Origin of the sequence: Waterburya agarophytonicola KI4, assembly GCF_020640915.1 — a bacterium.
Taxonomy (GTDB): domain Bacteria; phylum Cyanobacteriota; class Cyanobacteriia; order Cyanobacteriales; family Xenococcaceae; genus Waterburya; species Waterburya agarophytonicola.
Window position 1 is genome coordinate 1 of sequence record NZ_JADWDC010000044.1, and the last position, 41,129, is coordinate 41,129.

Here is a 41,129-nt window from a genome sequence, read left to right on the forward strand (position 1 = left end):
ATAAAAAAATAAAGGTGATTTAGTTAATGCAATGTAAATACGTCTAAGCTTACCACCAGTACGAATGGCACTATTGGTATTAATTTCAAAGTCTCTGGCATTAATAGTAACGCCCCCTTCTCCTGGTACATTCAAATTAGAAGTATTCGTTAATAAAACATTGCCTCTCGCTACACTATCAGGAAACCTCAAAGTGTTATCTTCAGCAATACTTATCTCTCCTGCCTCAGTTAATCCACCTATTTCAACATTTGCACCAGGAGCAAAAATACCACCACCATCAAAAGTAACGTTACCGCCAAGTAAAGCAATGGTTTCCCCTGGAGAAACTTCTAAACTATTACCTGTAGAAGCGCGATTAATAATATCCCCAGGTTCATCTCGAAAACCCAAGCCAATGGGGGCATTAACCGTTAATATAGGTTCTTGTAAATTATCTACCGCGCTAAACTCTCCATCCTCAAACAAAATACTACTAGCAGTCGAACCATAAAACGAACCACCAATATTTAAACTAGAATTCTCGCCAAAGATAATCCCTGCGGGATTGATTAAAAATAAACTAGCACTGCCATTTGCCCTAATTGCACCATCGATGTTGGATATATTTCCTCCTGTAACGCGAGAAAAAATATTAGAAATACTATCCGCATTATTAAAAAAGGCTTCATTCCCAGTCTGTACTGAAAAATCTTGAAAGCTGTGAAAGAGATTGCTACCTCTGGTTTCTCCTCCCGTAATTTCGGCAATATTGCCATTTTGAGTAACTTGAGTATTAACCGTGCTGTCGGAGGTAACTTGAGCCAAGAGAGGGCTAGCAGACAAACATAGAGCAGTACCTAAGGAAAGCTTTAACGGGATGTATAGAGCTTTAGACATCGATAGTATTCAAAAGTATTCAAAAAAGATACAAGTAACTTGTTTCAGTAATACTACCATTGTTACTAGTCACACAGATCGCTTTATTTGATGAAAGAGAATCGGTTTTGGAAACGTCAATGTCAAATACACCCCATAATAGATAAAGCATAATTACACAGTGAGTCACTAAAAAGCGATCGTGAGTATCTTAACCCTACAAAACATTAAAAAAGATTTCGGCATCAAAGAAATTCTTCACGATGCTAGTTTTAGCGTCGAGCCAAATGAAAAAGTAGGTTTAATTGGCGTCAATGGATCTGGTAAGTCTACTCTACTCAAGATGATTGCAGGAATCGAACCGACAGATGGGGGACAGCGTTTGGTAAAATCGGGGGCGAGAATTATTTATTTACCTCAACAGCCAGTTATCGACGAAAACCTTACTGTAATCGACCAAGTGTTTGCCGATAGTGGCGAACAAATGAACTTAGTTAGGGAGTATGAAGACTTATCTCATAAGATAGCCCACGCGAAGGGAGATGATTTAGCTAGTTTGATGTCTCGTTTAGCTGAGGTAACGGAAGAGATGGAGTCTGTTGGTGCGTGGGAATTGGAAACTAAAGCTAAGATTATTTTGAGTAAATTGGGCATTGAAGATTTAGATGCCAAGGTAGGAGATCTTTCGGGAGGATACCGCAAACGGATCGCCTTAGCGACAGCCTTGCTTAACGAGCCAGATTTGCTCCTCATGGACGAGCCGACAAACCATTTGGATGCAGAGTCGGTAGAGTGGTTGCAAGACTATTTAGCTCGTTTTGGTGGTGCGATCTTGTTGATTACTCACGATCGCTATTTTCTAGATCGAGTAACCAATCGTATTCTAGAAATAGATCGAGCCGATCTGTTTAATTATGCAGGGAATTATTCTTACTATCTGGAAAAGAAAGCTCTACAAGAAGAGTCGGTTGCAAGCAGCGAGCGCAAACATCAAGGGGTATTGAGAAAAGAATTAGAATGGCTCAAAAAAGGACCTAAAGCTCGCAGCACTAAGCAAAAAGCTCGCATCGATCGCATTGGCGAGATGCAGGATAAGGAGTTTAAACAAGCTCAAGAAAAGGTGGAAATCGATACTCCAGGGAGACGTATTGGGAAGAAAGTAATCGAATTGGAGCATATTTCTAAAGCCTATGATAATCGTACCCTGATTAAAGATTTTACCTACGAATTTACTCCCAGCGATCGCATTGGCATTATTGGTGGGAATGGTGCGGGGAAGTCTACTCTGATGAATATTATTACAGGAAAAGTCGAACCCGACGAGGGTACGGTAGAGATTGGTAAAACGATTCATATTGGTTATTTCGATCAGCATTCCGATAAATTACTCGATGCTCTTAATGAAGAACAAAGAGTGATTGAATATATTAAAGAAGTCGCCGAAATTGTCACCACTGCTAGCGGCGATAAAATAACAGCATCTCAGATGTTAGAGAAGTTTCTCTTTACTCCCAACCAGCAATATTCGCCAATACACAAGCTATCGGGAGGAGAAAAACGTCGTCTGTTTTTGTTACAGGTATTGATGGAAGCACCCAATGTTTTAATTTTGGACGAGCCGACTAACGATCTTGACGTACAGACTTTAGCCATCTTAGAAGATTATTTAGAGAATTTTAATGGGTGTGTCATCGTAGTTTCTCACGATCGCTATTTTCTAGATCGCACTGTCGAATTTATTTTCGCGATCGAGCCTGGAGGTAAGGTGCGAAATTATCCTGGAAACTATTCTGTTTATTTGGAACATAAGAAAAAAGCAGATAAGGAAGCTAAACAAGAGCAAGTTGCAGCTAAACCCAAACAAAGTAAAGCTAATAATAGCAACAATAATAAATCTGCTTCAGATGATAAGAAAAACAAAGCTCTATCTAATTTTGAAAGAAGAGAATATAACAAACTAGAAACTACAATTGCTCGATTAGAAGCTGATAAGGAGAAGTTGGAAAACGATCTGGCAATTAATTGTAGTGATTTTAATTTAGTACAAGAGTTATCTAATAAATTAGCTTCTCTGAATAAAGAAATTGATACTGCTACAGAGCGTTGGATGGAGTTGGCAGAAAGAGAAATGTAATATACACCTGATGTGAATTAGAACGAATTTAATTTACTAGCACTATTTATTACTATCTGCGGTTAACTTCACATTAATAATAGACAACCCTAAAATACCCAAAAATAACACTAATCCAATAGTACAGGCATAACTAATATCCAAATCTTGAAAAGCTTTTTCATAGAGATAATAAACTACGGTTTTAGAACTATTTCTTGGGCCTCCTTGAGTCATAATATAAATCTCTTCAAAAACTTTTGTAGCCGAAATTGCCGAGATTATTCCTACTAAAAATAAATAAGGACGCATTAACGGAAGAGTAATATCTAGATGCTTTTGCCAACTATCTGAACCATCGATCGCTGCTGCTTCATATAATTCGGGAGATATTGATTGCAATCCCGCCAAATAAATCACCATATAATAACCCAAACCTTTCCAGATAGTTACCAACATCACACTCCAAAGAGCTAACTTAGGATCGGTTAGCCATCTAATTCCTTCAGTGAAGCCTATTTGTTTCAAGAATTGATTTAATAAACCATTTTGAGTATAAAGAGCTTTCCAAGCAATTCCCGCTACTACCATTGAAATTACTACGGGAGTATAAAAAGCTGTCCGAAACCAATTGATACCCCGTAGTTTTTGATTGACCATAATTGCTAAACCTAAAGGTGCAATTATTAATACTGGTACTACTCCAAGCAAATATAGCAGGGTATTTTCGATTGTTTGCCAGAATAACTCATCTTGCCACAATCTTTGAAAGTTATTCCACCCGATCCACTGGGGAAGCTCGGTAATATCGTATTCATAGCTAGTAAAACTAAGAGCAAAAGCTTGTATTGCTGGAAAAAACACAGTAAAACCGAGCAATATGAGCGCAGGAAGCAAAAAAGCATAAGGGACGTATTTATTTTGCTCAATCTTTATATTTTTCAACATCTAATTATTTTATAATCTTGATTAAGAAAGTATCTCAATAGCTATATTCAATTCTATTTAACCTATATTTAACAGATACGTTATTTATGTCAATAAATTTCCCAGGCTACTGTAATAAAGAGTCTCGAACTTTAGTATGGTCGCTGCGTAATATTCAAAATTTTATTTATAATTCTTCTTTATTTGAATTTGAAGACATCATTAATTTGGTGGATGCTGTCGATCTAATTGCGCCTCCTCAGTACGATTTTGCAGGTAGTGCTGTCAAACGTCTTGTCAAAACTCAAACTCATAACTTCAAGCCTTTAATTAATCTCAATCCTTATTTTAAATCTATCGATCTCGAACAAGAATATGATATTTTCATGGCTATTTTAGATTTCCCTTGGAATATATCTTCAATCAATTTATTAAAAAATTTACGCCAGAAATGCAAATTTGCTGTATGTTATCTTGACGAACTTTGGAGTAGCGATCTGCCAAAATTCAACAATTGTTTAAAATTTTTCCAAGATTTCGATTTAATTTGTGTGGGATTTTCTGATGTTGTGGAAAATGTCCGCCAAGTGACTAATGTTCCTTGTATTTATCTTCCGTCTGGCATAGATACAATCAAGTTTTATCCTGATTTTGAAAAAGATCTTCGTTGTGTTGATATTTGTAGTTTGGGCAGAAGATCCTCAGTCACCCATGAAACTTTATTAAGGCTAGCCGAAGAAAAGCAATACTATTATTCTTATGACTACATTAGCGGTGCGGGAATGCGTAATAATCGGCATCAAGAACATCGTACTTTAACTGCGAACCTATTAAAAAATAGTCGCTATTATATTACCAATTATGCCAAGGTAAATGAACCAGAGCGGACTCAAGGGCAAATGGAAATGGGGTGTCGTTTTTTTGAGGGTGCTGCTGCGGGAAATATTTGTATTGGTAAACCTCCCGATACCGATACCTTTCGGAGGTATTTTGATTGGGAAGACGCCGTAATTCCCATCGCTTTTGACGAACCACACATCGATCGCATAATCCTCGAACTCGACTCCCAGCCAGAGTATTTAAGAAAGATTCAAATTAATAATGTTGCTAATTCTCTCCGCAAGCATGATTGGGTATATCGTTGGTCACAAATATTAACCAAATTGGGTTTACCATCAACCAAGGCTATGGAAGAGAGGAAAACCACTTTAGAGCAAATGGCACAATCTTGTGAAAAATTATTATTAAATTAACCACTTGCTAGCAATAGGCATCCGCCAACCAGTACCAAAAGCGCGATCGGTTATTTTTATGCCTGGGGGTGCTTGACGACGTTTAAATTCGGCGCGAGTGAGTAGTTTCATTACTCTAGCAACTGTTGTTGCATCGTGTCCGCTTTTAATTATTTCCCCTTGAGATTGATGTTGACAGACAATGCGCTCCAGTATATCGTCCAGTATCTCATAAGGTGGCAAAGAATCGGAATCTTTTTGATCTGGTTTTAATTCCGCGCTAGGAGGTTTGGTAATAATATTAATGGGGATAACTTTATGCTCTCGATTCAGCCAGCGACAGATTTCAAACACCCTCGTCTTGGGTACGTCGGCAATTACTGCCAAACCCCCATTCATATCGCCATAAAGAGTACAGTAACCTACCGCCATTTCCGATTTATTACCCGTAGAAAGCAATAAATAACCAAACTTATTGGCGATCGCCATTAATAAATTACCCCGTATCCGCGACTGGATATTCTCTTCAGCGATGCCAAATTCTGTCTCTGCAAACATCGGATCGAGAATAGTGTCGTAAGCATCCATTGCACCTTTAATCGCTAACTGCTGGCTTTTCATCCCTAGATTATTAACCAAATCCACTGCATCGCTAATAGAATGATCCGAACTATAGGGAGATGGCATCAACACTCCTAATACGTTATCTGCGCCTAAAGCATCCGATGCGATCGCAGCTACCAAAGCCGAGTCTATCCCACCGCTTAATCCTAAAATAGCTTTACTAAAGCCGCATTTACGGGCATAGTCTTTTACTCCCAAAACCAAGGCGTTGTAAATTTCTTCATTGCGATCGCTATCTTTCCGTTTCCTTGTTTCTCCATCTCCCTTTAGTTCATTCCAACCAACCAAAACTAAATCTGTATCAAAACTCTTGGCATGACTAACTAATTTCCCCGCACTATTAAACGCGACACTGTTACCATCGAAAACCAAGTCATCATTTCCCCCAACCTGATTAACATAGATAATTGGCTTGTGATAAGAAGTCGCAGCATGGTTTAACATCTCCTCTCTTAGTTTTTGCTTTCCTACTGAATAGGGAGAAGCGGAAAGATTGACAATGACATCCACCCCTAACTGCGCTAATTCTTCAATGGGATTAACTTCATAGCTGCGTTTTCCCCAAAACTGTTCGTCATTCCACAAGTCTTCACAAATACTTACCCCAACTTTGATGTTATCCAGAGTAAAGTGATTGGCTTCGTATCCTGGTTCAAAATAGCGATCTTCATCAAAGACATCATAGGTAGGTAATAGACGTTTGTGAAAGATTTGTTTTATTTTTCCTCCATCTAATAGTGCCATGCTGTTGTATAAAGGTTTTTGCCCTTTGGAATGGGCTTGGGGGTTTATTTCTACCGTACCGATTAAGACTGCAATATTATTGGGTATTTTAGTTGCGATTGTTTTTAATTCATTACTCATTAATTCTATAAAGCCTGGATAGAGTAATAAGTCTCTAGGAGGATAGCCGCAGAGGGATAATTCTGGGGTTAATAGTAATCTGGCGTTTTGTTCGGCTGCTTTTTGGGCTGCAATTATTATTTGTTGGGCGTTATTGGTAATGTCACCGATGGTTGGGTTTAGTTGTGCTAGTGCTATTTTCATGGTTTTTTTTCTCGCGCAAAGGCGCAAAGACGCTAAGGATTTATTTGTTTGATTTGGATGTTTTATTATGAGGAGAAAAGATTTACGTTTAGAGAAGAATGTATTGTTGTGTTAAATAAACAACAAAGGTTTATCTTTCAATGGCGCAAAAGCTTCTGAATCAAACTTATATAAACTTGCAGGACGACCAGCACCGCGAGATACTTTTACTTTAGTATCTAATAAAAATCCTAGCTTTAATAAGCGAGAACGAAAGTTAGAATAGTCTGAAAAATGTTCGCCCAAAATTGTACAGTAGAGTTGATAAACTTCATTTAAAGTGAATTCTGTTGGCAAGACATCAAAAGCAATTGGGCTATATTGCAGTTTATTCTTGAGCCGATTCCATCCGTAGTTCAATATCTCATCGTGATCGAAAGCTAGATTGGGAATTTCATCTACTTTATACCAAGATGTACTTTTATCTGATTTAGCAATTATCTTAGCCTCTTCATATCTAACCAAAGCAAAATAACTTACAGATAAATATCTTATGCCAAAGCTATCGGGATTTTCTCTAGGATCTCTACCAGGCTCGCCAAAAGAATATAGCTGTTCTAAATATAGATTGTCTACCTGTATTTTTTCTGCCAAAGTACGATAGGCTGCATCGGTTAAAGATTCTCCTTGACGTACTAGTGTTCCTGGTAAACTCCAATAGTTATTAAAGGGTTCTTCTGCTCTTTTTCGCAATAATACTAATACCCGATTATATGTCGTATCGACAGAAAAAATAACGTTGTCTACTCCTACTTTAAAATCAGCTAATTCCTCTGTTTCATGAGAATATTTTTGTTTGATGCTAGAGTCTACTTTCATTTTCTAACTCAATTAAATACTTATTACTTATTACTTATTACTTATTACTTATTACTTATTACTTATTACTTATTACTTATTACTTGATTTTCTACGTTATACAAATTCTTCTGCCAAATATAATTATTAACCGCAGGGGTAATTAAACTATTATCTTTCTCTAAACGATAGGTACTGGAAGAAACTTTGGGTGCGTTTAAAGTTGCGATCGCAACTTTTCCCCCCACTTTATTTAAGGCGCACAGATCTGCTTCTTTGATGCCATATCCTAAACGAGGTACGACTAATACTTTTACCTGTGCGAGTAATTCCCCAATACGATACCAGCTAGTGATTTGTCCTAAAATATCCGAACCTATTACCAAGCTGAATTCTACTTTATCTCCCCATTTCTCCCTGGCTTTATTTGCCGTTACTAAAGTGTAGCGATCGCTTAATTCTGGATGGAGGTTAATATTATTACGGGGTAAATTTAGATCTGCGATCGCCAAACCCAACATTTCAGTACGATAAATTAAAGGGGTTTGATGTTTTTTAAAAGGGTTGTCTGATGCCCAGACTACCACGCGATCGTAATGCTGAGATAACCAATGTAAAATAGTTTGATGTCCTACGGTTGGGGGATCGGCACTTGTGCCAAAAAGAGCAATTTTTTCCATGAATTAATTGTTAATGGCTGGATTGTGTTGGGAAATCGACTTTTGTAGAGATTTTAAAGCATCTGAAATATTGACAGTCAGAGGTTGCGGATTATCGATGCTTCGTACGTTGCCAGAAAGACTGGCTACAGAATTAGTCGTGCGTTGACGTATTTGTGATAAAGCTGGTGTTGGTTGCAATCTTTTCCCACTCTGCATAACTTTGACTAACAAACACTGTTCGCCATCTTGGGGTTGTTCGTCTGCTAAACCCAATCTATCTGACTGTATTTTGCCATCTACTACCGTACGGAAGATTTGCTTGCAACCTGGATAAGAAACTTTATTGCTAGACTGTTTCATAGTGGGAATGCGATCGATCTCTACTAATTTATATACCCCGCCAAGACTCACTCCCGTAACTAACTTTGTTCCAATACCATAGCCGTCTATAACTGCACCCTCTTGCTTTAGTCTGGCAATTTCCCATTCATCTAAATCCCCACTGACAAAGATTTTAGTATCGGGTAAAAGGCGATCGACTTTTTGAGATAGTTCTACTAAATCTCCCGAATCTATCCGCACCCCTGGAACCCTCATCTCTCCTGCATTTACTTTACTCTGCAACCGTTTGGTTGCTGCCACAGTATCGTAAGTATCAATTAATAAAGGTGCCTGGGGAAAATAATTCTGAAAGGCTGAAAAGGCTTCGTCTTCGTCTCCCGATATAGCAGAGATCGCCATAACTAAAGCATGAGCCATTGTACCTCTGGGTTTCTCTCCCAGTTTCAATGCTGCCAAAACATTAGAAGTACCATCAAATCCTGCTGCTAAAGCTGCCCTTGCTGCCCACATCGATCCTTGAGGGCTAAATGCTCTCCTCGTACCAAATTCAATAATATCTGCATCTCCTCCAGCAATATCTCTAATTCTTGCAGCTTTAGTAGCGATTAATGTCTGATAATTAATTGTATTGAGTAAATAAGTCTCGACTAATTGAGCTTGCCATAGTGGTGCTTCGATTCTCAATATCGGTTCGTTAGCAAAAATTGCCGTTCCTTCTGGTACTGCCCAAACATCTCCAATAAAACTACTTGACTTTAATAACTGCCAGAATGCTGCTGGTGTGCTGTTAAATATGCCCGTAGCTTGCAATCCCTCGATTTGCTGGGGGCTAAAGCTCAATTGCTCTAAATACTCGATCGCTTGAGCCAAACCCATGGCGATTAAATAACCAAAGCTATTAGGCAAGCGTCGCATAAAAAGTTCAAAACTAGCTCTTTTATCTGCAATCCCTTCTCCTACATAGCACGCCGACATGGTCAACTGATACAAATCCGTCAGTAAAGAGTAGTCTTGGGGGTTTATATTAAGTACGTTGTTTGCTAAAATTGATTTCATAATGAAGATCTAATATAATTTTGGTATTTATTACTAAAATATTAACCATAAATTAAAATTATAGTCAAGTTTTATCAAAAAATAGAATTTAGAATAACACCGTTAACTAAAGCTAAAATAACAGCGTATATCTACCCCTAGAAGAGTTGCGTTATGTTTGGAAAGTCGCCTCGCGAACCACAAAAACCCACTATGTCCGATCTAAAAGACATAGAACTTTCGCCCCCACCTGCGATTAATCTCAAATCACCCCAAGACACTCTATTGCAAACAGAAAATGTTGTTGTCGAGCAAAACGAGCTTGTTTCTACAGTAGAAAAAATTAGCCGTATTGTATCGCCCTATTTCGTTGCGGTAGTTGGATTGTCTTTATATGAAAACAACTTTTTGATTGGAACAGTTTTAATTTTGGTGGGTATTCTTTCCTTGTTAAAAGTTTCCACCAAAGATGTGGGAGACTTCTTGGAATGGTTGAAAAACTTTCTTGGTTTGGGAAAATAATAAGTAATAAGTAATAAGTAATGAGTAATAAGTAATGAGTAATCAATAATTACTCGTTACTATTAATGTGCTGACATTATCTAACTAATTAGATCGAAAAAAATTGATAGAGGAAGAATAATAAAACCGATCGCAATTAAAATAGCAAAAACAAGAGCGATCGCATATACTAGCGGACTAATTTTAGAATTCAACAATCCAATTGATTGCCAAGCACTCCAGATACCGTGACGTAGGTGTACCCCTAGCACAACCATTACGCTCGTGTAGCCAAAGGCGTAAACTGGGTGATGAAATTTCTCAATTACCAAACGGGATAAATTACGCATTTCTACCCCATCAATCACGGTAGTGTAATAAGTACCAAATTTAAAACTTGCTAGGTGTAAAGCCAAAAATCCTAGCAGTACAACCCCTGTAATAGCCATACTACGAGAACTAAGAGATTGCTTGCTAGGATCGCCCGCACTTTTAATTTGACTGTAACCGACTGGTCGAGCTTGAAGAGAGTTGAGTCGGATGGAGATACCCACCACTATATGAAATAAAGCAAACCCCAATAAAATAAACTCGATCGCATAAAGTAGGATGCCCAAACTATCGATAAAATGAGCTAGTTGATTATATGCTTTGCTGCTAGCGAGTAGAGTAAGATTCCCTACCATATGAATTAAGACAAACAAAGACAAACCCAGTCCCGTAATTCCCGTAATAATCTTTCTCCCAATAGGAGAATTATACAAGCCAATTAATTTAGAGCGATCGCTACTTATAGTCATTACTATCACTAAATGTTACTAACTTAACTTTGTACGGCTATTTCAGTTTCGCGTCGAACTGCTTGAGACTGAGAGTTTAAACTAGCTCTAGTCGCTTTAAACATTCCAAAACGACACAAACCAGCACCAAAAGCCAAACGCATCAATAAAAGAGTAGGAACTTCTCGCAAAGACTTAATCAAGCCAGAAAAACCAAACAAAACCAATCCCTTGGGTTTAATGATTCCCTGCCAAATAGAATCAATCCAAGAAGGAAGAGTTTCTTGCGTCCAGTCGTCGGTAGTAACCTCTCCTTCAACCAAACCAGTTTCGGCTAACAGTTCGGAAAATCCTTCAATACTAGAAAATGCTGGATGCGACCACTGATCCAATAGTTGCTTCATCACGGGTTTTTCCCAGAAATTAAGAGGTATCTGGCGATCGTCGCGCTGATTCCAGTCTGCGACTACCAAAAGTCCTCCAGGCTTAAGTACACGCAATAATTCTCTAGCAAACACCGCTTTGTCGGGCATATGAGGCCCCGCTTCTACCGACCAAACCACATCAAAGCTAGCATCGGGGAAAGAAAGAGCCATCGCATCATCTACGGCAAATTTAGCATCAACGTCGGCGGGAGTTAATTCTTGAGCGCGTTTAACCTGTTGGGGGCTAATAGTGACCCCCGTAACATCAAAGTCATAATCTTTGGCCAAAATACGACTGCTACCGCCGATGCCACAACCGACATCTAATAAAGTAGCTTTGGCGGGCAATTTATCCAAACCACCCCAGCGCACCATCTCATGGACAAAGTCATATTTGGCAGCAATAAAATCCTTAGATTCTGGTGGCGAACCATAATGACCCAAATGGATGTGTTCGCCCCAGTAAAATTCTAGAATACCGTCCTCTGTCCATTCATCATAGGAATTGGCTACAGAATCCCCAGATTCATAACTGCGAGGGGTCAAAAGATAAATCGGGATTCCTAATATAACTAAGATTAAAAATATTCCCAGAACGTAAAATAAACTCATCAAAAATGCTGCTTAATACTTTTTTACAATTTATTTCAATATAGCAATCTTCATGGTTTTATTTCTAAACTATCTTTCGTGTTGCAGCGAGTATAAGCATTCCAGGTCGTCAAATCTGGTGCGGAGAAACCCAATATAGCCGATCGCCCTTGTTCGCTCAAGCCAATAACCATGCTAAAATCTGCTCCAGCTACATTTTGAATATTATCTAAATTTGCTCCAGTCAAATCTGCTGCGCGAAAATCAACTCCCTTGAGTTCGCAATTTCCCAATCGAGCATTACGAAGACTAGCCCCTGTCATAATCGCTTTTTGTAGATTTGCGCCACTTAAAGAAACATCATCTAAAATTGCTCCAGTACAATCTGCACCACTGAGATAAGCACCGATCATTTTTGCTCCAGTCAGATCGACTCCTCGAAGATTGGCAGTATTGAGAAAAGCACCGTTAAGTTTCGCCCCAGGACCTACTGCACCAGAACCTTTGTAGTCAAATCCTTCGGGGAAAGTAGTGTCGTTATCGTAAATAGTTACTTGAAATTTGGCATCTTGAAGATTGGCGTTAGTTAAATCTGCTTGGCGTAAGTCCGCACGACTTAAATACGCTCCTGTAAGATTTGCCCCTGCAAGATTTGCCCCTGCAAGATTTGCTCCGCGCAAGTCAGTACCTTGTAAATTTGCGTCTGTGAGATTTACGCCAATTAAATCGGCATTAGTTAAGACACTATGGGAAAAATTCACTCCTGCTAAATTAGCTTCATTCAGAGCGATCGCATATAAATCTTGGTTACTATAGTCGGCATTGGCTAAACTTTCTCCTGAATTAAGTTTTTCAGTGATGGTAGCAGCAAGAGGCGATTTGCTACTAGAAGCTGTAGTGGGCATAATTTAAAGAATAAATAATTAAAATCAATCATGAATCATCGTTTTAAGAATTCAACAAAAAAGGGTCAAATTAAATTAACCCCCGTTTATAGTTCTTGAATTATATTTTCTAATATTCAGGGTCCTTATTGCAGCTTACTTCTAATTTCTTCAACTCGCTTGCGGTTGACTCCAGCATCAGACTTACCTAATCTCGAAGCAGATCTTACATGAACTACGTTTGCAGTCGAATCTAGGTAAAATTCCACATCATCCACAAAACCCATTAAGTTGCTTTTAAATTCTGCATAGAGATAGCTATCCGTTTCTTCGATGATGGTAGTTCTTTCCATCCCTTCAACTACACCTTTTATTTCAGCAATAGATACGCCTGGTAAAGGCTCAATTTTTTCTTTGCCACCATCACTTTGACTATTAACACAATTAGGACTCCCAGGACAAGCAGCTAACTTGCCATCTTTTACGCCCAAATTATTGGGTCTTTCCCCAGTGAAATTAAACATTTTTATTTATATCTCTATTCAAAACTCGGTTATATCCAAGTTTGAATTATCTCACATTCCCATCCTTTAAATTTGGAACGAGAATCCTTGCTACATTGTGTTGAAAAGCTAAACAGGAAGTAATAGGCAACGTGCAAAATTTGCATACAGATCCAGCCAACGAAAAAGCCTTATTTCAAGTGGCTTCTCAGTTAAATTTGCTCGAAATGGTCTCTTTAAATCGAACCTAGGTTGTATCTTATGTCATATATGTCATATAGTTCAAATCGACAACACTCTTATAAATTAGCAATTAGCAGTTTAGGATATAGAGTAGGTCGAGTAAGCCTAAGCAAAAATGTTAGATCGCAAATAAATAATGAAAAAACTGCTTGCCAACTGGCGTCAATCCTCATGGCTAGCAAGTAGTTCTTTGGATACTCGTTATGCTCTAATTGAAGCCTGTTTGATTGGGCTATTTTCCGCACTAGCTGCGGTATTGCTCAAACAGGGTATTGGCTGGTTGGGAGGATATCGCATTAAAGCGATAGAACTTGGTGGAGCAAGGATTGTCTTACCTTTGGCAGGGTTGATTTTTGGTACTTTAGCTGGTGGTATTATCGAACTTCTCTCCCCTTCCGCTGCGGGGGGTGGTATTCCCCAAGTTAAAGCTGCTTTGGCTAAATATCCCATTATTCTCAACTTAAGAGTAGCTTTAGTCAAAACAGTTGCCACTATCTTGATTATAGGGGCGGGGTTTACCCTCGGTCGTCGAGGCCCTACAGTCCATATTGGGGCAGCATTGGGGGCGCAGGTAAGTCGTTGGATTCCCAATTCTCCTACCAATCGTCGTCAGATGATCGCTGCGGGGGCAGCAGCAGGTTTGGCAGCAGGATTCAATACACCAATTGCAGGGGTATTATTTGTCGTAGAAGAATTGATGCGAGATATTTCTGGTTTAACCCTAGAAACCGCGATCGCCGCTTCTTTTACAGGGGCAGTTGTCTCTCGCATTCTCGGATCGACGGATCTAAACGTACCCTTGGCAGTGATTGATTCTGCTCGTCGCGGAAGTTTTGCTATTCCTGAAATTCCTTTTTATGTCGTGCTGGGTATTTTGGCAGGGATTTTGGGCGGAGTTTTTAATCGGTCAATCATTCGCGGGGTAAAGTTTAGTCGCAGTTTAGCTTTAGCCATACCCTTACGAATTGGTTTGGCTGGTTTGATATCTGGCACGATAGTAGCTTGGCTACCGCCTTTTTTTCAGGATAATGCAGGTTTGCGAGAATTATTGATTGCAGGGCAATTTACTTGGCAAACTACTGCTTTAGTATTTGTGGCTCAATTTTGTCTGACTATCCTTGCTTATAGTGCGGGCGCGCCAGGAGGTTTATTTGCTCCCGCTCTAGTTTTGGGTTCGGCTTTGGGATATTTGGTAGGTATTGCCGAGGTAGCTATAATTCATTCGGAATCTCCCTACACTTTTGCTTTTGCAGGAATGGCAGCATTTTTTACCGCAGTAGTAAGAGTACCCGTGACGGCGATCGTGATTATCTTTGAGATGACTGCGGATTTTAATTTAGTATTACCCTTGATGATTACTTCGGCAGTGGCATATATCGTAGCCGAAAGTTTTTCTCAAGGTTCTTTATACGAGCATTTATTAGAAGCTAGTGGTATTGAGATTACGGAAGAGCATCCCCAAAATGATTTCATGTCAGAGTTAACCGCCGATGACGTGATGGAGTCGCGAGTCGAAACTCTTCCTAGCGATCTTACTTTGCCTAAACTAATTCAAGCCATGTCGCGATCGCACCATCGGGGTTTTCCTGTAGTAGAAGATGGCAAACTAGTGGGCATCATTACTCAATCAGATATTCCCAAAGATAGCAAGCAAAATAGCGAGGTACTGCTCCAAGATATTATGACTCCCCAGCCAATTTCAGTCTGCCCAGATACCTCCTTGGCAGATGTCCTATATTTACTCAATCGCTATCAACTATCCCGTCTTCCCGTTACCGAGGGCAGCAAACTACTAGGTATTATTACTCGCAGCGATATCATCAAAGCGGAAGCAAACCAGTTGAATTGCGATCTCCAACGTACTACCATCTCTCAACCTTCCTATGTGGTATATCAAACCCGTTCCCCCGCTACGGGAAAAGGACGTTTATTATTACCTTTGGGAAATCCCGATAATTTAGCCTCGTTATTAGAAATAGCAGGAGCGATCGCTAAATATCATCAGTATGAAGTTGAATTTTTGCGCGTCACCTGCATCGCCAATCATATTTATCCCGCCCAAGCTGAAGTAGAAATTGCTCCGATCCGTCAGTTGATGGAAAGCTTGGAAAATTGGGGTAAAAAATCAGCTATTCCCGTACATACCCAAATCCGCGTGGCTACAGATGTGGGAGAGGCGATTTTAGAAGCTATTAATAAAGAACATATTGATTTGCTGTTGATGGGTTGGAAAGGAAAAAATTCAGGAATTGAGGCAATTTTTAGTAACGTAGTTGATTATTTAATTAAAGAAGCCCCCTGTAATTTAATGTTAGTCAAACTAGGGAAATCCCCCCATGCTTTTCCCCAACAACTACACCTGCGACATAAGTGGTTAATTCCCACCACTGGAGGCGATCGCATTAACAAACTCTTGACTATTCTACCCGCCCTATCTCAGTTAGATGCCATTCCTCCTAAAATACAGCTGTGTCAAGTTTATCTTCCAGAGCAAGCCCATCTTTCTCAGGCAGATTTTAAACACGCTGCCAATGTGCTTCAAGAGCAGCTTCAATGCTCGATTACACCTTTAAGAATTTCTTCTTATTCCGTGTCCAAAACGATTATTAATCTAACTAAAAATAAGAAATATGGATTGGTGCTTTTGGGCGCAAGCAATAAAGGATTATTGCAAAATGTCATCGAAGGAAATATCCCCCAAGCGATCGCCACTGAGTCTCCCACTACGGTAATTATTTTTCGTAGTTTTGATTGATTTTTTTTACTAAAAGCGATCGAAACTACAGATCTTTTTTTTTACTTAGTTGATGATAGATTTATAGGCTAAGTTTTGAGATAAACAATGTTTAGATTCTTTTAACATTTGTTATAAAAAACGACAACGATTTCGATCGCAACTGGCAAATATGTTGCGTATCGTCACAATCACCTCATATCTCTAAAAGATTATTTATATTAGAGATATATAAATATAAAGATCCCAACTTTAAATATCTTTTGTTGAACTATTATATCACTGTAAAAATAAATTATGAACGCCAAAAATTCTTGCCCCTGCTGCTCTCATGCCATGCTACACCATCTCAGTAATCGTTACAGCTACTGGTATTGCCGTAGTTGCCGTATCGAAATGCCTAATATAGAGAAGAAAAAAGTAGCTACCAAAAAAGTGGTAATGCAGTTTCATCCAACCTCAATCAAATCTCTGGTTTCTGCTCAAAAAACTGCCGATCCAATAGGTACTTGTTAAATTAAAAATTCAAGATATTTTGCTCTGTCTAGTTTTAATTTTTACTAATAGTAAAGGCTTTAAAATCTCGCTCTATACCTTTGAGCTTAAAGTCTTCTCCTGGTCCCCAATTCACATCGGCAAAACAATTGGCGACAGTTTCTGAAATAAGAATACTATCGGGAGCAGCAACGCTTTGCAAGCGAGAGGCAATATTGACAACTCTTCCTACTGCTGTATAGTCTTTTCTTTGTTTGCCACCAAACATACCGACGACAGCTTTGCCCTGATGAATACCACAACGCATTTTAAGGAGCGGAATTCGGTCGTCTTTGGAAGTTTTTGCTTGCCATCGCTCGTTTAGTTTTTCTAGGTAATAGTACATAGTTTTGGCAGTAGAAATAGCTCTTTTGGCTTGTTCGGGGCAAGATAGGGTTTCCGGTGCGCCAAACATTGCCATAACTCCATCTCCCAGAAATTTATCAATTGTTCCCCCGCGATCAAATACCGCTTTGGTCATAGCTTCCAAATACTCATTGAGTATTTCTGCCAGGGTAAGTACCTCAAGTCGGCTCGATAGATTGGTAAAACCCACTAAGTCACAAAACAAAACCGTGACGCGACGGGGTTCGGGAGTTAAATCGAGAGAAAGTTCTCCCGTAGCAGCCTTGTTGACAATTGCTGCGGGTAAAAAACGTTTGAGGACTGATTCGGTGAGATAATTGTTTAACTGTTTAACTTTTTGATATAGTTTTGCCTGTTGTACAGCGATCGCAGCTTGGGCAGCCACCGCCTCGGCTAGTTCGGTTTCGGCTTGATTCCAGTTACGAGAAGCATTATTTTGTCTTAGGGTAATACTGCCAATAATTTCTTCTTCCACAATCAAAGGAACAATCAATAAGGCTCTAGCCTTTGAATGCCAAGGTAGCTCGTAACGAGCCATATTTTTTTGCTTTTCCAAGTCAGCAGAACAAACAGGCTTTTTAGAATATAACAGAGCCTGTAGAATTGGATTTTCAGCAATAGGAACGCTAGAAGTAGTAGCCTGTTGCCAGTCGGGGGAATCTTGAATAATTTTTTGTGGTTCGTGGGGATTATATAAACCCACACATTTAACAAAGCGATCGCTTTTTGTCCAGAGAGAGAGGGTACAGCCATCTACTTTTAAAGCTGAACCTAGTTCTTTGGCGATGGCAGCAAACATTACAGGAGGTTCTAAACTAGAGCGAATTGTAGCTGTAATGCGGTTAACGGTGGTTTCTCTTTGAGCTAATTCTTTTACTTGTTGATGAGCTAAAACCTGAGTAATAGCGATCGCAGCTTGAGCAGCCACCGCCTCGGCTAGTTCGGTTTCGGCTTGATTCCAGTTACGAGAAGCATTATTTTGTCTTAGGGTAATACTGCCAATAATTTCTTCTTCCACAATCAAAGGAACAATCAATAAGGCTCTAGCCTTTGAATGCCAAGGTAGCTCGTAACGAGCCATATTTTTTTGCTTTTCCAAGTCAGCAGAACAAACAGGCTTTTTAGAATATAACAGAGCCTGTAGAATTGGATTTTCAGCAATAGGAACGCTAGAAGTAGTAGCCTGTTGCCAGTCGGGGGAATCTTGAATAATTTTTTGTGGTTCGTGGGGATTATATAAACCCACACATTTAACAAAGCGATCGCTTTTTGTCCAGAGAGAGAGGGTACAGCCATCTACTTTTAAAGCTGAACCTAGTTCTTTGGCGATGGCAGCAAACATTACAGGAGGTTCTAAACTAGAACGAATTGTAGCTGTAATGCGGTTAACGGTAGTTTCTCTTTGAGCTAATTCCTTAAGTTTTTCTCCCGCCAACATCTGAGAAATAGATAACCTTGCTTGGTTAGCCATGATATTAGCAGCATCAAGATCTTCTTGTTGCCAACTATCGAATTCTTGGAGACGATGAATAGTCAAAGAAGCCGTCAAAATTTCTTGAGAAAACAAGGGAAGGGTAATTGTCGAGCAGATTTTGGCTTCGCTACAAGCTCGAACGTTAATAGATTTAAGAGAAGATAAATTTTTTTCGTATTTATGAACAACTAAATTACTATTAAGTTGTAGATGAGGATAATTTAATACTGTAAGCTTGAGTAATTCGCGATTTATCTGAGAAATACTTAAGTTTTTTAGTCCAAAAAAATACTCTTCTGTATCAAAATGTAATCTGTTTATATATAAAATAACTATGTCAACTTTGGGTAGTTGAACGACAGTATCGACAATAGTTTGACTTAATTTTTCCCAAGATAAATCATCTAATAATAGTTGACTATATTCATCTTTCAGCATTAATTTTATCTTAGTTAATGATTAAAAATAATAAAGTAGTTTTGTAATGTATTGATTTAGTCTGATTGTCTAATCGCCACCAAGCATAATAATATTATTCCCAAATAAGCAGTTAAAAATTAACTGCGCTGATAAGCCTTTCGATCCGCAATTACAATAATCTTGAAAATTAAGTTATTTCTTTCTTGATGGTTTTAGAATCTGATGTCAATCATAATTTACGCCTAAATATTCACCAAGCTTCCATAGAAGACACTCGAACAATTAGCTCGATCCTAGCTAAGAGTTTTTATGACTTTCCCAATTTTGCTGGTTGGGTATATCCCTTTTTACAATTTACGATTAACGAAGATTTGCGCTATCGTTTGCGTTCTCGTTCTCCGCTTTATGCTTGTGTAGTCGCCAAATTAGCTAACTCCAATCTAGGACAAACCATAGAACACAATTTAGATCGTGGGATTGTCGGTACAGTAGAAATATCCTTGCGCTCCGCTTCCTTTTGGTCTAACGAAACTCAATATCCATATATCTCTAATTTGGCTGTTAAGCAAGATTATCGTCGTTTGGGTATTGGCAGTCAACTGCTGGCTAAATGTGAAGAGATCGCCTTAGACTGGGGATATAAAGAAACTTACCTTCACGTTTTGGATAAAAACGACTCTGCCAAACAATTATATTGTCATAGTGGTTATCAAATCTCACAAATAGATATTAATTGGAGCAATCTATGGTTTGATTATTCTCCTCGTCTGTTATTGAAAAAGCAAATTTAACATCATTTTGTTTGACTACTTAAACCAATACTTTAAGCATTCAAAGCTGTTATCCAAATCATGTTTTCGCCTTGAAGCATTAATTTATTTTGCGACCAAACTCGCAGCTTTTCTACATTTTTGTTGGTTAATCATAATTTGTCCGAAAACTCTATTAATCTTAGTGTTCGTTTCATAATTATGATGCTAAGTTTAAGATGATCTGCTAGAGTTTTCGGCTTGAGCGATGGTACAGCAAGGGTGAAAGAGCAAAATAAAGACAATAAAATTCCCATAGATAATCTTCTATCAAGATTGAAAACCCAAGAATTATTGATAGTCAATCCACGTCGTAAAAATGGTTTGATAATATATAAAAAATACCATGCAGAGTTTATTGGTCCTGGGGCAATTGTCGGTGGTAACTTTGATTTAGATGCAGTCGATCTGATTCCTGTCGGTAATTTGTCCTTGGTATCTCCTCAGAATTCACCAGAACGCAGACAAGCATATAAAATGAGAAGACAATGGGTTAGATTGACCAAGCAAATTATTGATAACCCCGAACCAACAGAAAGAGCCCAGGTTATCTTAAATCAATTTGAACACTGGTTTGATATTGCCACTGTGGCGAATCTGCCTGATGAAGCTTTTGCTTTATTGGTAGGAGTTTTGCCCCAAACAATTCGTAAAGTAAGGAACATAGAGCTTTTATAATAAATGAGATCTTCTTAGTTTTATCAAATAATTATGTCTGAAGTCATTACTCCAGCTATCAGCGATCGCATTTGCCAACACATGAATAAAGATCATAGGGATGCGATCGTGTTATATGCCAAAGCCTTTGGTCATACACCCCAAACGGAAACCGCAACAATGGATTCGATCGATCCTCAAGGAATGAACATCTCAGCCCATGTTGCAGGGGAAATAATACCCATTAGAGTAGAATTTGACCATACTTTAAAAGATGCTGAAGATGCTCATCATACTTTAGTTGCCATGATTAAAGTAGCAAAAACTATCTAAGAGAGAAACAACTGAAATGTTACAAACAGAACAATATTGACAAATGCCAGATAAAATCTACATAATTATAGATTGGGCATCGAATAACTTGCTCGGATTGGGTTTTTTTTAAACGTCACGTTAAAACCATTGCTCTGGCTAATCAATTTAGTTGGCTGGCGGCTCTTGATGTGACTACCCTTACGGCAATACAAAAAGAGAAAATTTTTATGACATACGCAATTGTTGAGATTGGTGGCGGACAAATTAGAGTTGAACCAGGTCGTTTTTACGACATCAACCTATTAGCTGCCGATCCAGATTCTAGCTACACCATAGACAAAGTTTTATTGGTAAGCAATGACGACGATATAACTGTCGGTCGTCCTTTTATTGAAGGTGCTACCGTAGAAGGTACTGTAATGCGTCATAGACGGGGCAAAAAAGTCATCGTCTACAAGATGCAACCCAAAAAGAAAACTCGCAAAAAACGCGGTCATCGTCAAGAGTTAACTCGCTTGATGATTGATTCTATTAGCTTAAATGGTTCGGTTGTTGCTAAAGCAGAAGCAGAAGTAACCACTGCTGAATAAAATAAGCAATATAGTCAAAGTAAAACTTAGAGAGGACAGATAAGATGGCTCATAAGAAGGGAACGGGTAGTACTCGTAACGGTCGCGATTCTAATTCCAAGCGACTCGGTGTTAAACGTTATGGCGGACAAGAAGTAACCGCAGGAAGCATTTTGGTACGTCAAAGAGGTACTAGCGTCCATCCTGGTAACAATGTTGGTCGCGGTAAAGACGATACTCTATATTCCTTGATTCATGGCGTTGTGAAATTTGAATATAGAAAAAGAGGACAGAGAAAAGTTAGCGTTTATCCTGCTACTGAAAGTGCAGCGTAAAGCACTTGACTTAACAAAAATAATTAAAAGATTCAAAGCATCCATTTTGGCGGGTGCTTTTTTTTGTCTGGATAAACTAATATAAGCAACCATCAATAATTAATTTAATAGAGGTTTGGAATCATGTTTGAATCAGGAGACAATGCAAATCGCGATCGCATTTCCGATCTAGAGTCAGAAAAAAATTTAGACAACATCGACGCGAATTTATCTCCTAAAAACGTAGCTATACGTAAAAAACAGCTTGAGAAGATTTTTATTAAGCTGATTGTTTTTGGTCTAGCTTTTGGGACGGTTTTAGGGATAGGTACCTATTTTCTCCTCAGCAAACTAGGATTGGGCAAAAAGCCATATCAGCTCGAACAAGAAAGACTCGAACAGGAAAAAATTAAACAAGAACCAGAAAAACGCGCTTTTTTGCCAGTAATTGATACATTTCCCTCTATTCCAGAGGCTTCAGAAGGCTGAAGCAGCTATTGTTATAAAATAATGACATTAATCAGGAGTTTATGGACTCGGATCGCCATAAATATCATAATACCATGACATTTATTTTCTGAAACCCCATTAAAATCGTTGTCAGTTGGTTTTTAAGGTGATAAAGATCGATCCCCAAAGCTATTTTGCTGCTATAACTGATTCAAGTGGTTAAGACCTTTCCCACACAGACATAAAAACTAAAAATACAAAAATAATAATTAATGTAGACGTAAATTAAGGTTGAGAGACTCGCGGAGTTATAGCTTCTAAGTCTTAAATATGGCTGCCAGCAGCTAAACACCGTCTAATTAATCGGAGGCTGTAAGTCAATGGCAAAGGAACGTCCACCACTAGAAGAAATGACCTTACGGCAGCTAAGGAAAGTTGCCAGTGAGTATAAAATATCCCGTTATAGCAGAATGCGTAAAGCGCAGCTACTCGCTTCGATCAGAGAAGCTATCAGAACAACAGAACAAGAAAGATTTTCACAAAATCCATCAGCCATCCAGGAGGAACAACAAGTGAAGGGTACAAAATTTGAAGTCGGTCAAGAGGATAATCTAAAAGAAAGCCTAGCTTCTGTCGATCGAGATTTGGGAGAACTTCCTGACGGTTATGGAGAAAGCCGTATTGTATTAATGCCACGAGATCCTCAATGGGCTTATGCTTATTGGGATATTCCTAGCATTCACAAAGAAGAATTACGCCGTCAAGGTGGTCAACAGCTGGCTTTGCGTATCTATGACACAACAGATATAGATATCAATAGTCAAGCACCCCACAGCGTCCAAGAATACTTGTGTGATGAGATGGCTAGAGAATGGTATTTACCTATTCCTGTCAGCGATCGCGATTATGTAGCTGATATCGGCTACCGTTGTGGTGATGGTCGTTGGTTGGTTTTGGCTCGCTCTGCCTCCGTTAGTATTCCTCCTGTATATCCTTCTGACTGGATTGAAGACGCTTTCATCACAGTTAACTGGGAAGAAGACCTAAAAGGAAAAACTCTTTACACTCTTGTACCTCCTGCTAAGAAGCAAGCAATGAGTGCTGATACAGCTCAAGGAAACGAACTTTATGATGCTGTCTATGGCATGACTAAATCCACTGAATCCATGCGTATGGCTGGTTCTTTGTTTGGTTCGATGCAACAAACTCCTGAAGCAGCAGTTAGCTCCTATATTTTCCCCTCTGGAGTAGGAATGTGGGCTGTACCTACCGCATCTGGTCAAAATATGTCTGGGGCTGGTTTCTCTGGTGATGTTATTCCAGTCAAACCCCGTAAATTCTGGTTAGTAGCTGATGCCGAATTGATTGTATATGGCGCAACCGAACCAGATGCAACTGTGACAATTGGCGATCGCGAAATCAAACTAAATTCTGATGGAACATTCCGTTTCCAAATGTCCTTCCAAGATGGAGTAATTGACTATCCAATTAAGGCTGTAGCAGTTGATGGAGAACAAACTCGTTCGATTCACATGAATTTCGAGCGCGAAACTCCATCTCGCAACACCAACACTAAAGCGGAAGCTGTTGAAGAATGGTTTGCATAGATTGAATTATCTGTAAATTCTAAACTTTGAGGCAAAATAAAACCGAGGTGTAAAATAACATGCACCTCGGTTTTTATTATTCAGTAGATTGGTTGATTTGTTAGTAAGCTGTAAGAATCTAAAATATAGACTGGGTTGTTCTCAGGTTAAAATCAATTATCCTGTTTACTTGATTCTCTCCTTATGAACAGAGCGATTAGAGGCAACAAAATATCTCTACGCCAAATCCTCATTGCATCTCTTATTTCTCAGGTATTAGTAGCAGTAGGTTTGACGGGGTATTTTTCTTGGAAGAATGGCCGCAAAACTGTCGAGGATCTTGCATTACGATTGAGTCGTGAAGTTACATCCCATACCCAGAAACACGTTGCCAATTATCTTAATACTCCCAGTACTTTTCTCAAGATCAATCGAGTATTTAACAATCTTCAGCGTTTGGATCTAAATAATCAGCAAGATTTGCAAGATATTTTTTGGCAGCAAGCAAAGATTAATCCAGAAATAAATACCCTTTACTTTGGCAGTGAAACGGGTGATTTCGTAGAAATAGAACTGAAAGATCCTCCCAAATTATCTATTCGCAATCTAGATACCGCACCCTATTGGGAAACTTATCGTTTAGACGAACAAGGTAAAGCAACCACCCTATTAGAAAAAAAACCATACGATCCTCGCCAAAGACCTTGGTATCGGGCAGCCATAGAACATGGAGATTTAATTTGGTCGCCGATCTATTTGTTTGCCGATCCTCCTGTTTTGGGTATTACTCCTGCAATTCCCCTCAAAGATGTTAAATCTAACAAAATAAAGGGAGTGATGGCGATCGATTTGACTTTGGAAGATATTAGTCAATTTCTTAATAGTCTGAAAATCAGCGATTCTGGGAGAGCTTTCATAATTGAAAAGTCAGGAAAAATGGTGGCTACATCGACTGGTAATTCTCTTATTAGAAGAAATGCGTTAGGAAATGAACGTTTGCACTATTCTGATACTTCAGATCTTTTGATCGAAGCTACTGGAGCTTTTATTGAAACAAAGCTGAACTACTTTAAAGACATAGAACATACCCAGCAAATAATTTTCAAGTTTGAAGGAAATCGCCATTTTGTTCAGGTTGCCAGCCTAGAAGGCTATCCTGGATTGGATTGGTTGATGGTAACGGTGATTCCCGAATCAGATTTTATGTCTTATATTCGCACCAATACTTACATGACTTTATTGTTAAGTAGTCTGGCGTTGATTTCAGCTATTTTTCTGGGTGCGATCGCCAATCGCTTGATTATTAATTCAGTAACTCGTATTTCTGATGTGGCGAAGGCAATTTCTAGCGGGCAAGTATTGGCAATTGAACGACAGCCCAAAATTAAGGAGTTAGCAGTTGTCACCGAATCGATTAACTCTATGGCGTTGCAGTTAAAAGCGTCTGCTCGCAATATCGAAAATTTAGAATCTCAATGGGAACAACGGGTAGAAGAAACTACCAAAAACTTGAGACAAGTCAATCTGGAACTCAATCGCCTAGCAAATATAGATAGCTTGACCCAAATTTATAATCGCTATTATTTTGACCTTGCATTAAAACAACTATGGCAGGAATCGATCGCAGAAAGAGGAGTTATTTCCTTAATTATGTGTGATGTTGATAATTTCAAGCTATATAACGATACCTATGGGCATTTAATGGGAGATGAATGCTTAAAACAAGTAGCCCGCAAAATTTACAGTAGCGTCAATCGAGATCGAGATATTGCGGCTAGATATGGTGGAGAAGAATTCGTAGTTATTTTGCCCCGCACTAATGGCGAAGGAGCAATTCAAGTATCTAATAACATCCGAAACGCCCTGATTCAATTGAATATTCCTCACGAAACTTCTACTGTGACAGATCGCGTTACGATTAGTTGTGGTGTTGCTTGTATTGTCCCCAATCCTAATTGTTCTGCTTACAAGTTAATCCAAGATGCAGATACCGCCTTATATCGAGCCAAACAACGGGGAAAAAATTGCTCTGTATTAGCCGAACAAAAATATGAAGGGCAGCAATCATAAACAAAAAAGCCTTTTTAAAAAAATTAAAAAGACTTTAATTCAGACAACTAATTGCCAACTTCTAGAAAGTAAAAGTTGTTCTTAAAGTACCAATTACAGTATCGGCATTTTCTTCATCATGATCGGGAGCAGTAATCCAGACTGCACCAGGCGTTACGGCAATATTATCCGTTAGCTGATATTGATAAAAAGCTTCGACGTGGAATGAAGTATCGGGATCGGTATTTTCTGCTACGCCAGCAATATCTATTGTAGAGTCGGTAACTTTAGGCTCCATACCGACAATAATTCCCCCTAGATTTCCTTCTTTGATTAGGTCAGGAAAAGCCAACGTTACCGCCCAATTCCAAACTTCTTGATCTCCTCGACTAACTATGGTTGCTCCACCTGCGTCAGTAGCTGATTCTAAAACGCGACTGGTAGTATAGCCACCCCAACCACTGATAATAAAACTATCGCTGAGACTGAAAGAAGTTTGTACTCCGTAGGAGTTGCTAGTAATAGGTACGTTTGTCCCTCGACTGCTAATGAAAGAATTAATATTGGATAAATTGCTACCAGCAAAATTATCGCTACTGTTATAAGAATTAATATAAGTCAAGCCTAGTTTAAAGCGATCGCCTGGTTTAAAGACCAATTGTCCTAGAGCAGAATACGCACCATTGAATAAACCATTTTCGGCGGCAGGATTAGAAGCCGTATCGCTAGGGGCAAGGTATCCCGCACTAAATTCAAAACTATCGCTTAATTCGCTTTTGAGTCCAATTCCCGAACCCAGAACTTGATTATAAATGGGGTTGCGTACTCCAAAATAAGAAATAGCACCACTGGCACTATCGTTGAAATGATCTAAGGGACTGATCGTGTCGGCAAAGTCAAAAGCAATCCCGCCATATCCTTCTAAAACTATGGTAGTGCGATCGCTCAAAGGAAAAGAATACAATGCCACTAACAGATCTACATTGTTTCCATTATCAGCCAGTAAACCCAAGTCTCCTTCAAAAGTACCTGTTTGACCGCTGAAAAAGGGAAAATTGCCCGAAGTAAGTTGAGTGAAAAGTAAATCTTTACCTGTAAAACTAGTATTAAATCCTAAACGCACTCGATGACCAAAAACGGGTTCTGTTTCTAAATCTTCTGCTGGAAAGACGGCAGTATTTTCACCAATAAAAATATCTCCGATACTAAATACGGCTTCCCCTGTAAGCTTAGTGGTAGTAGAGAATTGACTATCTTCTAAGATGCCTGTTTGAGATTCAACCTTGTCAATTCGTTCGTCTAGAGTTAATAATTCTGCTTCAAACTCTTGGGCTAATTTCTGAATAGTTTCGAGATCTTCTGTATTGACTGAATCAGAAGAAGCAATCAAACGTTCGATTTGATTGAGACAGGAATTCAATCCCGCAGCGAATTCATAACGAGATAAAGGTTGATTTCCACGATAAGTTTGATTGGGGAAGCCAGAAATACAGCCATAACGATCCACCAAACTGCGGAGAGCTTCATAAGCCCAATCTGTAGGAGAAACATCTCTTAACTGATTGATATTAGTAACTTGACCCAAGGCATCATCATGTTCGGGTACGGCATAGCGATCGATGCGATCGAGCAAACTATTATTAGAAGAAGATGAATCTAATGATTGGGAATAGGTTTGAGTTGCCGTCAAATTTATTAATAGGGCAATTATACTGAGAGCAAAACTAGTATTAACACCCAAAGCTAATAATTTTTTGAATAAATTGGCATTGAGTTCTTTTTGATTTACTAAATTTCTATCTAGAATTGGATTAATCGCTTTCATATCATTCCTCACTGAAGCTATTTGTTAGCTGGAAAACCACTAACCCATAATTCCCATTTAAGCGAAAAAAGAAACATTTTCTAGATAAAAAAACTGAGATTTGTTTGAGATTTATAATTAATTGTTTTTTCTTCAGTATTACCAAGTAATGAAGTTTAGCAAATAAAGTATATTTCAGTATTTCTACGGAGCAAAATAATAAGTTGTCAAAAATATATGAGCAAAAATAAAGTATTTTCAAGACTCTAATCTATTCCTGTTAATTCTTGATTTTGCTAGATAATTCAATCGGATCGACATCACAGCTTTTGTTACATTTTTCATTTAATTTATAAACATCCCACTCGCCAATATATTAAGTTAACAAGCTAACTTAATTGAGTCCTAAATCATCGATATATCTTGATTGGTAATGAATCAAATGTTTTATGAAATGCAATTCAAATCAGGAAAAAAAGATCGATTCGATCTAACTAATTTTCCTCCTAGCTCTGGATCGTCTATAAATAATATAAGCAATGCAGCTATTGTTTTTGACGATTGCCAAAATTGCTTGTTTTTAAATTCCGCAGCAGCAAAAATATTGGGAGATCGTCTAGACGATCTTTTGATTGTAAGAGATTGGATTAATTCAAAAACCAAAGATATAGTAGAGCAGACTGTGGTTTTTCAAGCAGAAGAACTACCCAATGTAATCGCTGTAATTTGCCAAGAAAAACTAGACGATCTGGAAATTTTTATTAGTCGGCTAGATGTATCCAATGAGTTTTGGCAAGAGCTACAGGGTCAAAAATCATTAACGATCGAAGAAGGAAAAAAAGATTTAGAAGATTTGAACTTTACATCTACATTAGAAATAGAACCCATCAACCCGGCGATCGCCCTTGATTCTAATCACGATTCTCTAACAGGCTTGCCTAACTATAATTTATTATTTGCTTATATAGAACAAGAAATTTGTTTTGCCAGACAAGAAATAGACTATCAGTTTACTATTTTATTTATTGATATCAATCGTTTTAAAGTAATTAATAGTAGTTTGGGGAGAATTATAGGCGATCGCTTGTTGGTAGCAGTTTCCCAAAGATTACAAAAATGTTTGCGTTCCCAGGATTTTATTGCCCGTATGGGGAATGATGAATTTGCGATCTTATTAAGTAATGTAGAACATTTGGAATATGCTACTAATGTTGCAGAAAGGATTTATCGCGAGTTAAGCGTACCTTTTAATCTCGGCGGTTATGAAGTATTTATTGAAGCAAGTATTGGTATTGCTCCTGGAAATCAACATTATACTCAGCCAGAAAATTTACTCAGAGATGCAGAATTAGCAGTATCTGATGCTAAAAGACATAAAAAATCTCATTACCAAGTGTTCCATGAGTCTATGCGCGGGAAAGCTTTGACTTTGCTGCAATTAGAAAATGATTTAAGACAAGCAATCAAACGAGAAGAATTCATCCTACACTATCAACCGATAGTATCTCTAAGCAGTGATAAAATTCAAGGCTTTGAAGTATTAGTACGGTGGAGACATCCAGAAAGAGGATTAATTGCCCCTGGGGAGTTTATTAGTTTAGCGGAAGATACTGGTTTAATCATTCCTTTGGGTTTTTGGGTGTTAAGAGAAGCTTGTACTCAAATGCGTGGTTGGCAAAACAATTATGGCGGTTTAACTACTTGGAAAATTAGCGTCAATATATCTAGCAAGCAGTTAGCTTTACCTAATTTTGTGGCGCAGGTTAAACAAATTTTACGAGAAACAATGCTAGATCCCCACAATTTAAAGTTAGAGATTACAGAAAGTTCTTTAGTCGAAGATACTCAATCGACTATTGCCCTGCTGCAAGAACTAAAATCCCTGGGTATTGAGTTTTCTCTCGATGACTTTGGTACGGGTTATTCTTCTTTAAGTTATTTGCATCAGTTTCCCTTTGATACCATCAAAATAGACCGATCTTTCGTCAGTAGCATCAACAACAATGCTGATAAATTGGGTATCGTCAGAGCAATTGTTACTTTAGCTAATAACTTAGGTATGGATACGATCGCTGAAGGTATTGAAACAGTCAAACAGCTAGCTCAATTAAAAGCCTTAAAATGCCATTACGGTCAAGGTTTCTTTTTGTCAAAACCTTTAGATAAAGAAATCGTCGAACATATAATTTCTTCGGAAATTGCTAATTCTCAAAAAGTGGATGTAGAAGACTACAAATCACTATTAGACGAACAAATAGCTAAAGAACAACTATTATTTCAAATCGAACAGCTCAGACAAGAGCTGGACGAATTAAAATTGGAAAAGGCAGATTTAGAAATTATGCTGGATAATACTACCGAACACGCTGACTTAGTAGAATCTCAACTACATAACGAGATCTGCGATCGCCAAAAAGCTCAAGCTGCTCTTAGTTTAGCCAACAGAGAACTGGAAAAGCTGAGTGTTTTAGATAGCTTAACTCAGGTAGCTAATCGTCGTCGTTTTGATGACTATTTACTCGAAGAATGGCGGAAATTAAAGTCAGAACATGCTCCAATCGCTTTAATTTTATGCGATATTGACTATTTTAAATTTTATAACGATACCTATGGTCATCCCATTGGAGATTATTGTTTGCAACAGGTAGCTTTAGCAATTGAATGTGTTATTGAATCAACTTCTGGTTTAGTTGCTCGTTATGGTGGAGAGGAATTCGGCATAATTTTACCCAATACTGACGCAGCCGAAGCGTTCAAAATCGCTCAGAAAATTGCCACTCATGTCCATCAACTACATATTACTCATGAAAAGTCATTGGTGAATAATTATGTCACCATTAGTTTGGGGGTACACAGTTTGATTCCAGGTTCGGAATTTACTCCTGAATTATTGATTGGTTTGGCAGACAAGGCATTATATGAGGCAAAAGAAAGAGGCAGAAACCAAGCATTTCTATATGTTCCAGAATAAATTAATTTATTCTCGTAATTTATTCTTGTCTCAAACTAAATAGAGCTAGGTTATCTTTTAGCCAGGCTGCGTCTTTAGTGCGATCGCAAATTAGCTCTAAAACTCTAATTCCTGTTGGAGGTAAATTTTGTAATAATTCTTCTAACTGTTGCCAACTAGTTATTATTTGATGTTCTAGCTCGTACGCCCTACAAAGTTGAGCGATATTAACCGATTGAGGAGTGGCAAAGTATTCTTCAAACTCTGAAGGAAAATCGGCAATAGGGAGCATTTCAAAAATTCCGCCGCCATTATTATTAATCACAATAATGCTTAAATGCCCGCGAAACTTTTGCGCAATTAAAAAGCCATTGGTATCGTGCAATAAAGCTAAATCGCCCGTAAGTAATATTCCCCGATCTTGATATGCTATACCTAAAGCAGTAGAAAGAGTACCATCAATGCCATTAGCACCGCGACTAAAATAAGGAACTATTTTTCTATTATTGGGTTGCCAAAAGTATTCTGCATTTCGCACCGACATACTATTGGCTAAAAATACTGGGGTAGCAGTCGATAAACTCTGGGATATTAGCCAGGCGGTTTTCCCTTCGTATAAAATATCGATAGATCTCAAGGTGCGATCGAGATTGTTTCTAGTGCGAGATTCCAATTCGCACCATTGTTGGCAATATTTAGATCTATCCACTGATACTAAATTAGAGTCTAAATTATCGGCTAACTGCTCGATAGAACTATGAATGTGTCTAGTTTTGCCCTGTAGGGGATCGAAATTGTCGTATCTAGGATCGATCGCCCAACGCTCGACATCTATATCCTTCAGCCACTGACGCAATTCTTTACTAGTGGGAAGTTCGCCAATTTGAATTACCACATCGGGAATCAGCCTTTGAGCAATAGTATTCTGACGCAAGATCGAGTCATAAGTAGAGATTAAATAAGGATTTAAACTAGCATAATTTCTTACGGGAGATAGAGCTTCTGCTAATACGGGAAAAGATAATAGTTTCGAGAAATGAGCGATCGCCTGACAATATAACTGAGGATCTTGGGGTTGAGCTAAACCCGCAATGATAATTCCCGATTTGTGCTGCCAATTATCTATCGGAAGGTTCACCCCAAAAGAATTAATTGAGAAATCGCTTCTAACTCCACTAAAAAAATCTTGAGCCAGAAATTCAGTTTGCAGCTTGGCTACTTCAGGCTGTTCCAAAGGAGCAAGAGGCTTGCGTAATGGTAAATTAAGATGCACTACCCCAGGAGTAGGAAACAATGACTGCTCCCAAGCTTGGATCGTATTTTGTCTTACATAAGCCAGCATACCTAAATTAGCTTCGGGTAAAGCAAGCTCGCATTGCCAGTTGGGTAAATTGCCATATAGTTTAACCTGATCGATAGTTTGCCCCGCATGACAGTGACGCAATTCAGCAGGGCGATCGGCTGTTAAAATAATTAGAGGAATACCGCTTTCTTTGGCTTCTATAACTGCGGGATAGAAGTTAGCCCCAGCAGTACCAGAAGTGCAAACTAACACCGTAGGCAATCCCGTTTTTTTTGCTCTCCCTAAGGCAAAGAAGGATGCAGAACGCTCGTCCAAAATAGGAATAGCTTCAATTTGAGGATGATTGGCAAAAGCGATCGCCAAAGGAGTCGAGCGCGAACCAGGACAAACTATTGCCATAGTAATGCCACAGCGATGTAGTGTCTCTGCTATTACCGATGCCCAAAGGGTATTTATGTTACGAAAATCGATTGTACCGCAAGGGTGTAACATTAACTATTGAGTATATTTAACTGGTTAAACTAATGCTTTTAACAGGGATTGTAATTTAAGCTGTATTTCATCAAATTCCTTATGAGGATTAGATCCTGAGACAATTCCTGCTCCAGCATACAGTCTAGCGCGATCGCCATCAATAAGTGCCGAACGAATACCTACAATAAATTCACCATTGCCTTCATAGTCTACCCAACCTAAAGGTGCAGCATACAAAGAGCGATCAAATTTTTCGTAGTGACGAATTTTCTCACAGGCAATTTCTGTTGATACTCCCGCCACGGCAGGGGTGGGATGAAGCAGATCGACAATTTCTAACGGTTCAATATCCGCAGGTAAATGAGCGTAAATCGGCGTCCACAGATGTTGAATATTAGATAACTTTAGCAATTGTAGAGGTAACTGTTGGGGTTTTAAACCAATACTCCGCAAACGCTGCATCATAAAATCGCTTACAGCTTTGTGTTCTCGTTTTTCTTTGCGGTTTCTCAGTAATAAATTAGCTAGGTGCAAATCTTCGGTGTTATTCGTTCCCCTGGGAGCAGAGCCAGCTAAAGCATCCGTAACTAACTGTCGATTCTGAACGCTGATCAAACGCTCTGGGCTAGCTCCAATAAAGTATTGTCCTTCTCCATTACTAGTCGAGAAAATATAACAGTCTGGATGAAGTTGTCTTAAATTGCTTAAAGACTCAATCGTTTGAAAAGGCTGAGAAGATTTAATTTCAGTGGTGTGGGCGATGACAATTTTACTTAGTTTATCGATGGCGATCTCATCTAATGCCGATCTAACGACAGATTTAAAATAATCAGAATCTTGATGTTGTTCGCGACCTATAGATAATAGACTATTCTCTTGATTGGTATTTAGTTGCTTTAAACTTTCCCAATTGATATTATTTAACTTTTGTTTTATTTCCTTGACAACTCGGCTTTCATTCTGTTTTTTACTCAGGGGAAAGTTAATAATTAAACAGCAGTTTTTGTTCTTTTTTACTATTTGAAAACGGGGTAAAAATAATGTTCCTGATCTAAAAGGCTGAGATAATTCCGAGTCATTAAAAAATGTAAAGCTACAAAATACACTGGGTTTGCCAATTGCTAAATTACTATCTCCTTTTCTAATAATTTGACCGAAGCATTCTCGAACAAATTCTTGTGCTAAACTAAATCGGGAATTATGCTCTGTATAATCTTTTTTGGTTACGCCCCAAGCTGCTACTGCTTCTTGTTTGCTACAATTTTCCCAATAAAAATGTAATGTATCACGATGGCTAAATTTTTGCAAACAAGCAAGAAGATCTACCCGAGGAATTTGATAGGCAAAACTAACAATTTTGGTATCTTTAGTTACTGCATATTCTGAATCTAGATCGTGCCAAAAGTTTTCAAATTCCGTATCATTATGATCGTCTAAAATTAAATTATTAGATTGAGTTGCAAAGGACATAGAGCTTTTAGATTGTGTCATTCCCAAAAAATTTCAGCAACGCCTTATAAAAAAATATTAAATCGGTTGTTGATGAGTTACTTACTAATAAAAAAGGTAAATTTATGATATACATTATAGGCTACTGACTGCAATAGTCCTAGTATCGGTATGTTCGAGTAATTAGCAGTAAATAGTGAATAATCAGTTGTTTTGGTTTTGAGTTGAATCGATAGCATCGAAATCGATCGCCCTAAAGATTCAAAGATGAACTTTCGTGAAACTAACTAAACACGATCCGTTATACCTGATAGGGTACAAGAGGTCGTAATTTATAGCGGCACAGTCGTCAATCTTGACCCTTGTCTAATCTCCATGACTACCAAGCAAATAAGCAAACAAGATCGTGGTTTATGGCTTGCTGCCATTAAACCCCCAATATACAGCGTAGCCATTGCCCCCATTGCTGTAGGGACATCGATCGCTTTTTTTGAAACGGGTATTTTTCAACCCCAAATATTCTTGACATTTTTAGGTTCGGCAATTTTGATTATTGCTTGGCTCAATTTAAGTAACGATGTATTTGACTCAGAAACGGGTATTGATGTTAACAAAGCTCATTCTGTAGTCAATCTGACTGGTAATAAGTCATTGGTTTTTTGGATAGCTAATATTTGCTTGAGCTTGGGTATGGGTGGCATCATTGCTTTATCTTGGTGGCAACAAGACTGGAACGTATTGGGGTTGATCTTAGTATGTTGTTGCTTGGGTTATACCTATCAAGGTCCTCCTTTTCGCTTGGGCTATTTGGGGTTGGGAGAAATAATTTGTTTCTTTACTTTTGGGCCAGGGGCAGTCTCGGCAGCTTATTATGCTCAAACTCAGCAATTTTCAGGGACTAGTTTAGCGATATCTAGCATCATTGGGATTAGTACCTCAATTATTTTATTTTGCTCTCATTTCCATCAGATAGAAGACGATCTAGCAGCGGGAAAGCGATCGCCTATTGTCCGTTTGGGTACTAGTTTGGGGGCAAAAGTATTAGCGATCGCCACAACCAGTATCTATATTGTTACCTTAATTTTGATTGTTGGGGGAGCTTTACCCCTATTGAGCTTAATCATTTTTGGTAGTTTGCCCTTTGCTTATCACCTTGTCAGTCATGTCAATCGCTATCATGCTATTCCCGAAAAAGTAAGCAATAGTAAATTTATTGCAGTTAATTTATATTTATCGAGTTCCCTACTATTAATATTAGGATTAGTTTTAAAGTCTTATGTCTAAAAAAGTTATTCGTACCAATCGAGCCCCCGCACCCGTTGGCCCTTACAATCAAGCGATCTCTGCTTCTGGAACAATGCTGTTTTTAGCAGGACAGATTCCTCTAGATCCTCAGTCGGGAAATATTGTAGGAGAAGGCGATATTGCAGCTCAAACCAAGCAAGTAATGTCCAATATTAAAGCAGTATTGACCGAAGCAGGAGCAAACTGGGATAACATAGTTAAAACTAGCGTTTTTCTCTCTGATTTAGCTAATTTTACCCCGATGAATCAAGTCTACGCTGAGTACTTTGACGAAGAAACAGCCCCCGCCCGCGCTTGCGTGGAAGTTTCTCGTTTGCCGAAAGATGTGCTAGTCGAGATTGAATGTATCGCTGTTATTCCTGAATTTTTAGAATAATCAGCATCCTAAAACAGACAAAGGTGCGATCGCAATTATTTAGTATCAATCAATTGATGCAAATATTGCAAAATTACTATGCCGATTAAAACCGAAGCAGCAAAGAAAAGCCAAAAATAATTAATCGATTCGGGATGGTCTAACGCCCAGCCTCCCAAGGGAGGACCCACAAAATAACCGATCGCCCAACACTGGGAGTTGATCGACAAATATACTCCGCGCAAAGATTCGGGGGCTAAATCTGCAACTAGTCCAGAAGCAATGGGAGTATAAGTAATCATTCCCCAAGACATCACCCCTAAAGTCAAAGCTGCCCAAAAGAGAAGATTATCTGATGCATTTCCCGTTACCCAGACTAAAATAAAGGCGATGCCCCACAATACTAAAGAGAAACTCAAGCCCGTAATGCGATTAAAACGATTGAGCAACCAAGCTGCGGGTAACTGACAAACCGCAGCAAAAGCAATGTGCCAAGTAAACAAACCACTAATTACTCGCTCAGAAAAACCCGTCCCCGTATCTCCCAATTGGACAAAGTTTTTGAGATATAACGGCATGGTACTTTGTACTTGAGATAGGTAGATGGTGAACAAAATATTGACCGCCACAAATACCATCAAAGCGCGATCGCGCAGTGCCAAAGACCAGCCATTTTCTTGGTTTGATGTGGATTTTTGTATTTGAAATTGAAAGGTTTCGGCGATCGCAAAATAAATTACGCCAAAGAAAATTATAAAAGAAATTCCATCAATTATAAATAAAGCGCGATAGTTACCAGAACTAGCAATTAATGCCCCGCCCAATACTACCCCCAAACTCAAGCCCAAACTATCTGCTAATCGAGTAATTGCAAAAGCTTCATTACGTTGTTCGGGAACAGTCAGATCGATAATTGCTGCTTCGGTGGCTGGCCAATACATTCCGCTGCCAAATCCCATTAACAAGTTACCTAAAATCAAGGTGGGAAAGTTTGAGGTCAAAGATAAAACTACGTCTGCTAATACTGATATTGCAGAAGCAACTAACAAAGTTTTTCTGCGTCCCCAACTGGGAGTATCGGATAATTGCCCCCCTAAAAATCTGCCGAAAACCCCCGAAATTGAACCGCTACCCAAGGCTACACCCACTAGAGTTGAAGAAAGTCCTACCTGATTGACAAAAAAGATCGGTGCATAAAATAATGTAAAGCCCGTCCCGATTCCTAATAGCAGTCTACCTGTTGCTAAAATCCAAACCTTGAAACTAAAATTCAGTATTCGAGACATTCAATGTTCTATTAAAAGCTGACTTTGATAGATTATCATTCCGAGGAGATTGAACTACTGCCAACAAATATCCAACAAAAAACCTTGGCACAATATGCCAAGGCTGAGTAGGAGAAATCAATGTTGAAGATAAAATTTGTTGAAGCCAGTAAATTTAGTATTGTCTAACTAACTAGAAAAGACATAAACACTACTAAAGATACGAATAAAGCTGCTATCGCGCCTTGTTTCAAATAGCGACGCTGTTGATAAAAATCTGGCATAGAGGCATAGGTCATTTTAGGCTCTCTAGCGTAATTATTGATAACTCCGTTGTCGGTTTGGGTGGTTGTATACATGGTTGTTTTCCTCGTGTTCACTTCTCTATGTAAACTAATATAACAATATTTTAAAGTTTTGTAAAGTTTATTTGACAAATTATTTTAAATAATATCCATAAGAAGTAGGGCAACCAACGTAAAGCGGGACGAAAAGAAGAGTTAGTTCGCGGGTTCTAATCGAGAAGTAAGATTTTTTCTTATCTTCTAGATCGGAGTATAAGTCTGACCAACTGTCTCTGAGGGCATCAATTGATTTTTGAAGTTCATCAATTTGATTTCTTATAATAACCATCAGAACTCCGTTAGTATAGGGTGTGGTCAAAAGTCGTTGGTTAAGAGTGATCGTCAATCATTGGCGCGAATAACTCTTAGGCATCGAGCAAAAATAACTTACTATTCAAGAACCAGAAATGAGAGAATAACATTAGAGTTAGTCAATTCCATAGTTCCAGAGCCAATGGAAATGCCTTCAGGAACATCAGATAATTATCCAAAAAAATCATCGTCCAGCATTTTATCTAAAGGTATTGGTGTTAGATCTTCAACCAAAAACAATCGACTTTTGCCAATTCCATCTGTAGCCTTGTTGAACCAAGCAACATGATTCTCTTTGAGATACTTTTTTAGACTTGGAGAGTCTTCTAGTATATCTTGAATCTCTCTGCGAAAATTCAATATTTCCACACGCCACTTAGCTTGATTTCTTTCTCTCTCCACCTGCCAGTCTCTAAGTTTTAAAACATGCTCTACAAGTCGATAGTAGTAACTTCTTAAAGCTCTTTTTTGACTTGCTCCCATATCTTGAATTTCATCTAATAGATTCGCCCAGTCCATAGTTTTAAGATCTTGATTCTCAATAGCGATCGCCATTTGCTCTGTCCATAAATTAAAATCGCGATCATGCAAATCTTTGATTTGATTAGTCATCTTTGTTCTCCAAAAGCTTTTTAACATTTTCAACACTTAATAGCGCGATCGCATCCAAAAACTTTCCAGTATTGCCATTATTCCCCCACTGAAAACCAAGCTCCAAAGCCATCTTTTTGAGTTTATTTGGAGTATGTGGATCGACTCTAACTCTTAAAGTATCCCTTTCTAACTTTGGTCTACCCACGCTGACTAATTCCCAATTCAATCAATTTATTTGGCACAGCGATCGCCTGTCTTTTCAACTATGTCTATATATTCTAGAGTTAAAATATTTCTTTAACTTCCTCTATTGTAGAATAATTTAATAGTAAATGGGGTGCATTTATTTTGAATTTTTAAGCTATTTTCATTTTCTCCCCATTTGTTCTTCATTCTTTATCTCTTTTCTCCCTCTGCCTTTTCGTTAGTCTAAACTACAGTCAACCCTCTATGACTGAAAATGTTTCTTAAGAGAGTTGGTTGTCGAAGTAGTTATAAATTGCGTAAATCCATTCTCAAAATGTTTTACCCTTAACAATGGCTGTCTAAAACGAGCTTGTATATGTTGATTGTTATTTGTGGTGCGACTGCTAGCGGTAAATCTAGTTTGGCTTTAGAAATAGCTCGACGTTTGGATTCAATTATTATTAGTGCCGATTCAAGGCAGATCTATTGCGAGTTTGACATCGGCACAGCCAAACCATCCTCAAAAGAACAACAACTAGTCGATCATTATCAAATTGATATCTGCGAGCCTACAGAAACCTTAACCTTGGCAGAATATCAACAGCAAACCCAAGCAATTATAGAAGATCGTTTAGATCGCCCTCTTTTGTTAGTGGGTGGTACGGGACTATATTTAGATTCGATTACCAAAGGCTTAAAAATTCCTCGGGTGTCGCCTCAGCCAGAATTGCGATCGCAACTATCGGCAATCGGACAAATTCAAGCTCACAGTTGGTTATCTCAAGTAGACCCCAAAGCAGCCCAAAAAATCCACATTAACGACCAATTTAGAACTTTAAGGGCTTTAGAGGTGTTTTATACCACGGGAATTCCGATTTCCGAGCAACAAGGAGAGAATCCACCTAATTATCCAATTCTACAAATCGGGTTAGATTGTGATGTTCCTGCATCAGATCAGCGCATTGCTACTCGCACCCATCAAATGATCGAAATGGGATTAGTGAATGAAGTAAAGTATCTCTGTCAGAAATATGGCGCAGATCTGCCCTTATTAAATACCCTTGGTTATGGCGAAATTAAACAATACTTAGCAGGGGAGATTGACTTAAACGAAGCGATCGCTTTAACTATTACCCATACTCGTCAGTTTGCTAAAAGACAGCGTACTTGGTTTCAGAAAAATAAACAAATTAATTGGTTTGATAATAGTAGAGAAGATTTACCAGAGAGAGTCTGGCATAAAATCCAGGAATTTATCTAAAACTTCAATCCTTCAAGCGATCGCATTTCTTGATTTAAAGGAAGATGCGATCGCTAAATTATTTGACAATGAAAATAATTACCAAATTAATTCGCTACTAAATATTATCTACTTTGAAAATAACTTCAGGCAAATCCTCTTCAGTTAAATCGCTATTTTCAGTAAAAATATCGGTCAAGCTATTTTGATAAGAAATGCCATATTCCACCTCAATAACGGCAAGATCTGGGTCATTTTCATAGAAAAAGCGATATAAATTTAAGATTAAGTTCAACTTCCCCAATCAGTGAGGCAATCGCATAGTTGAATTAGGCAAATCACCATAAAAAAAAGCCAGCAATTATCAACTCTATTGCTAGCTACTCTTCTTGACATAACAGTAGTTAAGCTGCAGTGCCTTTAAACTGCATATTAATAAAACTAACCTTGCCAATTAACCCAATCTTGGGGCTTGAGGAAAGTCTCATATAATTCTGCTTCAGGGGTATTGGGTTCTGGCTGATAATTATACTGCCAACGAACTAAAGGAGGTAGAGACATCAAAATAGATTCGGTACGTCCATTGGTTTGCAAGCCAAAAATAGTACCGCGATCGTAAACCAAGTTAAACTCTACATAGCGTCCGCGACGATATAGTTGGAAATTGCGCTGCTGTTCGCCATATTCTGTATCTTTGTGTCTTTCAATAATCGGTACATAGGCAGGTAAGAAAGTTTTGCCACAGTCTTGTACGAAATTAAAGAGATCTGACCAACTGCGATGTCTAATTTCTCCTACTTCCTTGCTATGTTGTGCTGCTGCCTTATCGGGATGAGGCCCTTTATATAATTCTCCCGTACCATCTTGATAATCAAAGAATAATCCTCCGACACCTCTAGTTTCGTCGCGATGTTTGAGGTAGAAATATTCATCACACCATTTCTTAAATACGGGGTGATATTCTGCATGATGGCGATCGCAAGTCTCTTTAAAGGTACGATGAAAATGGGTCGCATCTTCGGCAAAAGGATAGTAAGGAGTTAGATCTGCACCACCACCAAACCACCAAACTGGACCTGCTTCAAAATAACGATAGTTGAGGTGAACCGTAGGAATATATGGGCTGCGAGGATGCAATACCATAGATACTCCTGTAGCATAGAATCCGTGTCCTGCTGCTTCTGGTCGTTGTTTGAGGATTGAGGGAGGTAACTGGCTACCCCAGACTTCAGAGAAATTTACCCCACCCTGTTCTAAGATACCGCCATCTGACAATACGCGCGATCGCCCCCCACCGCCTTCTTCTCTTTCCCAACTATCTTCTTGAAACTTTCCCCCTCCATCGACTGCTTCTAAGCCAGCACAGATTTCATCCTGTATCTGTTGCATTAACTGACTTACTTTTTTTTGGGAGTCAGCAGGGGGTGGGGTAGGTTGAGACTTTTTGGTTGAGTTAGTATTTGTAGCGGTCATCAGAATATTAAAAATTAAATAAAAAAACTGCTTCAATCAGAGTATCTCGAACGGGTGTTGTCGCACCACTACAAACACTATGTAGTAACAAGATATTTATGATTTAGTAAAGTTTCTTAATAAAAAAGTTTCAGCAAAAGTATAGGACTTACGCATTGACAGAAAAATTTAAATCTGCGGTATTGGTTTTGGGTA

At 38.6% G+C, this 41,129-nt stretch carries 37 protein-coding genes; 17 read left to right on the top strand and 20 right to left on the bottom strand.

Going from position 1 to position 41,129, the window contains the following annotated elements:
- Positions 1-879: filamentous hemagglutinin N-terminal domain-containing protein (locus I4641_RS15890; protein WP_229641547.1), on the bottom strand; the 879-nt coding region annotated here is incomplete at its 3' end.
- 181 nt (positions 880-1,060) lie between these two features.
- Here I4641_RS15890 and I4641_RS24210 point away from each other — a divergent pair.
- On the top strand, positions 1,061-2,992 hold the full coding sequence (locus tag I4641_RS24210) for an ABC-F family ATP-binding cassette domain-containing protein (protein ID WP_229641548.1): 1,932 nt from the start codon (positions 1,061-1,063) through the stop codon (positions 2,990-2,992).
- Between the two features lie 42 nt (positions 2,993-3,034).
- Here I4641_RS24210 and I4641_RS15900 read toward each other — a convergent pair whose 3' ends face one another.
- Positions 3,035-3,919 (bottom strand): carbohydrate ABC transporter permease, encoded by an 885-nt coding sequence (locus I4641_RS15900; protein ID WP_229641549.1) that lies wholly within the window; start codon positions 3,917-3,919, stop codon positions 3,035-3,037.
- A gap of 86 nt (positions 3,920-4,005) precedes the next feature.
- Here I4641_RS15900 and I4641_RS15905 point away from each other — a divergent pair, with 86 nt between their 5' ends.
- On the top strand, positions 4,006-5,151 hold the full coding sequence (locus tag I4641_RS15905) for a glycosyltransferase (protein ID WP_229641550.1): 1,146 nt from the start codon (positions 4,006-4,008) through the stop codon (positions 5,149-5,151).
- On the opposite strand, the gene I4641_RS15910 is transcribed toward I4641_RS15905, so the two are convergent.
- The 4 genes from I4641_RS15910 to I4641_RS15925 all read right to left on the bottom strand — a co-directional run bounded on the left by I4641_RS15910 (position 5,143) and on the right by I4641_RS15925 (position 9,698).
- Complete coding sequence (locus tag I4641_RS15910; protein WP_229641551.1) at positions 5,143-6,801, bottom strand: NAD+ synthase; 1,659 nt, start codon at positions 6,799-6,801, stop codon at positions 5,143-5,145. The two genes, I4641_RS15905 and I4641_RS15910, sit on opposite strands and share 9 nt — an antisense overlap.
- Positions 6,802-6,912: 111 nt before the next feature.
- Positions 6,913-7,659 carry an NUDIX hydrolase gene (locus tag I4641_RS15915; protein WP_229641552.1) on the bottom strand — a complete coding sequence of 249 codons (747 nt, stop codon included), beginning with the start codon at positions 7,657-7,659 and terminating at the stop codon, positions 6,913-6,915.
- Between the two features lie 65 nt (positions 7,660-7,724).
- Entirely contained in the window at positions 7,725-8,318 is a 594-nt protein-coding gene (locus I4641_RS15920) for a nicotinate-nucleotide adenylyltransferase (RefSeq protein WP_229641553.1), read from the bottom strand.
- Positions 8,319-8,321: 3 nt separating this feature from the next.
- Positions 8,322-9,698 carry a nicotinate phosphoribosyltransferase gene (locus I4641_RS15925; protein ID WP_229641555.1) on the bottom strand — a complete coding sequence of 459 codons (1,377 nt, stop codon included), beginning with the start codon at positions 9,696-9,698 and terminating at the stop codon, positions 8,322-8,324.
- Between the two features lie 153 nt (positions 9,699-9,851).
- Between I4641_RS15925 and I4641_RS15930 the strand changes: the two genes are divergently transcribed.
- Positions 9,852-10,199, top strand: a complete 348-nt coding sequence (locus I4641_RS15930; RefSeq protein WP_229641557.1) for a hypothetical protein — start codon at positions 9,852-9,854, stop codon at positions 10,197-10,199.
- Positions 10,200-10,279: 80 nt separating this feature from the next.
- On the opposite strand, the gene I4641_RS15935 is transcribed toward I4641_RS15930, so the two are convergent.
- From I4641_RS15935 to I4641_RS15950, 4 genes are all read right to left on the bottom strand, one after another.
- Complete coding sequence (locus I4641_RS15935) at positions 10,280-10,978, bottom strand: succinate dehydrogenase cytochrome b subunit (protein WP_229641558.1); 699 nt, start codon at positions 10,976-10,978, stop codon at positions 10,280-10,282.
- Between the two features lie 23 nt (positions 10,979-11,001).
- Entirely contained in the window at positions 11,002-11,994 is a 993-nt protein-coding gene (locus I4641_RS15940; RefSeq protein ID WP_229641560.1) for a methyltransferase domain-containing protein, read from the bottom strand.
- Between the two features lie 50 nt (positions 11,995-12,044).
- The gene (locus I4641_RS15945; protein WP_229641561.1) at positions 12,045-12,878 is read right to left on the bottom strand and encodes a pentapeptide repeat-containing protein; all 834 of its coding nucleotides are present in this window, start codon (positions 12,876-12,878) and stop codon (positions 12,045-12,047) included.
- Positions 12,879-13,003: 125 nt separating this feature from the next.
- Entirely contained in the window at positions 13,004-13,381 is a 378-nt protein-coding gene (locus I4641_RS15950) for a DUF1499 domain-containing protein (RefSeq protein ID WP_229641563.1), read from the bottom strand.
- A gap of 358 nt (positions 13,382-13,739) precedes the next feature.
- Here I4641_RS15950 and I4641_RS15955 point away from each other — a divergent pair, with 358 nt between their 5' ends.
- Positions 13,740-16,358 (top strand): chloride channel protein, encoded by a 2,619-nt coding sequence (locus tag I4641_RS15955; RefSeq protein ID WP_229641564.1) that lies wholly within the window; start codon positions 13,740-13,742, stop codon positions 16,356-16,358.
- Between the two features lie 276 nt (positions 16,359-16,634).
- On the top strand, positions 16,635-16,853 hold the full coding sequence (locus I4641_RS15960; protein ID WP_229641566.1) for a hypothetical protein: 219 nt from the start codon (positions 16,635-16,637) through the stop codon (positions 16,851-16,853).
- A gap of 34 nt (positions 16,854-16,887) precedes the next feature.
- Here I4641_RS15960 and I4641_RS15965 read toward each other — a convergent pair whose 3' ends face one another.
- Complete coding sequence (locus I4641_RS15965) at positions 16,888-19,149, bottom strand: GAF domain-containing protein (RefSeq protein WP_229641568.1); 2,262 nt, start codon at positions 19,147-19,149, stop codon at positions 16,888-16,890.
- Between the two features lie 188 nt (positions 19,150-19,337).
- Between I4641_RS15965 and I4641_RS15970 the strand changes: the two genes are divergently transcribed.
- The 8 genes from I4641_RS15970 to I4641_RS16005 all read left to right on the top strand — a co-directional run bounded on the left by I4641_RS15970 (position 19,338) and on the right by I4641_RS16005 (position 25,901).
- On the top strand, positions 19,338-19,922 hold the full coding sequence (locus tag I4641_RS15970) for a GNAT family N-acetyltransferase (RefSeq protein ID WP_229641569.1): 585 nt from the start codon (positions 19,338-19,340) through the stop codon (positions 19,920-19,922).
- A 240-nt stretch (positions 19,923-20,162) separates the two neighbouring features.
- Complete coding sequence (locus I4641_RS15975) at positions 20,163-20,618, top strand: hypothetical protein (protein WP_369426818.1); 456 nt, start codon at positions 20,163-20,165, stop codon at positions 20,616-20,618.
- A 33-nt stretch (positions 20,619-20,651) separates the two neighbouring features.
- Positions 20,652-20,930 (top strand): DUF2470 domain-containing protein, encoded by a 279-nt coding sequence (locus I4641_RS15980; protein ID WP_229641572.1) that lies wholly within the window; start codon positions 20,652-20,654, stop codon positions 20,928-20,930.
- Between the two features lie 209 nt (positions 20,931-21,139).
- Positions 21,140-21,502, top strand: a complete 363-nt coding sequence (gene rplU / locus I4641_RS15985) for a 50S ribosomal protein L21 (protein WP_229641573.1) — start codon at positions 21,140-21,142, stop codon at positions 21,500-21,502.
- A 44-nt stretch (positions 21,503-21,546) separates the two neighbouring features.
- A complete protein-coding gene (gene rpmA, locus I4641_RS15990; protein ID WP_229641575.1) occupies positions 21,547-21,816 on the top strand; it encodes a 50S ribosomal protein L27 in 270 nt (89 codons plus the stop codon).
- Positions 21,817-21,939: 123 nt separating this feature from the next.
- Positions 21,940-22,284, top strand: coding sequence for a hypothetical protein (locus I4641_RS15995; RefSeq protein WP_229641576.1), 345 nt, complete (start codon positions 21,940-21,942; stop codon positions 22,282-22,284).
- Positions 22,285-22,625: 341 nt separating this feature from the next.
- Entirely contained in the window at positions 22,626-23,852 is a 1,227-nt protein-coding gene (locus I4641_RS16000; protein ID WP_229641578.1) for a DUF4912 domain-containing protein, read from the top strand.
- A gap of 183 nt (positions 23,853-24,035) precedes the next feature.
- The gene (locus tag I4641_RS16005; RefSeq protein WP_229641579.1) at positions 24,036-25,901 is read left to right on the top strand and encodes a diguanylate cyclase; all 1,866 of its coding nucleotides are present in this window, start codon (positions 24,036-24,038) and stop codon (positions 25,899-25,901) included.
- 61 nt (positions 25,902-25,962) lie between these two features.
- Here I4641_RS16005 and I4641_RS16010 read toward each other — a convergent pair whose 3' ends face one another.
- On the bottom strand, positions 25,963-27,705 hold the full coding sequence (locus I4641_RS16010) for an iron uptake porin (protein WP_229641580.1): 1,743 nt from the start codon (positions 27,703-27,705) through the stop codon (positions 25,963-25,965).
- Positions 27,706-28,138: 433 nt separating this feature from the next.
- Between I4641_RS16010 and I4641_RS16015 the strand changes: the two genes are divergently transcribed.
- Positions 28,139-30,655, top strand: coding sequence for a diguanylate cyclase domain-containing protein (locus I4641_RS16015; RefSeq protein ID WP_229641581.1), 2,517 nt, complete (start codon positions 28,139-28,141; stop codon positions 30,653-30,655).
- 19 nt (positions 30,656-30,674) lie between these two features.
- Here the strand turns inward: I4641_RS16015 and menD are convergent, their stop codons facing one another.
- Both menD and I4641_RS16025 read right to left on the bottom strand, forming a co-directional pair.
- Positions 30,675-32,429 carry a 2-succinyl-5-enolpyruvyl-6-hydroxy-3-cyclohexene-1-carboxylic-acid synthase gene (menD, locus tag I4641_RS16020; RefSeq protein WP_229641582.1) on the bottom strand — a complete coding sequence of 585 codons (1,755 nt, stop codon included), beginning with the start codon at positions 32,427-32,429 and terminating at the stop codon, positions 30,675-30,677.
- 24 nt (positions 32,430-32,453) lie between these two features.
- Entirely contained in the window at positions 32,454-33,881 is a 1,428-nt protein-coding gene (locus tag I4641_RS16025; protein WP_229641583.1) for an isochorismate synthase, read from the bottom strand.
- 354 nt (positions 33,882-34,235) lie between these two features.
- Between I4641_RS16025 and menA the strand changes: the two genes are divergently transcribed.
- Positions 34,236-35,144, top strand: a complete 909-nt coding sequence (gene menA / locus I4641_RS16030; RefSeq protein WP_229641584.1) for a 2-carboxy-1,4-naphthoquinone phytyltransferase — start codon at positions 34,236-34,238, stop codon at positions 35,142-35,144.
- Positions 35,137-35,541: a RidA family protein gene (locus I4641_RS16035; protein ID WP_229641585.1), complete on the top strand. Its 405-nt coding sequence runs from the start codon at positions 35,137-35,139 to the stop codon at positions 35,539-35,541. The genes menA and I4641_RS16035 overlap by 8 nt, the downstream gene beginning before the upstream one ends.
- Positions 35,542-35,576: 35 nt before the next feature.
- On the opposite strand, the gene I4641_RS16040 is transcribed toward I4641_RS16035, so the two are convergent.
- The 4 genes from I4641_RS16040 to I4641_RS16055 form a co-directional block, all read right to left on the bottom strand.
- Positions 35,577-36,806 carry an MFS transporter gene (locus I4641_RS16040; RefSeq protein ID WP_229641586.1) on the bottom strand — a complete coding sequence of 410 codons (1,230 nt, stop codon included), beginning with the start codon at positions 36,804-36,806 and terminating at the stop codon, positions 35,577-35,579.
- 164 nt (positions 36,807-36,970) lie between these two features.
- Positions 36,971-37,144 (bottom strand): photosystem II assembly protein Psb34, encoded by a 174-nt coding sequence (gene psb34 / locus I4641_RS16045; RefSeq protein WP_229641587.1) that lies wholly within the window; start codon positions 37,142-37,144, stop codon positions 36,971-36,973.
- A gap of 468 nt (positions 37,145-37,612) precedes the next feature.
- Positions 37,613-38,053 (bottom strand): DUF29 domain-containing protein, encoded by a 441-nt coding sequence (locus I4641_RS16050; protein WP_229641588.1) that lies wholly within the window; start codon positions 38,051-38,053, stop codon positions 37,613-37,615.
- The gene (locus tag I4641_RS16055; protein WP_229641589.1) at positions 38,046-38,261 is read right to left on the bottom strand and encodes a hypothetical protein; all 216 of its coding nucleotides are present in this window, start codon (positions 38,259-38,261) and stop codon (positions 38,046-38,048) included. Before I4641_RS16055 ends, I4641_RS16050 begins: the two co-directional genes overlap by 8 nt.
- A 336-nt stretch (positions 38,262-38,597) precedes the next feature.
- Between I4641_RS16055 and miaA the strand changes: the two genes are divergently transcribed.
- Positions 38,598-39,482, top strand: coding sequence for a tRNA (adenosine(37)-N6)-dimethylallyltransferase MiaA (miaA, locus tag I4641_RS16060; protein ID WP_229641590.1), 885 nt, complete (start codon positions 38,598-38,600; stop codon positions 39,480-39,482).
- Between the two features lie 97 nt (positions 39,483-39,579).
- On the opposite strand, the gene I4641_RS16065 is transcribed toward miaA, so the two are convergent.
- Both I4641_RS16065 and hemF read right to left on the bottom strand, forming a co-directional pair.
- Positions 39,580-39,756: a hypothetical protein gene (locus I4641_RS16065; RefSeq protein WP_229641591.1), complete on the bottom strand. Its 177-nt coding sequence runs from the start codon at positions 39,754-39,756 to the stop codon at positions 39,580-39,582.
- 146 nt (positions 39,757-39,902) lie between these two features.
- The gene (gene hemF, locus I4641_RS16070) at positions 39,903-40,934 is read right to left on the bottom strand and encodes an oxygen-dependent coproporphyrinogen oxidase (protein ID WP_229641592.1); all 1,032 of its coding nucleotides are present in this window, start codon (positions 40,932-40,934) and stop codon (positions 39,903-39,905) included.
- Between the last annotated feature and the right edge of the window lie 195 nt (positions 40,935-41,129).

Bases quoted from the DNA above. Each gene is read 5' to 3' on its own strand.
- I4641_RS15940 (WP_229641560.1), bottom strand. From the start codon at position 11,994: ATGAGTTTATTTTACGTTCTGGGAATATTTTTAATCTTAGTTATATTA.
- I4641_RS15905 (WP_229641550.1), top strand. From the start codon at position 4,006: ATGTCAATAAATTTCCCAGGCTACTGTAATAAAGAGTCTCGAACTTTA.
- I4641_RS16035 (WP_229641585.1), top strand. From the start codon at position 35,137: ATGTCTAAAAAAGTTATTCGTACCAATCGAGCCCCCGCACCCGTTGGC.
- I4641_RS15935 (WP_229641558.1), bottom strand. From the start codon at position 10,978: ATGACTATAAGTAGCGATCGCTCTAAATTAATTGGCTTGTATAATTCT.
- I4641_RS15965 (WP_229641568.1), bottom strand. From the start codon at position 19,149: ATGCTGAAAGATGAATATAGTCAACTATTATTAGATGATTTATCTTGG.
- psb34 (WP_229641587.1), bottom strand. From the start codon at position 37,144: ATGTATACAACCACCCAAACCGACAACGGAGTTATCAATAATTACGCT.
- I4641_RS16050 (WP_229641588.1), bottom strand. From the start codon at position 38,053: ATGACTAATCAAATCAAAGATTTGCATGATCGCGATTTTAATTTATGG.
- I4641_RS15955 (WP_229641564.1), top strand. From the start codon at position 13,740: ATGAAAAAACTGCTTGCCAACTGGCGTCAATCCTCATGGCTAGCAAGT.
- rplU (WP_229641573.1), top strand. From the start codon at position 21,140: ATGACATACGCAATTGTTGAGATTGGTGGCGGACAAATTAGAGTTGAA.
- I4641_RS15910 (WP_229641551.1), bottom strand. From the start codon at position 6,801: ATGAAAATAGCACTAGCACAACTAAACCCAACCATCGGTGACATTACC.
- hemF (WP_229641592.1), bottom strand. From the start codon at position 40,934: ATGACCGCTACAAATACTAACTCAACCAAAAAGTCTCAACCTACCCCA.
- I4641_RS15995 (WP_229641576.1), top strand. From the start codon at position 21,940: ATGTTTGAATCAGGAGACAATGCAAATCGCGATCGCATTTCCGATCTA.
- menD (WP_229641582.1), bottom strand. From the start codon at position 32,429: ATGTTACACCCTTGCGGTACAATCGATTTTCGTAACATAAATACCCTT.
- I4641_RS15900 (WP_229641549.1), bottom strand. From the start codon at position 3,919: ATGTTGAAAAATATAAAGATTGAGCAAAATAAATACGTCCCTTATGCT.
- rpmA (WP_229641575.1), top strand. From the start codon at position 21,547: ATGGCTCATAAGAAGGGAACGGGTAGTACTCGTAACGGTCGCGATTCT.
- miaA (WP_229641590.1), top strand. From the start codon at position 38,598: ATGTTGATTGTTATTTGTGGTGCGACTGCTAGCGGTAAATCTAGTTTG.
- menA (WP_229641584.1), top strand. From the start codon at position 34,236: ATGACTACCAAGCAAATAAGCAAACAAGATCGTGGTTTATGGCTTGCT.
- I4641_RS16040 (WP_229641586.1), bottom strand. From the start codon at position 36,806: ATGTCTCGAATACTGAATTTTAGTTTCAAGGTTTGGATTTTAGCAACA.
- I4641_RS16025 (WP_229641583.1), bottom strand. From the start codon at position 33,881: ATGTCCTTTGCAACTCAATCTAATAATTTAATTTTAGACGATCATAAT.
- I4641_RS15915 (WP_229641552.1), bottom strand. From the start codon at position 7,659: ATGAAAGTAGACTCTAGCATCAAACAAAAATATTCTCATGAAACAGAG.
- I4641_RS15930 (WP_229641557.1), top strand. From the start codon at position 9,852: ATGTTTGGAAAGTCGCCTCGCGAACCACAAAAACCCACTATGTCCGAT.
- I4641_RS16015 (WP_229641581.1), top strand. From the start codon at position 28,139: ATGCAATTCAAATCAGGAAAAAAAGATCGATTCGATCTAACTAATTTT.
- I4641_RS15970 (WP_229641569.1), top strand. From the start codon at position 19,338: ATGGTTTTAGAATCTGATGTCAATCATAATTTACGCCTAAATATTCAC.
- I4641_RS16005 (WP_229641579.1), top strand. From the start codon at position 24,036: ATGAACAGAGCGATTAGAGGCAACAAAATATCTCTACGCCAAATCCTC.
- I4641_RS15920 (WP_229641553.1), bottom strand. From the start codon at position 8,318: ATGGAAAAAATTGCTCTTTTTGGCACAAGTGCCGATCCCCCAACCGTA.
- I4641_RS15925 (WP_229641555.1), bottom strand. From the start codon at position 9,698: ATGAAATCAATTTTAGCAAACAACGTACTTAATATAAACCCCCAAGAC.
- I4641_RS16010 (WP_229641580.1), bottom strand. From the start codon at position 27,705: ATGAAAGCGATTAATCCAATTCTAGATAGAAATTTAGTAAATCAAAAA.
- I4641_RS15980 (WP_229641572.1), top strand. From the start codon at position 20,652: ATGTCTGAAGTCATTACTCCAGCTATCAGCGATCGCATTTGCCAACAC.
- I4641_RS16000 (WP_229641578.1), top strand. From the start codon at position 22,626: ATGGCAAAGGAACGTCCACCACTAGAAGAAATGACCTTACGGCAGCTA.
- I4641_RS15960 (WP_229641566.1), top strand. From the start codon at position 16,635: ATGAACGCCAAAAATTCTTGCCCCTGCTGCTCTCATGCCATGCTACAC.
- I4641_RS15950 (WP_229641563.1), bottom strand. From the start codon at position 13,381: ATGTTTAATTTCACTGGGGAAAGACCCAATAATTTGGGCGTAAAAGAT.
- I4641_RS15945 (WP_229641561.1), bottom strand. From the start codon at position 12,878: ATGCCCACTACAGCTTCTAGTAGCAAATCGCCTCTTGCTGCTACCATC.